The 57,671-nt window shown below is 46.0% G+C and carries 53 protein-coding genes and 2 tRNA genes (1 of these 55 running past the window's edge); 29 read left to right on the top strand and 26 right to left on the bottom strand.

Translation table 11 applies throughout. The features are described 5' to 3' along the window. The 3 genes from S1OALGB6SA_RS10075 to S1OALGB6SA_RS10560 all read left to right on the top strand — a co-directional run. Positions 1-218 (top strand): hypothetical protein (locus S1OALGB6SA_RS10075; protein WP_230204382.1); only part of this gene is annotated, 218 nt, incomplete at its 5' end. Continuing rightward, complete coding sequence (locus tag S1OALGB6SA_RS02845) at positions 211-3,414, top strand: type I restriction endonuclease subunit R (RefSeq protein WP_124032499.1); 3,204 nt, start codon at positions 211-213, stop codon at positions 3,412-3,414. The genes S1OALGB6SA_RS10075 and S1OALGB6SA_RS02845, both read left to right, overlap by 8 nt. Positions 3,415-3,536: 122 nt before the next feature. Beyond that, positions 3,537-3,926: a type I restriction enzyme endonuclease domain-containing protein gene (locus S1OALGB6SA_RS10560; protein WP_306766978.1), complete on the top strand. Its 390-nt coding sequence runs from the start codon at positions 3,537-3,539 to the stop codon at positions 3,924-3,926. 291 nt (positions 3,927-4,217) lie between these two features. Here S1OALGB6SA_RS10560 and S1OALGB6SA_RS02860 read toward each other — a convergent pair. The 3 genes from S1OALGB6SA_RS02860 to S1OALGB6SA_RS02870 all read right to left on the bottom strand — a co-directional run bounded on the left by S1OALGB6SA_RS02860 (position 4,218) and on the right by S1OALGB6SA_RS02870 (position 6,740). Continuing rightward, positions 4,218-4,308: transfer RNA gene (locus tag S1OALGB6SA_RS02860), tRNA-Ser, on the bottom strand. A 292-nt stretch (positions 4,309-4,600) separates the two neighbouring features. Further along, a complete protein-coding gene (locus tag S1OALGB6SA_RS10565) occupies positions 4,601-4,888 on the bottom strand; it encodes a hypothetical protein (RefSeq protein ID WP_124032500.1) in 288 nt (95 codons plus the stop codon). Between the two features lie 184 nt (positions 4,889-5,072). After that, positions 5,073-6,740 (bottom strand): DEAD/DEAH box helicase, encoded by a 1,668-nt coding sequence (locus tag S1OALGB6SA_RS02870; protein WP_124032501.1) that lies wholly within the window; start codon positions 6,738-6,740, stop codon positions 5,073-5,075. A 23-nt stretch (positions 6,741-6,763) separates the two neighbouring features. On the opposite strand from S1OALGB6SA_RS02870, the gene S1OALGB6SA_RS02875 reads away from it, so the two are divergent. Both S1OALGB6SA_RS02875 and S1OALGB6SA_RS02880 read left to right on the top strand, forming a co-directional pair. Next, on the top strand, positions 6,764-7,162 hold the full coding sequence (locus S1OALGB6SA_RS02875) for a hypothetical protein (RefSeq protein WP_124032502.1): 399 nt from the start codon (positions 6,764-6,766) through the stop codon (positions 7,160-7,162). Positions 7,163-7,857: 695 nt separating this feature from the next. Next, positions 7,858-8,811 carry a COG2958 family protein gene (locus S1OALGB6SA_RS02880; RefSeq protein ID WP_124032503.1) on the top strand — a complete coding sequence of 318 codons (954 nt, stop codon included), beginning with the start codon at positions 7,858-7,860 and terminating at the stop codon, positions 8,809-8,811. Between the two features lie 402 nt (positions 8,812-9,213). Here the strand turns inward: S1OALGB6SA_RS02880 and S1OALGB6SA_RS02885 are convergent. The 3 genes from S1OALGB6SA_RS02885 to S1OALGB6SA_RS02895 all read right to left on the bottom strand — a co-directional run bounded on the left by S1OALGB6SA_RS02885 (position 9,214) and on the right by S1OALGB6SA_RS02895 (position 11,053). Beyond that, positions 9,214-9,298 (bottom strand) — tRNA-Ser (locus tag S1OALGB6SA_RS02885). 98 nt (positions 9,299-9,396) lie between these two features. After that, on the bottom strand, positions 9,397-10,293 hold the full coding sequence (locus S1OALGB6SA_RS02890; RefSeq protein WP_124032504.1) for a ParB/RepB/Spo0J family partition protein: 897 nt from the start codon (positions 10,291-10,293) through the stop codon (positions 9,397-9,399). Continuing rightward, on the bottom strand, positions 10,286-11,053 hold the full coding sequence (locus tag S1OALGB6SA_RS02895) for a ParA family protein (protein WP_124032505.1): 768 nt from the start codon (positions 11,051-11,053) through the stop codon (positions 10,286-10,288). Before S1OALGB6SA_RS02895 ends, S1OALGB6SA_RS02890 begins: the two co-directional genes overlap by 8 nt. Positions 11,054-11,386: 333 nt before the next feature. Between S1OALGB6SA_RS02895 and add the strand changes: the two genes are divergently transcribed. Next, positions 11,387-12,472 carry an adenosine deaminase gene (add, locus tag S1OALGB6SA_RS02900; protein ID WP_124032506.1) on the top strand — a complete coding sequence of 362 codons (1,086 nt, stop codon included), beginning with the start codon at positions 11,387-11,389 and terminating at the stop codon, positions 12,470-12,472. A 144-nt stretch (positions 12,473-12,616) separates the two neighbouring features. On the opposite strand, the gene gyrA is transcribed toward add, so the two are convergent. Beyond that, on the bottom strand, positions 12,617-15,085 hold the full coding sequence (gene gyrA, locus S1OALGB6SA_RS02905) for a DNA topoisomerase (ATP-hydrolyzing) subunit A (RefSeq protein ID WP_124032507.1): 2,469 nt from the start codon (positions 15,083-15,085) through the stop codon (positions 12,617-12,619). Between the two features lie 37 nt (positions 15,086-15,122). Next, positions 15,123-17,024 (bottom strand): DNA topoisomerase (ATP-hydrolyzing) subunit B, encoded by a 1,902-nt coding sequence (gene gyrB / locus S1OALGB6SA_RS02910; RefSeq protein WP_037563767.1) that lies wholly within the window; start codon positions 17,022-17,024, stop codon positions 15,123-15,125. 200 nt (positions 17,025-17,224) lie between these two features. Here gyrB and dnaA point away from each other — a divergent pair, with 200 nt between their 5' ends. The 9 genes from dnaA to jag all read left to right on the top strand — a co-directional run bounded on the left by dnaA (position 17,225) and on the right by jag (position 24,776). Further along, on the top strand, positions 17,225-18,583 hold the full coding sequence (gene dnaA / locus S1OALGB6SA_RS02915; protein WP_037563768.1) for a chromosomal replication initiator protein DnaA: 1,359 nt from the start codon (positions 17,225-17,227) through the stop codon (positions 18,581-18,583). A gap of 377 nt (positions 18,584-18,960) precedes the next feature. Next, positions 18,961-20,061 carry a DNA polymerase III subunit beta gene (gene dnaN / locus S1OALGB6SA_RS02920; protein WP_124032508.1) on the top strand — a complete coding sequence of 367 codons (1,101 nt, stop codon included), beginning with the start codon at positions 18,961-18,963 and terminating at the stop codon, positions 20,059-20,061. 3 nt (positions 20,062-20,064) lie between these two features. Further along, the gene (gene recF / locus S1OALGB6SA_RS02925; protein WP_037563770.1) at positions 20,065-21,147 is read left to right on the top strand and encodes a DNA replication/repair protein RecF; all 1,083 of its coding nucleotides are present in this window, start codon (positions 20,065-20,067) and stop codon (positions 21,145-21,147) included. Beyond that, positions 21,134-21,454: a DciA family protein gene (locus S1OALGB6SA_RS02930; RefSeq protein WP_052080231.1), complete on the top strand. Its 321-nt coding sequence runs from the start codon at positions 21,134-21,136 to the stop codon at positions 21,452-21,454. Before recF ends, S1OALGB6SA_RS02930 begins: the two co-directional genes overlap by 14 nt. A 51-nt stretch (positions 21,455-21,505) precedes the next feature. Further along, the gene (gene rpmH, locus S1OALGB6SA_RS02935) at positions 21,506-21,661 is read left to right on the top strand and encodes a 50S ribosomal protein L34 (protein ID WP_077067622.1); all 156 of its coding nucleotides are present in this window, start codon (positions 21,506-21,508) and stop codon (positions 21,659-21,661) included. Further along, positions 21,642-21,986, top strand: a complete 345-nt coding sequence (rnpA, locus tag S1OALGB6SA_RS02940; protein WP_052080232.1) for a ribonuclease P protein component — start codon at positions 21,642-21,644, stop codon at positions 21,984-21,986. Before rpmH ends, rnpA begins: the two co-directional genes overlap by 20 nt. Continuing rightward, positions 21,983-22,210, top strand: a complete 228-nt coding sequence (gene yidD, locus S1OALGB6SA_RS02945; protein WP_077067623.1) for a membrane protein insertion efficiency factor YidD — start codon at positions 21,983-21,985, stop codon at positions 22,208-22,210. Before rnpA ends, yidD begins: the two co-directional genes overlap by 4 nt. A 17-nt stretch (positions 22,211-22,227) precedes the next feature. Further along, entirely contained in the window at positions 22,228-24,015 is a 1,788-nt protein-coding gene (yidC, locus tag S1OALGB6SA_RS02950) for a membrane protein insertase YidC (RefSeq protein ID WP_124032509.1), read from the top strand. Further along, complete coding sequence (gene jag, locus S1OALGB6SA_RS02955; protein ID WP_037562457.1) at positions 24,015-24,776, top strand: RNA-binding cell elongation regulator Jag/EloR; 762 nt, start codon at positions 24,015-24,017, stop codon at positions 24,774-24,776. The genes yidC and jag overlap by 1 nt, the downstream gene beginning before the upstream one ends. Positions 24,777-24,794: 18 nt before the next feature. Here jag and thrC read toward each other — a convergent pair whose 3' ends face one another. Next, on the bottom strand, positions 24,795-26,093 hold the full coding sequence (gene thrC / locus S1OALGB6SA_RS02960) for a threonine synthase (RefSeq protein ID WP_124032510.1): 1,299 nt from the start codon (positions 26,091-26,093) through the stop codon (positions 24,795-24,797). After that, positions 26,090-27,532 carry an aspartate kinase gene (locus S1OALGB6SA_RS02965; protein ID WP_230204384.1) on the bottom strand — a complete coding sequence of 481 codons (1,443 nt, stop codon included), beginning with the start codon at positions 27,530-27,532 and terminating at the stop codon, positions 26,090-26,092. The genes thrC and S1OALGB6SA_RS02965 overlap by 4 nt, the downstream gene beginning before the upstream one ends. A 44-nt stretch (positions 27,533-27,576) precedes the next feature. Here S1OALGB6SA_RS02965 and murA point away from each other — a divergent pair, with 44 nt between their 5' ends. Continuing rightward, entirely contained in the window at positions 27,577-28,863 is a 1,287-nt protein-coding gene (murA, locus tag S1OALGB6SA_RS02970) for a UDP-N-acetylglucosamine 1-carboxyvinyltransferase (RefSeq protein ID WP_037562459.1), read from the top strand. Here the strand turns inward: murA and S1OALGB6SA_RS02975 are convergent, their stop codons facing one another. Next, on the bottom strand, positions 28,864-29,418 hold the full coding sequence (locus S1OALGB6SA_RS02975; RefSeq protein WP_037562473.1) for an STAS domain-containing protein: 555 nt from the start codon (positions 29,416-29,418) through the stop codon (positions 28,864-28,866). It lies immediately after the preceding gene. Positions 29,419-29,588: 170 nt separating this feature from the next. Between S1OALGB6SA_RS02975 and S1OALGB6SA_RS02980 the strand changes: the two genes are divergently transcribed. Continuing rightward, positions 29,589-30,026: a hypothetical protein gene (locus S1OALGB6SA_RS02980; RefSeq protein ID WP_037562460.1), complete on the top strand. Its 438-nt coding sequence runs from the start codon at positions 29,589-29,591 to the stop codon at positions 30,024-30,026. Between the two features lie 106 nt (positions 30,027-30,132). Here the strand turns inward: S1OALGB6SA_RS02980 and S1OALGB6SA_RS02985 are convergent, their stop codons facing one another. The 3 genes from S1OALGB6SA_RS02985 to S1OALGB6SA_RS02995 all read right to left on the bottom strand — a co-directional run bounded on the left by S1OALGB6SA_RS02985 (position 30,133) and on the right by S1OALGB6SA_RS02995 (position 32,986). Beyond that, positions 30,133-30,576: an FxsA family protein gene (locus S1OALGB6SA_RS02985; RefSeq protein WP_124032511.1), complete on the bottom strand. Its 444-nt coding sequence runs from the start codon at positions 30,574-30,576 to the stop codon at positions 30,133-30,135. A gap of 31 nt (positions 30,577-30,607) precedes the next feature. Further along, a complete protein-coding gene (locus S1OALGB6SA_RS02990; protein ID WP_230204385.1) occupies positions 30,608-31,354 on the bottom strand; it encodes a WecB/TagA/CpsF family glycosyltransferase in 747 nt (248 codons plus the stop codon). 228 nt (positions 31,355-31,582) lie between these two features. Beyond that, positions 31,583-32,986, bottom strand: a complete 1,404-nt coding sequence (locus tag S1OALGB6SA_RS02995) for a S41 family peptidase (protein ID WP_052080070.1) — start codon at positions 32,984-32,986, stop codon at positions 31,583-31,585. A gap of 242 nt (positions 32,987-33,228) precedes the next feature. On the opposite strand from S1OALGB6SA_RS02995, the gene S1OALGB6SA_RS03000 reads away from it, so the two are divergent. Next, the gene (locus S1OALGB6SA_RS03000) at positions 33,229-33,816 is read left to right on the top strand and encodes a diacylglycerol/polyprenol kinase family protein (RefSeq protein ID WP_052080071.1); all 588 of its coding nucleotides are present in this window, start codon (positions 33,229-33,231) and stop codon (positions 33,814-33,816) included. 52 nt (positions 33,817-33,868) lie between these two features. Here S1OALGB6SA_RS03000 and S1OALGB6SA_RS03005 read toward each other — a convergent pair whose 3' ends face one another. Next, positions 33,869-34,672 (bottom strand): hypothetical protein, encoded by an 804-nt coding sequence (locus S1OALGB6SA_RS03005; RefSeq protein ID WP_124032512.1) that lies wholly within the window; start codon positions 34,670-34,672, stop codon positions 33,869-33,871. Positions 34,673-34,818: 146 nt separating this feature from the next. On the opposite strand from S1OALGB6SA_RS03005, the gene S1OALGB6SA_RS03010 reads away from it, so the two are divergent. Genes S1OALGB6SA_RS03010 through S1OALGB6SA_RS03020 form a run of 3 tightly spaced genes read left to right on the top strand, consistent with a single transcriptional unit; the run spans position 34,819 to position 37,970 of the window. After that, the gene (locus tag S1OALGB6SA_RS03010) at positions 34,819-35,514 is read left to right on the top strand and encodes a DUF2259 domain-containing protein (RefSeq protein WP_037562466.1); all 696 of its coding nucleotides are present in this window, start codon (positions 34,819-34,821) and stop codon (positions 35,512-35,514) included. Between the two features lie 32 nt (positions 35,515-35,546). Further along, positions 35,547-37,277 carry a proline--tRNA ligase gene (locus S1OALGB6SA_RS03015; protein ID WP_037562468.1) on the top strand — a complete coding sequence of 577 codons (1,731 nt, stop codon included), beginning with the start codon at positions 35,547-35,549 and terminating at the stop codon, positions 37,275-37,277. A 39-nt stretch (positions 37,278-37,316) separates the two neighbouring features. Next, the gene (locus tag S1OALGB6SA_RS03020; protein ID WP_124032513.1) at positions 37,317-37,970 is read left to right on the top strand and encodes a hypothetical protein; all 654 of its coding nucleotides are present in this window, start codon (positions 37,317-37,319) and stop codon (positions 37,968-37,970) included. A gap of 62 nt (positions 37,971-38,032) precedes the next feature. On the opposite strand, the gene S1OALGB6SA_RS03025 is transcribed toward S1OALGB6SA_RS03020, so the two are convergent. The 5 genes from S1OALGB6SA_RS03025 to S1OALGB6SA_RS03040 form a co-directional block, all read right to left on the bottom strand. Then, a complete protein-coding gene (locus S1OALGB6SA_RS03025) occupies positions 38,033-39,271 on the bottom strand; it encodes a cation:dicarboxylate symporter family transporter (protein ID WP_037562470.1) in 1,239 nt (412 codons plus the stop codon). Between the two features lie 11 nt (positions 39,272-39,282). Then, a complete protein-coding gene (locus tag S1OALGB6SA_RS03030) occupies positions 39,283-39,945 on the bottom strand; it encodes a Rossmann-fold NAD(P)-binding domain-containing protein (RefSeq protein ID WP_037562471.1) in 663 nt (220 codons plus the stop codon). 152 nt (positions 39,946-40,097) lie between these two features. Next, on the bottom strand, positions 40,098-43,421 hold the full coding sequence (locus S1OALGB6SA_RS03035; protein WP_124032514.1) for an alpha-amylase family protein: 3,324 nt from the start codon (positions 43,419-43,421) through the stop codon (positions 40,098-40,100). Positions 43,422-43,551: 130 nt separating this feature from the next. After that, positions 43,552-43,692 carry a hypothetical protein gene (locus S1OALGB6SA_RS10080; RefSeq protein ID WP_195910264.1) on the bottom strand — a complete coding sequence of 47 codons (141 nt, stop codon included), beginning with the start codon at positions 43,690-43,692 and terminating at the stop codon, positions 43,552-43,554. Positions 43,693-44,087: 395 nt separating this feature from the next. Then, positions 44,088-45,353: a diaminopimelate decarboxylase gene (locus S1OALGB6SA_RS03040; RefSeq protein WP_124032515.1), complete on the bottom strand. Its 1,266-nt coding sequence runs from the start codon at positions 45,351-45,353 to the stop codon at positions 44,088-44,090. Positions 45,354-45,681: 328 nt separating this feature from the next. Between S1OALGB6SA_RS03040 and S1OALGB6SA_RS03045 the strand changes: the two genes are divergently transcribed. Continuing rightward, a complete protein-coding gene (locus S1OALGB6SA_RS03045; protein ID WP_124032516.1) occupies positions 45,682-46,410 on the top strand; it encodes a 1-(5-phosphoribosyl)-5-[(5-phosphoribosylamino)methylideneamino]imidazole-4-carboxamide isomerase in 729 nt (242 codons plus the stop codon). Next, positions 46,407-47,054 (top strand): phosphoribosyl-ATP diphosphatase, encoded by a 648-nt coding sequence (hisE, locus tag S1OALGB6SA_RS03050; protein WP_124032517.1) that lies wholly within the window; start codon positions 46,407-46,409, stop codon positions 47,052-47,054. Before S1OALGB6SA_RS03045 ends, hisE begins: the two co-directional genes overlap by 4 nt. A 6-nt stretch (positions 47,055-47,060) precedes the next feature. On the opposite strand, the gene S1OALGB6SA_RS03055 is transcribed toward hisE, so the two are convergent. Further along, entirely contained in the window at positions 47,061-47,504 is a 444-nt protein-coding gene (locus S1OALGB6SA_RS03055; RefSeq protein ID WP_124032518.1) for a hypothetical protein, read from the bottom strand. Between the two features lie 173 nt (positions 47,505-47,677). On the opposite strand from S1OALGB6SA_RS03055, the gene S1OALGB6SA_RS03060 reads away from it, so the two are divergent. Then, positions 47,678-48,055, top strand: coding sequence for a hypothetical protein (locus tag S1OALGB6SA_RS03060; RefSeq protein ID WP_124032519.1), 378 nt, complete (start codon positions 47,678-47,680; stop codon positions 48,053-48,055). 55 nt (positions 48,056-48,110) lie between these two features. Here the strand turns inward: S1OALGB6SA_RS03060 and S1OALGB6SA_RS03065 are convergent, their stop codons facing one another. Then, on the bottom strand, positions 48,111-49,433 hold the full coding sequence (locus S1OALGB6SA_RS03065) for an aminotransferase class I/II-fold pyridoxal phosphate-dependent enzyme (RefSeq protein WP_124032520.1): 1,323 nt from the start codon (positions 49,431-49,433) through the stop codon (positions 48,111-48,113). 139 nt (positions 49,434-49,572) lie between these two features. On the opposite strand from S1OALGB6SA_RS03065, the gene S1OALGB6SA_RS03070 reads away from it, so the two are divergent. The 4 genes from S1OALGB6SA_RS03070 (at position 49,573) to S1OALGB6SA_RS03085 (ending at position 52,610) form a co-directional block, all read left to right on the top strand. Continuing rightward, positions 49,573-50,799, top strand: coding sequence for a lysophospholipid acyltransferase family protein (locus S1OALGB6SA_RS03070; protein ID WP_124032521.1), 1,227 nt, complete (start codon positions 49,573-49,575; stop codon positions 50,797-50,799). Between the two features lie 215 nt (positions 50,800-51,014). Continuing rightward, positions 51,015-51,398 carry a NusG domain II-containing protein gene (locus S1OALGB6SA_RS03075; RefSeq protein ID WP_124032522.1) on the top strand — a complete coding sequence of 128 codons (384 nt, stop codon included), beginning with the start codon at positions 51,015-51,017 and terminating at the stop codon, positions 51,396-51,398. Positions 51,399-51,411: 13 nt separating this feature from the next. Further along, positions 51,412-51,927 (top strand): Gx transporter family protein, encoded by a 516-nt coding sequence (locus S1OALGB6SA_RS03080; protein ID WP_037564932.1) that lies wholly within the window; start codon positions 51,412-51,414, stop codon positions 51,925-51,927. 35 nt (positions 51,928-51,962) lie between these two features. Continuing rightward, positions 51,963-52,610 (top strand): DUF8519 domain-containing protein, encoded by a 648-nt coding sequence (locus S1OALGB6SA_RS03085; RefSeq protein ID WP_052080347.1) that lies wholly within the window; start codon positions 51,963-51,965, stop codon positions 52,608-52,610. A gap of 29 nt (positions 52,611-52,639) precedes the next feature. Here S1OALGB6SA_RS03085 and S1OALGB6SA_RS03090 read toward each other — a convergent pair whose 3' ends face one another. The 4 genes from S1OALGB6SA_RS03090 to S1OALGB6SA_RS03105 form a co-directional block, all read right to left on the bottom strand. Beyond that, on the bottom strand, positions 52,640-53,233 hold the full coding sequence (locus tag S1OALGB6SA_RS03090) for a hypothetical protein (RefSeq protein ID WP_124032524.1): 594 nt from the start codon (positions 53,231-53,233) through the stop codon (positions 52,640-52,642). 131 nt (positions 53,234-53,364) lie between these two features. Continuing rightward, complete coding sequence (locus S1OALGB6SA_RS03095) at positions 53,365-54,174, bottom strand: alpha/beta hydrolase (protein ID WP_052080346.1); 810 nt, start codon at positions 54,172-54,174, stop codon at positions 53,365-53,367. A gap of 85 nt (positions 54,175-54,259) precedes the next feature. Then, positions 54,260-55,105, bottom strand: coding sequence for a hypothetical protein (locus tag S1OALGB6SA_RS03100; protein ID WP_124032525.1), 846 nt, complete (start codon positions 55,103-55,105; stop codon positions 54,260-54,262). 89 nt (positions 55,106-55,194) lie between these two features. Then, entirely contained in the window at positions 55,195-56,967 is a 1,773-nt protein-coding gene (locus S1OALGB6SA_RS03105; RefSeq protein WP_124032526.1) for an alpha-amylase family protein, read from the bottom strand. A gap of 121 nt (positions 56,968-57,088) precedes the next feature. On the opposite strand from S1OALGB6SA_RS03105, the gene S1OALGB6SA_RS10570 reads away from it, so the two are divergent. Continuing rightward, positions 57,089-57,671 carry the 5' portion of a TM2 domain-containing protein gene (locus S1OALGB6SA_RS10570; protein WP_200881757.1) on the top strand. It continues 428 nt past the right edge of the window, so the window shows 583 of its 1,011 coding nt (coding positions 1-583); the start codon lies at positions 57,089-57,091; the stop codon falls past the right edge of the window.

The following is a 57,671-nucleotide window of genomic DNA, read 5'->3' on the forward strand; positions in this document are numbered from 1 at the left end:
GGAGAAAATACCACCTTAATTCCCCGCTCTGGCCCAAGTTCGCAATCAATGGCGACAATGTGGATGGTTATGAATTGCCGCTAGGGGAAAATCAAACTATGAGTATGTCCGCCAGTAAGATCTTGTTCAGCACTGATGAACAAGCATACAGAGAGGTGTTATTGCAGTACCTGTCCGCGGAAGAAGAAGATCAAGTTGAGGAAAAAATCGATGAATGAAGAAGAACTCGAAAACCGCTGTCTGGACTGGTTCCGCAAAGGCGGCTGGGATGTGCTGTACGGACCTGACATTGCACCGGACCTGCCTGACGGCAAGGCAGGTGGCACAGACCTTCAGCGTGATGATTATGCCCAGGTGATGCTAAAGCACGATCTGGAAGTGGCGTTTACCCGTATCAACCGGCACCTGCCGCATGAGTGCTTCGATCAGGTGGTCTCCAAGCTCTCGCAGACAGAAAGCCTGGATCTGGTTACCAACAACCGGGCCTTTCATCGCCTGCTGCTAGAAGGCGTGCCAGTCGAATACAAGCAGGATGATGAGGTACACAACGACCATGCTTTCCTGGTCGATTTTGATCAGTCAACCAATAACCGCTTTGTCGCCATCAATCAGTTCACCATCAGAGGCACCAAGCAACCGCGCCGCCCTGATGTGATCTGTTTTATCAACGGTTTGCCCTTTGCGGTGCTGGAGCTGAAAAGCCCCAGTGACGAGAACGCCAACATCGAGGATGCCTTCAATCAATTGCAAACCTATAAGGATGAGATCAGCGACCTGTTTATCTTCAATGAGGCGTTGGTGGTCAGTGATGGCTGTACCGCCCGTGTCGGTTCGCTCACCGCCAGCCTGGAGCGCTTCATGCCCTGGCGCACAATCGAGCGTGAGGACGACAAGCCGCTGCTGGAGTGGCAACTGGAAACACTGGTGCGCGGCTTCTTTGACCCGAAACTGTTTCTGGATTACATCCGCTATTTTGTGCTGTTTGAAACCGACCTGTCTGCCGGACAGGCAGGCGGTGGGATTATCAAGAAAATCGCCGGTTATCATCAGTTCCATGCGGTGCGCGAGGCGGTAAAGGCAACTGTGATAGCGGCGCAAGAGATTGAAGGGGTTGCCGAAAAACGGGCGACCTATGGCGATGGGGTGGTGCCCGGCAGTAAAAAGGCCGGTGTGGTGTGGCATACCCAGGGCTCGGGCAAGAGCCTCTCCATGTGCTGCTATGCCGGGAAGCTGTTACAGCAACCGACGATGAACAACCCAACCTTGATCGTGGTGACGGATCGCAATGATCTGGACGGACAGTTGTTTGCCACCTTCAGCAATGCCGTGGAGTTATTGAAACAGACGCCGGTACAGGCCAACGACCGGGACGAGCTGCGAGAACTACTGGCTGAGCGTGAATCGGGCGGCATCATCTTTACAACGGTACAGAAGTTTGCCTTAGTTAAAGATGAAAATGGCGATGAGGAGAGCAGCCACCCGATACTCAATGACCGCCACAATATCGTGGTGATCTCCGATGAGGCTCACCGCAGCCAGTATGGCCTGAAGGCGGTGCTGACTGCTGAAGGCCAATATAAGTTTGGCTATGCCAAGCACATGCGCGATGCGCTGCCGTTTGCCTCTTTTATCGGTTTCACCGGCACCCCCATATCGCAGGAGGATAAAGATACCCGGGCGGTCTTCGGCGATTATGTCTCCATCTACGACATTCAGGATGCCGTGGACGATGGTGCGACCGTACCCATTTACTATGAGTCCCGCCTGGCCAAGCTGGAGCTGAACAACAAGGAGATCGAGGCGCTCTCCGATCAAGTCGATGAGGTGGTCGAGGATGAAGAAGACGTTGGGCAGCGAGAAAAAACCAAGGGTGAATGGAGCCGACTGGAAAAGCTTGTGGGTGCGACACCCCGTTTGCAGCAGGTGGCTGCCGATCTAATCGACCATTTTGAAGCACGTACCGCCACCATGGATGGCAAGGCGATGATAGTCGGTATGAGCCGGGACATCTGCGCCCAGCTCTACAATGAGATTGTCGCCTTGCGCCCCGACTGGCACGACCCCGACCCGGAAAAAGGTGCGATCAAAATCGTGATGACCGGGTCCGCTTCCGATAAGCCATTGCTGCAACCCCACATCTACAACAAAAAAACCAAGAAGCGACTGGAGAAGCGTTTTAAGGATAAAAACGACCCGCTAAAGCTGGTGATCGTACGTGATATGTGGCTGACCGGTTTTGATGCCCCCTGTTGCCATACCATGTATGTCGATAAGCCGATGAAGGGACACAACCTGATGCAGGCCATTGCCCGGGTGAATCGGGTATTCAAGGACAAGCAAGGCGGGTTGGTGGTTGACTACATCGGCATCGCCAATGAGCTGAAACAGGCGCTCAAGACCTACACCGACTCCAAGGGCAAAGGTGAACCGACCCTTCGTGCCGAAAAGGCGCTGGCGATTCTTTTGGAAAAGCTGGATGCCATTCGGGGGATGTTTGCCAAGACACCGCAATCGGATGGTCTGGATATTTCCGGATTCGAGACCGACGCACACAAGCTGCTGGTGCCTGCCGCCAACTATGTGCTGGGACTGGAAGATGGCAAGAAGCGTTTTCTCGATCTGGTACTGGCCACCAGCAAGGCCTATTCACTATGCAGCACGCTGGACGAGGCCAAAGGCCTGCGCAAGGAGATCGCCTTTTACTCTGCGGTGAAGGCGGCTATCAGCAAGTTCACCTCGGTTGATAAGAAGCGCACACAGGAAGAGAAGAATTCCGTGCTCAAGCAGATATTGGATAACGCCGTCATCGCCGAAGGCGTGGCGGATGTGTTCAGCCTGTGCGGTTTGGATAAACCCGATATCGGCCTGCTCTCCGATGAGTTTCTGAAAGATGTCCGGCAGATGCCGCACCAGAACCTGGCCGTTGAGCTGCTGGAAAAACTGCTCAAGGACGACATCAAGGCCAAGACCCGCAACAACGTGGTTCAGGAGAAGAAGTACGCTGAGCGGCTGCAGGAGACCCTGCGCAAGTATAACAACCGAGCCATTGAGACGGCACAGGTTATCGAGGAGCTTATCCAGATGGCCAAGGAGTTTCAGGCGGAGATGGCGCGTAAGGCCGAGTTGGGACTCAACCCCGATGAGATTGCCTTTTATGATGCCCTGGCCAATAATGAAAGCGCGGTTCGTGAGCTTGGCGATGAGACCCTGAAGAAAATCGCTACTGAGATTACCTGCAAGCTACGCAAATCAACCACTGTCGACTGGCAAGTACGCGATAGCGTTCGGGCCAAGCTGAAGATTCTGGTGCGGGGTACATTGTGGCGTTACGAATACCCGCCCGACAAAACGACAGAAGCCGTTGAGCTTGTGCTCAAGCAGGCTGAGACACTCTCGAATTCCTGGAGTAAATAACCTTATTGATTAACTGAATCAACCGTGATGGTTGTCGTATAAAAAAGCGGACAATTACGATTAATGAATCAAAACAGAGCAGCCTGGAACAGTTCCTGATAGATCAGGCCGCGGAAAAGAATATTGCTCTCGATAGCGATAAGACGAAGATTGTTGATTCTGAAATCAATCAGGTAGTTAACAAGTCAAAAAAGTTTACCGACTGGCATAAAAAGAGCAGTACACAGGCTGAATTGAAAGTCCGACTCCGCCCTGTGCTTGCAAAGCATGGTCTCCCGGTTCTTGATTCAGTGTTTGATGAAATCTCAAGGCGTGCTGGCAGTTCATCCACACCGAAGTCTTACTGGTTTGTTGGCGCATCCTACGGCAAAGGTAGCGAGGATCAGACCGAGCGTTTCATAACCGAAGGCGTCTGGCAAAACGGCTACCAGGACAAATACCTTGATGTCGTTCGCTCCATGCAGCCTGGCGACAAGATTGCCATCAAATCGTCCTATACCCTAAAAGCGTAACCTGCCTTTCGACAGCAAGGGTCAGACCGTCTCCATGATGGATATCAAAGCGATTGGCGTGGTGACGAAAAACCATGGTGATGGCCGGTTTGTCGACGTGGATTGGGAGCCGCGTTTAGATCCAGTGAAAGAATGGTATTTCTACACGAACCGAAGCACGGTATGGCGTGTGCTGCCCGGGGAATGGATGACTGATGCCCTTATCGACTTTACCTTCAGCGCTGGAAAGCCCCGGCTACAAGGGGCCAGATACGAAAAAGCCGGTTTCAGAGAACCGGTTTTTTTGTTTAATGGCGGAGAGGGAGGGATTCGAACCCTCGGTGCAGTCAACCCACACAACTCCTTAGCAGGGAGCCCGATTCAACCACTCTCGCACCTCTCCAAAGCATCGAAACGACCGACTAATCATAATTTCGCTAGATTGTCCTTTACATCGCTTCGCGTTGCAACACCTCACATAGAGAAAATACAAGCCTCGGCAGCACCTGTTGCCCACCTCCCTTTAACGCAGAGTCGATATATCCCTATCACACCATGGCCCGAGGGGCGAGCACATCCCAGGCAGGCCAGCTTTGATACTCGCGTACAGCCGTATATCCCTGCTGCTTTACTTGTGATTCCAAAATGATACCATGAATGAGCACGAAGAAGCTGCGGTGATTGACGTACGGGGTTTAATCACTTGAAAAGCGGTTGTTGATTTTTAAAGCAAAATTCGAAAGAAATTTACTGCTCGCGGGATTGCCGCCTGGATATTCGAAACCTACCCTGATGAGTGACGGCAAAACAAAAGTAAATCCGCTTGTTACTGATGCCGGCACTGCCCTAGCGGATTGCTGCTGAGATAGGTGCCGGGCGCCCCGGCTGCAAAAAAAGTTCCGAAAATCAAACCGATCGAAGCCCGAGCTTGCAGAGAGCAGCGCGACGACATCCGCAATTGTTCCGAATGCTGCAATCATCAATCATAAAAGAGCACTATCTTTACTCATATCCTGGTCCTTGAGTTTTTGTGGTTTGAACCGCAATCTATGAGGATTGACGAGAAACGATCTTTCCGTAAGTGCGGCATCAGTGCCAGTCCCGGCGACATATTCCCCAGGCGGACGCAATGTCCTTGCCAAGCAGTCCCGTTCGCAACAGGCGGGATCAGTCATGCAGCGCCCTCCAGTTCTCGATAACCCGACGAATATCAGTTCTGTTAAATTCCATAGTCATCAGCGCCGATGCCTTGTATCGGGTCAGGCTGTTATCATATTTCGGTGGAAGCCAGCGCAGTTGCTTCTCGGTGGCCGGTTGATACAGCCAGTCCCTTTGTTTGTGGGCAGTGCTTTCTGTCTCAAACCGGTTGATCCAGTCATCTGCAGCGGCAAAACACACATTGCGTTCTCCAGCAGTCAAAAGTTTAACCAGATGCGAGGGTTTTTTGCGCCCGCCAACCGCATACCATTCACCGTCGAGATAAAAGACACCGCCCCACGCCTCGAAGCCGGTTGCAATGAAGTAACGGTCATTGTCGTACAGATCGCACCAGGAAAAATTGGAGCGCTTGAGAATATCGATTTCCGTCATGCGAAAATCAGCTGTCTGAGTGGCAGCAGCCTCGGGCTGTCCTTCCCAGACATAGCCACATAGCGGACATTCCTTGCTGGCAAGCGGGACATCAGCACCGCATTCAGGGCAATCTTTGTAAGGCGCATCACCCTCTACAAACCGGTCGTCCAGCTGAACTTCCTGCTCAAGAAAACCATGCATCAATATCGAAGTGCCAAAATCCAGAACAATGCAGTTTTTCTTGATGACGCCGGAAAACTCAGCCGGATCAACAGTCCGCAAACCCCTGCCAATCATCTGAATCATGGTTGATTTGTAAGAGCTGGGGCGCAACAGTACGATGCAGGAAGTTGGCGGGTGGTCCCAGCCTTCCGTCAGTACCGCGACATTGACAACAACCTGCAGATTGTTTTTGCCGTAAGCCTTCAAAGTGTCGGAGCGCTCTGTTTCGCTCATATCGCCCCAAATCATGCCTGTGGTAATCCCGGCGCTTTGATAGCTCGTCATCACATCGCGGGCATGATTAACCGTGGAACAGAACACAACGGTTTGGCGATCTCCGGCTTTTTCCTTCCAGTGCTGAACAACGGCATCATTGATGGGGCGTGTGTTCATGATGTTAGCGACCGCACCCATATCATAATCAAGGGCAGTCTTGCGGACTCTCCTCAGCTCTTCCTGAACGCCCACATCCATCACAAAAGTGCGCGGTGGAACAAGATGGCCCGAGGCAATCAGTTCCTTAACCATGATTTGGTCTGAAACATTGGAAAAGATGTTGCGAAGACCCTTCTTGTCACCGCGATGGGGCGTGGCCGTCATGCCCAGAAGCTTCATGTCCGGATTGATGCGCCGGGCGTGTTCAATCACCCGCATATAGCTGTCAGCCCGGGCGTGATGAGCTTCATCGATAACCAGTGCATCCAAAGGGGGCAACGAGATTAAGTTGTTTTCGCGGGAGAGAGTTTGCACCATCGCAAACGCCACCTGGCCATCCCAATTTTTCTCATTGGCGTTAAAAATGCTGGTAGATAGCGAGGGGCTTACGAGCTTGAATTTACCTTCGTTTTGAAAGGTTAGTTCATCGCGGTGAGCAAGAACGCAGGCCCGTTCAATATCGCGCTTGAACATCCGATCCAGCACAGCCGAGAGCATGATCGTTTTGCCCGCACCGGCCGGAGCGACAGCAAGCGTATTGCCGTGAGTGTAGAGCGCATCAACAGTTTTGGAGACGAGCTCCTTTTGTCTTGGTCTGAGTAACATGCCGCCTCCTTATAATTGCGCCCATGACGGCAGGTTGCTGGCAGAACTCGCAGGCGCACTTTGGTTGCCACCCCTCTTTAGAGGGGCTGCGAGCAGACGTCGATACTGCACCCATTAATGAGGCATATCTTATCCGGTGTGATAACCAGTTTGATGCTTTTCTTATCGTCACCGCTTTGGTTTTTATCGACATCGATACGGGAGGCAAACTCAAATACCATCCAGATCGCCAGGGCCATACATGCGGCGGGTATTCTGGGCAGCGGAGAGAGTTGTTCCTGTTGGATACGCCACGTGCAAAGTTCAAAATTCCCTTGATTGAAGCGCCACCACTGTTCTTCCGGACTCAAAATAGCCCAATCAAACTCCAGCTCTTGCGCGCAGGCATATTTTCCTTACCAAACAACAAATTCGCAGTTTGAATAGACCGATCCCGTGGCGTTGTTCCGTGCAGTCCAGCCTTGAGAGGCATCGTCATGCGGTCATACGAATCCTGATTGCCATTCCTTTCGGGGTAGCGTCAAAAACGCTTTCAATCATCTGCACTTGAGAGATTCGAACCCTCGGTGTGCAGTCAACCCACAGAACGCCTTGGCAGGGAGCCCGATTCAACCACTCTCGCACCTTTTCCAAATTATCGAAACGGGCGACTAATCAACATCGTTGTGTAATCCTCCCTAGATTGTCCTTTACATCGCTTCGCGTTGCAACACCCCGCATAGAAGATGCAAACCTCGGCGTCACCTGTTGCACCTCACCTCATCTTGAAGCCAAAAAAGCCCGCCTTTAACTCGAAGTCGATACATCCCTATCACAAGCCATGCCCCGAGGAGCGAACACCTCCCAGGCAGGCCGGCTTTGATACTCGCGTATAGCCGCATATGAATCTGTAAAAATATCATGGTAAACACCATTTCGGCGGCATCCAGCCAACTGCTTATGTACCTTATTCTTGATTCAGCAGTCGGCAGGTGATTCAAGATTCACAGCCTCAAATTTATGACTGACCTCCGGACAACTGCCGAGGAAAGAAGGTGTCTCCCTGCTGCTTTACTTGTAATTCCAAATCGAAATTGATACCGTGTAAGGAGTACGAAAAAGCTGAGGTGATTGACGCATGGGATTTAGTCTGTTGGGGGTGACTGTTGGTTTTTTAAAGCAAAATCCGGAACAAAAATTTACTGCTCGTGAGATTGCAGCCTGGATATTCGAAACCTACCCTGATGAGTGCCGACAAAAACAAAATCGTTCCAAAGCAAAAGTAACTCCGCTTGATACTGACGCGGCCCTGCTTCAGCAGATTGCTGCTGAAATAGGTTCACGGCGCCCCCGGTTGCAAGCAATGAATCCGAAAATCAAAACTACCGAAGCCCGGCCTCGGAAGTTCTACTATACCGATTCAAGTGACAGCGACGAAATTGAGCGTACAGAGAGCAGCGCGACGGCATCCGCGGCTGATCCGAATGCCGCAATCATAAAAGAACACGATCTTTACTCCATCCTGAGCGAGTTTTTGTGGTCTGAACTTGCAATCTATAGCAGGAGGATTGACGAGAAACGCTCCCGTAAGTCTCGCAGTGCCGGCGGTAATAAGTGGCTCTATCCAGATTTGGTTGGTATGGAGGATTTAAGCCAGGATTGGCACCGTGAAATCAAGGATTGTGTGCAGCAGTATGCAGATAAGAAAAACAAACTATGGTCCTTTGAAGTCAAAATCCTGATTAATAGCTCCAACGTAAGAGAAGCCTTTTTCCAGACAGTCAGTAATTCATCATGGGCCAATTTTGGATATCTGGTGGCCAATGAAATCGAAGGCGCTGACACGTCAAAAGAACTTCGCATGCTGGCCGGTTTACACGGTATTGGTTTTATCAAGCTCGATTCTGAGAATTCCTCAGAGAGCCAAATTATGATTCCTGCGAAAGAAAGAACTGAAATTGACTGGAATGCCGCCAATCGCCTGGCCGAAGAGAATAAGGATTTCCTGGATTATATAAAAACAGTCCGCCAGTTTTATCAGACTGGCGAAGTGCATGAAACAGATTGGGATGCCAAGGCTCAAGAAGATTAATCCTGCCTTTTTAGTTTTTCCGGCCGTATTCAAAGCAGCCCTATCCGCGAACTTTGTGGCATCCCATGGCAAAATCGTTTGTTGGTTCCCTCTAACGCTTTGAATCAAGCCGGGAGATATCTTTTCTCGTTTTCCGACTTAACATCGATATAAAAATTGAAGAAGCTGTGAATGGTTTGCTCCAGTCGGAGCAGGCATCACTAGCTTTTTTCTGGTTTTATGGTGTTTACCCGTTCCCCCTTGCCAGTAAGAACCCGTTGTGAATCCGATTCTCAATCTGCCTGGCGTACAGTTTCAACATCCTTTGCGGATGTTCGATCTATACCTTAATGATGAGATGCCCGCAACATCAATAAGGCAGGTGGCCTTGCGGAATTGTTCCACCCACAGCAATTACTGAAGCGGAGGGAGTGGGATTCGAACCCACGGCAGGTTGCCCTGCACTGGTTTTCAAGACCAGCCCCATAAACCACTCGGTCATCCCTCCAATAGAAGCATATCCTATCCAGAATCTGAACCAAGTCAATTGCACATCTAATCCCGCTGGAATCGCACGATATGAAAAGATTGTGCACTTAGGCAAGGTTAGTCCCGCCTTTTAACAATCAATGCATAGATTCTTTCCAAATCTTCACGATCAAACCAAGAAATTTCAACCTTCCCCCGGTATAGAGACCCTTTTAGAAGAACTTTTGTTCCAAGTGCTTCCACAAACTTCTGTTCAATGTCTCTAAGTTCCGGATTGTTTCCCTCATTCTTCAGGGGCTCTTTGGCTTTAGCCTTCTTAGTTCCCCTATACCCGCGATTCATATCATCCGCCATCGCTTCGGCGTTTCTTACCGACAACGATTTTTCAATTATCCTGTTAAACAGAAGCTCTTGATCTGCTGGATTCATCACTGTCAACAAGGCCCTGGCATGCCCTGCACTGATATCTCTCACATCGATGGCTTCTTTCATCTTATCCGGCAGCTTCAATAAACGAAGGCTGTTGGCTACCGTGGATCTTTTTTTCCCCACCCTGTCCGCCATATCCTGCTGAGACAAACCAAGAACATCTATGAGTTGACGATATGCCCTTGCCTCTTCCAAAGGAGTGAGATTGTCCCGCTGTATATTTTCCACCAGGGTGATTTCCAATTTTTGCTCAGATGCAAATTCCCTGATAATGGCGGGGATTTTCTCCAGGCGGGCAAGCTTACTGGCCTTCAAGCGTCTCTCGCCAGCAATCAGCGTGTAAGTTCCATCCTCTCTCTCTTCCGCAAGTATCGGCTGGAGGACACCCTGCTGTCGAATTGACTCGGCTAGTTCCGCAAGAGTTTCTTCATCAAAGTACTCACGAGGCTGTTCGGGATTTGGTTTAATCTTATCGATATGGACAAGTCTAACCTGTCCATCATTTTTTTCGCCGGATATTGTTAAATCCAGTCCTTCCCCCAGTAGCGCATCGAGTCCGGAGCCCAGGGCTTTTTTCTTAAACACGCCTCAACACCTCTTCGGTAAGAGCAGCATAACTGCGGGCGCCAATGCAAAGCGGGTCGTAGATATTGATAGGAATTCCATGGCTGGGAGCTTCCGCAAGACGTATATTCCTCGGAATAACCGTTTTAAACAAAAGCGTTGGATTCTTTTTAAAGGCCTCTTTCATCTGTTGAATGACTTCCTGGGCAATTCGCGTACGAGAATCGTACATAGTAAAAATAATTCCCCCCACCAATAATCTGGTATTCAGACTAACCTGCACCCTCTTGATTGTCTGGGAAAGCATACTCATGAACCCTTCAAGCGCAAAAAACTCACACTGCAATGGAACTATAACCACCTGGGCGGCCACAAACCCGTTAAGGGTGAGTATCCCCAGGGAAGGTGGGCAATCAATCAGGATATAGTCAAAAGCGGATATCTGCGAATTAATTGCTCTTTTAAGGAAACAGTTTCGATCTTCCACATTCGCTAATTCCACCATCGCACCAGTTAAACTGAGGTCTGATGGCAGTATGTACATATTCTCCTGAGGTGTTTTCACGATCGCTTCGGCCGCCGGAACCTTGCCAATCAGTACATCATAGATACCCGAAGTCTTCTCATAGACGCCAAGACCGCTACTTAAATTCCCCTGCGGATCAAGATCTACAAGTAATACACGCTTACCCTTCGCGGCCATGTAGGCCCCAATATTGATTGTCGAGGTTGTTTTACCTACCCCTCCTTTTTGGTTCGCAAAAACCACAGTACGACCCATTAGGCAATCATAGCACCAGAGGCTTGCTTAACCAACCCTGGATACTGATCTGCCAACAGACAGGAATTCCTGTTTGAAAACTCTATCCCGGCGAAGCGCGGTAAAGCTGATTGCCATCAGGGAAAATGCTTACCCATTCCCCAGGTGACTATTCTCACAATACTTGTATGCTATAGAAGACCCTGACCTCCTCTCATTGGGTAACGGTTTTCCGAAGATCATCCGATAATGGTAAAGATCGTCGATATCCGATGCCAATTCGTGTTTGGTATCCTTAGATTATAATTCTGATAGCGAGGATTCCTTTCGTCCCCGCGGGTGCAGGTATTTTACATGAAGCGCGCAGAGTATGCTGAAGCTGGCGGGAAACAACCCGACAGAAGTATTCTTACAAAATTGCCCAAAATAGAGGTTCACCGCCATCTTGAGGGAACCTACCCGATAGATTCTCTCTTCAGGCTGGCCTTGAAAAATGAACTTGACGTCCCCAAAAATATTGAGGATTTCAAGAAAGCCTTCCAATTCCCGAAAGATCATGCACCTGATTTCCTTCTATTCCTTAGCAAGTTCAAGAAATTCTGGTATAAGACATTGGGCGATATCGAGAGTATAACTTACGATTCTGTCAAATCATTTGCTAAAGAAAAATTGCACTATATGGAGTTGCGTTTCAATCCACTGCACTTCACTGAGCAAACTAAACTCGATTACAAGGCAGTCACCAAAACCATCATTTCCGCCGCCGATGCCGCGGCAGCAGAAATCAACCTGAAGATTAGATATCTTCTTACCTTCAACCGTGGGATGCAAACTGCGGAAGAAATGCTGGAAATCTACAGGAAATTTCATGAAATCGATCTTTCCGGAGTAGTGGGAATTGATTTGGCCGGTGATGAATTGACTTATCCACCCGAACAGTTCTCCTCTTTTTTCGATGTGGTAAAAAAAGAAGGCAGATACGGCATAGATATACATGCGGGGGAAGTTTCCGATTCTCAAAACATGTGGATATCGATTGAAAAATTACATGCCGATCGTATTGGTCATGGGGTCGCCGCACACAAAGACATCGAAATTCAGAAAGTTTTAAGAGATAGAAACATCTTCCTTGCTCAATGCATTACCAGCAATCGGCAAACTGGTGCGTGGCAAGATGAAGCTACTCATCCAATGAAATCACTCACCGAAGCCGGTGTCCCTGTAACAATTGCATCCGACGATCCCACAATACAGGATTCCGATTTAGTGGACGACTATGAAAAAACCGCAATCAATTTCGGCTGGACAGTCGACTATCTTATCGAATTAAATCTCAAATCTGTCCAGGCCTGCTTTCTTTCAAAACAAGAGAAACTCGAGTTAACTGAAAAATATAAGCAGGCTGTCAAAGCTTTTCGCCAGAGAATCGATCCATTGTGAAGCATTCACACATTGTTATCTAATGTCTGTTGGTACTGTAACGAAAGAATTCTGGCATCAACGCCCCTCAATGTTTCACGTGAAACGTGACTTCAGTCTCATTTTAGACGTTTCTCTATATCAACTATTTATCCCCATCAGGATTCATTCTTTTTCCTCTGTCAGATATCCGCTGACATCCCTGTTTTCGCTATCTCCGTTTGGCTGACGTACTATCCCTATAACCGAATCATCATCAGACATGTCGAGAATTCTGACTCCAAAAGCCGTCCTGCCCATTATCGATACCTTCCCTGCCGCAAATCGAAGCGCCTTGCCTAGTGCGCTGATACCTATGCAGCTATCATCCTCATGAATTGACAGTGCGGAGACAAGTAATCCTGTTTTCGCATTCGTTGCATAAGCTCTCTGCCCCCCGGTGCCACGACTATGTGGAGAAAAGTCGTCATATCGGGTTCGTTTGCCATATCCCTTTTCGGAAACCAGTAACATTGTCTCATCCAATTTGACAGGACATACCGCCATCAACTCATCTCCAATCGCCATTCGAATTCCACGCGGACCTCTGGAGTTCCTGCCCATCATCCTGACAGCGGTTCCGGACAAACGAAGTCCTTTCCCGTAACGAGTTGCAATGAAAACATCTTCCCCGGCATTAACCAAAGTTGCCGCAACCAAACTATCACCTTCATCTAGATGGATCGCAACAATCCCCCGCGTTTTCGCATTCCTGAAATCGTAGGTAGCAATCCTCTTAACAAAACCCAGCTTCGTGGCCATGAAGATAGAACTCTCACTGTTAAAATCCTCCAGCGGGACCATCGCTGTAATATCTTCGTTCTTCTCGAACTCAAGTATTGTCTGCAAATGCCTTCCTCTGCTGGTTCGTGAACCCTCCGGTATCTCGAAAACCTTAATCCAATACGCCTTCCCGGCACTGGTAACAAAAAGGATATGGGTATGCGTCGAAGCTAAAAAAGCATGTTTGATAAAATCATTTTCTTTCAAATCACTAGTTTTCGCACCCTTCCCGCCTCGCCCCTGCTCCCTATAAAGGCTTGCCGATATCCTTTTGATAAAACCCCGATGGGATATCACAACAACCACATCTTCTTCATCTATCATATCCTCAATATTTACTTGAATAACTTCTTCCGGACTTATCCTTGTTACTCTATTGCTGCCATGCTTGCTCGAAAGCTCCGTCGTCTCTTCCTTTATCATTGTGAGAATTTTTTCTTCGTGGCTTAATAAATCATCCAAAAAAGCTATTTTTTTTCGTATCTCACCCAATTCATCAAGAATCTTCTGCACTTCCAAACTGGTTAATCTCTGAAGCTTCATGTCCAATATTGCCTGGGATTGCATTGTGGATATTTCAAATCTATCCATCAGCTTTGTCTGCGCGATGGCAACAGTTTTCGATTCCTTGATTATCTCAACTACTTCATCAATATTTGCAAGAGCTAGTTTTAGGCCTACTAATACGCTCTCTCGTTCTTTTGCTTTCTTTAATTCAAATTCACAGCTTCTGCGCACAACCAGCTGCCGGTGTTTAATGAATTCAGCAATCATACCTTTCAGATTCAGCAATTTCGGTTTGCCGTCTACAAGCGCAAGATTGTTGATATTGAAATTGACCTGCAAGGAGGTATGCGTGAAGAGAGAGTTCAGTACAACCTGAGGATTAGTACCTTTTTTAAGTTCAATGACAATTCGCATTCCTCCCCTATCTGATTCATCACGGAGATCGGCAATGCCGTCAATTTTTTTATTTCTAACCAAATCAGCAATTCTAACAATCAAATTTGCCTTATTAACCTGGTACGGAATTTCAGTGACAATTAAAGTCTGCTTATCACTCCCTTCCACATGATGACGTGCCCGGAGTACCACCTTGCCTCTTCCTGTATGAGCAGCAAGTCGATATCCCTTTGTACCATGGATTACGCCGGCGGTTGGAAAATCCGGGCCCAGGATGTATTCTAAAAGCTCATCGGCGGTGATTTCCGGATTATCGATTTGTGCGCATATCGCTGCGGAAACTTCTCTAAAATTATGCGGGGGCATATTTGTGGCCATCCCCACCGCTATTCCGCTTGATCCGTTCAGAAGGAGATTTGGTATGGCTGCCGGTAATACCGTGGGCTCTTTTATGGAATCGTCGTAATTGGGTTCAAAGTCTACTGTTTCCTTCTTTATGTCCTTGAGCATCGCGTCGGCGGTATTCGCCAAACGAGCTTCGGTATATCTCATAGCCGCCGGTGGATCGCCGTCAATCGAACCGAAGTTTCCCTGCCCCTGAACCAGGGGAAAACGAAGAGAAAAATTTTGCGCTAATCTAACTAGTGCATCGTATATGGATTGATCGCCATGAGGATGAAATTTTCCTAAAACATCCCCGACAATACGGCCACACTTCTTATATGGTTTGTCATGGCGAAGGCCAATCTCGCTCATGGAATAGAGAATTCGTCGATGTACCGGCTTCAATCCGTCCCTCACATCCGGTAAGGCACGGCTCACTATTACCGACATCGCATAATTTAGATAGGATTCCCTTACTTCCTCCTCAATTGCAATTGGTATAGTCTTGCCAAGACGTTCGTTCATCGATAGATCCTTCAGATTAGATGCACGCGTAGTTCAATCAGATGTCCAATTTAGCGACAGAAAGCGCGTTATCTTCAATAAATTTTTTTCGTGGTGGTACTTCTTCACCCATCAAAGTGGTAAACATCTCATCCGCGACAACGAAATCTTCCAACTTAACTTGCTTTATTTTTCTGGTATCAGGATCCATGGTGGTTTCCCATAACTGTTCCGGGTTCATTTCTCCTAATCCTTTGTATCGCTGAATGTTAATCTGTTTGCTTTTATCCCATTTCAAAATTATTGCATCTCTTTCAACCTCGTTGTAGGCATACGTTGTTTTTTTCCCTGACGAAAGTTTGAAAAGTGGCGGCATAGCGAGATAAATATGACCATTATCAAGAATTGGCTGCATACATCGAAAAAAGAAAGTCAGCAACAGCGTGCGAATATGAGATCCATCGACATCCGCATCGGCCATAATTATTATTTTATTATATCGAAGCTTCGAAACATCAAAATCGTTTCCAACAGAGGCGCCCAGTGCCTGGATGATCGGCTGCATTTTCTCATTTGCCAAAACCTTTTCCAGACGAGTCTTTTCCACGTTGACCATTTTCCCCAATATCGGGAGTATGGCCTGAAATTTTCTATCTCTTCCCATTTTGGCACTGCCACCGGCTGATTCGCCTTCGACAATGTAAATCTCACAATTAGAAGGATTCCTATCGGAGCAGTCCGCAAGTTTTCCCGGAAGTCCGCCACCCTCCAGGAACCCTTTTCGTCGAGTCAAATCCCTAGCTCGTCGCGCCGCTGCTCTCGCTCGTGCCGCTGTTACCGCTTTTTCCAGGATGCTGTCTATTATCTTGGGATGTTCCTCGAACCAGGAGAAGAGATTTTCGCTAACCACCTTATCAACCAATCCTCGAACTTCTGAATTTCCAAGTTTGCTTTTTGTTTGTCCTTCAAACTGGGGTTCAGGCACCTTGACAGATATAACGCAAGTAAGTCCTTCACGTACATCATCTCCCGAAAGCGCCTCATCCATTTTTTTACCCTGCTTGGAATCCTTTAGAAGTTCGTTAACTGTTCGCGTAAGCGCGGATCGAAAACCGGTTAGATGGGTGCCCCCTTCTCGAGTGTTTATATTATTCACAAAACTAAACAAAGTTTCATTATAACTCTCATTATACTGCATTCCCACTTCAACCGTAACGCCTTCCCGAACAGCTTCAAACCAAATGGGTTCTTCATGAAGAGGTGTTTTGCTCTTATTCAAATGGCGAACAAAGGATTTTATCCCACCTTCAAATTTGAACGTGCGATTTTGATTTCGTCCTATCCTTTTGTCAATGAGAGATATTTCTATCCCCTTGTTAAGAAATGCCAATTCCCTAAGTCTTTTGGAAAGAAGGTCGTAACTAAAATCTACTTCTTCGAATATTTCCTTATCCGGAAGAAATCGAGAATGTGTTCCAGTGATATCTGTCTCCCCAATTATTTCCACCGAGCCTGTGGGTATTCCCCTATCATAACGATGGAAATGAATCTTACCGTCGCGATGCACAATCACCTCACACCACTCGGAGAGTGCGTTTACGACAGCAGCTCCAACTCCATGTAAACCTCCAGAGACTTTGTAAGTCCCCTTATCAAACTTTCCGCCAGCATGCAAGCGCGTCATAGCCACTTCCAAAGCGCTAACTTTTTCAACAGGATGTTCCGACACAGGTATTCCCCGGCCATTGTCCACCACTCGGATCGACCCTTCCTCCTCGATGTGCACTTCAATCTTGCTGCAATATCCTGCCAGCGCTTCATCTATAGAATTATCCACAATCTCATAAACCAGGTGATGCAATCCCTCGCTGCTGGTGGTTCCTATGTACATTCCCGGCCGTTTTCGCACCGGGTCAAGGCCTTCCAACACTTGTATATGCTGAGCATCGTAACTGTTCATTATGATTCCTTACTGAAAGAAGCAGCCAACACAATGTATCATTTTTTTGGCTGGCGGTCTAGTTAATATCTAATCTTATTCCTTTTTACTCTTGTTGCTTTCGCAACAAGAGTACTATCATCAAATTTTGTTGTTTTTTGAATATTGCCGCGGAGCCTGCGTATGTTTTCTTATTTGCACATTTAGCTTTGAAAAATTGTATGAACGGAAACGAGTATAGTATTTTCTGGACTGAAACCATCCGTCAGCTAAGGGAAGATGGAAACATTTCGGAACAGGAACATGATATGTGGTTTAAAAAAATGTACTTCATCAAGGGAGAAAGCAATACTCTAACTCTAAGTGTCCCCTCCAACTTCTTTCGCGATCAAATCAAACAAAGGTATCTACTCTTATTGCAATCCCGTGTAAGCAACATAACAGGATCTCACATAATCATTAATTTCGAAGTTCGGAAAAACACAAAAACCTCTGATAATCCAGAAAAAATCACAACTGAAAACCTCAATCAATCACATGAAAGAAAGCCCCATCATCAACTTCGACAAGATTACGATTTCAACAACTTCGTAATAGGAGGCAATAATTTTTTCGCAGCCAGCGCAGCACAGGCAATTGGGCTCAATCCAGGCGGGGCATACAATCCCTTTTTGATATACGGTGGCGTTGGTTTAGGCAAAACTCATCTAATGCAGTCTATCGGCAACTCCATTCACTATTCGCTAAAAGATAAAAAAGTCGAATACATCACTGCTGAAACCTTCATTAACGAATTTATTCATTCGATAAAAAGCGAAACACAAAGCAAGTTCAAAAACAGATATCGAAAAGTGGACGTTTTACTCATAGACGATATTCACGATCTCCAAAACAAGAAGGAAACTCAAGAAGAACTGTTTCACACATTCAATGCCTTATACGATGCAAAAAAACAACTAGTATTTACCTGCGATAGACCCCCCTCCGAACTACGCAATTTTGCAGACAGATTGAAGAGCCGTTTTGAACGCGGCCTCAACGTAGACATTCAACCCCCCAATTTTGAGACTCGCCACGCCATTCTAAGAAAAAAACTTGAAACATTTTCCACAAATATTCCAGATGAAATTCTGGAACTCATCGCAAAAAATGTTACAACTAACATAAGAGATTTAGAGGCATCACTTACGAAGATGATTGCATATGCGGAACTTGTTGGAAAAAAAATTACGACAGAAATCGCTCAGCAACAACTGAAAGGTACCTTCACAAGCGCTATACCCTCGAATATAACTATTGATAGAGTACAACGAACAATCTCTGAATATTTCAATATCACCTTCGCAGATCTTAAGGGGAAAAAACGCACCAAGAGAGTAACTTTCCCCCGACAAATTGCCATGTACATAATTAGAGAAATTACAGACTATTCAACCACCGAAATAGGCCTCGAATTTGGTGGACGAGACCACACAACAGTTATGCATGCCTGCCAAAGGATAGAAGATCTGATGAAGGGAAACCCCACCCTGGAACCAATTGTTAATGAAATAAAAAGAACAATAAAAGAAGATAGCTAAATCTCGCCGATAAGCTTCAAACTCCTGGTCGCCAACGGAGAAAGGCAAATCTTGAGTAAAAAAGGTAAGCAAAAAAACGATGGGGAACTGTGGATAAATGGCCTTTGCCTGTGGAATGAATGTTTATTAAACCCTCCGATTATAAGAATGTTGATAAAAAGCCCAATATCAATTTATTTACCAACAATAAAACCACAAAACAAAATGTTGTTTTGAAAAGAGAAATTCAGTTTATCCACTTTTCCACAAGCCCTACTACTACTGCTACTATATAGAATTTAATAAATAGGATTTATAGACATTGTGAATAAACAGTAAGGAAGCCCACTTGAATCCGATATTTGTTACCCTTATTATCAAGTGTTTGGAGGATGATAATGATATTCACTTGCGATAAGAATGCTGTTTTGAAAGAAATCGTAGTAGCAAACGAAATAATTTCCTCACACAATGTCCTTTCTATTCTTTCCAGTGTTTTGCTAGATGCCCATGATGACACTCTAACAATTAAAGCAACTGACCTTAGAGTGAGTTTTGAAACACAGATACCAATTTCTTTGGAATCTCCAGGAAAAGCTACTCTCTTCTGTGGGAAATTCCTTGCAATACTAAGAAACTTCCCAGATGGGGATGTTTTTTTCATAGAGGAGGAAGGCAAAATAACAATAGAGAATAGAGGGAATATCAAATTCCAAATGCATAGTATATCTGCGGATAATTTTCCGGAGATACCCAATTCGGAAGAAGCTCAGTTTTTCTCTTTGTCTCAAAAAAAATTCGTTTACATGATACGACAGACTATCTTCGCTATAAGCGGAGATGAAACCCGTTATTTTATGAACGGAGTTTATATGGAGTTGAAAGGGGACAGGATTGTAATGGTTGCAACGGATGGTAGACGCTTGAGTCACGTTTATGCTGTCCAGGAGGGAGAAACACCTGATTTTCCGGGGATAATCATACCACCAAAAGTTTTAAATTTATTTGTTAAGCTGGCCTCCGGAGAAGGTGATATCAATTTGGCTGTGGCAGATAAAATACTTTTCGCCCATTTTGATAAACAGAAGCTTACAAGCGCCCTGGTAGATGGGCAGTTTCCAAATTATTCCCGTGTAATACCTGAAGATCAGAATTCCAGATTCACAATCAATAGAATGGAATTAAGTGACGCTCTTCGTCGTGTATCATTGCTCTCGGATCAGAAAACTAAGAGAATTCTACTATCGCTTTCGCGAGGTGGCATTGTATTGAAATCTGATGAAAGCGGAATTGGTGAGGCCGAGGAGAAAATAGACTGCCACTATGACGGGCCTAGAATAGAGTTCGCTCTGAATCATTCATATCTTTCCGATCCGCTCAAAGTTATTGAGCAGGAAAGCATCCTCGTAAAATTCACCGATTCGCACAAAGCCATTACAATTGTTTCCCTTGAGGAATCAACATTTTTTCACATAGTTATGCCGATGCAAATGGAATGATTTTTGGGGTTTCGATCGGTTCATTTCAGTGGTTTCAGAAATCTTGCTGATGGGGAGATTAATCTCAATGCCCCCCAAATACACCTTATTGGGAAAAACGGGCAGGGAAAAACCAACTTTCTGGAAGCGCTCTATCTCCTAAGCTATGGATCTTCGTTTCGAACTCGACACCTTAGCGAACTAGTAAGATGGGATTCGAAAACTATGAAAGTATATGGGCAGATACAAACACCGAGTGAGCCCTGTGGAACCCTATCTGTTACATGGAACGATGGGAAGAAAACTATCCAGCTGCATGGAAAAAATGTTAATGATAGAAAAGAACTGTTGGATAGGATACCGACCATTGTTTTTATTCATGATGATTTTCTTTTTGTGAGTGGCTCCCCGGAACGTCGGAGATGGTTTGTCGACCAAACTTTGAGTATGCAGGATTCCTTGTATATTGATCAATTAAGGAGGTTTAAGAAAGCTCTTAAGGAGAGGAATTATTTGATAAGAAACAGGGAAAAGAATTTGGTTGAGTATTTTAGCGAACAGCTGGCTCATGCAGGCTTGGCTGTCTCAAAGAGGAGAGGTGATTTAATACGAGAGTTTGGGAATTTTTTTGATTCATTATATAGGGAGATTTCCGGAGTGGAGGAAACTGTCAGATTGGAATATTTTCCCTCTTGGAGAAATGCGAAGAAGATTGATGAGGTGATGATAATTCTTAGTGAAAACTTGGAAAAAGACATGGAAGCAGGTATAACCGGGAGTGGTCCTCACCGAGATCAGTACAAATTTATGACTACTGGCCGTGATTTTGCGAAGAGCGCCTCTACTGGTCAGCGAAGACTCCTCTCTCTGGTGCTCAGAATTACGCAAGCCCGTCTATACTCTGAGCTTACAGGGCGGAAACCTTTGTTACTGCTTGATGATGTTCTTCTTGAACTGGATACAGAGAAACGCAGAAAGTTTCTCGATCGACTACCGGAGGCGGAACAAATCTTTTATACCTTTCTCCCAGGCGAGGCAACAAGCAGGAGAAAGTGGGGCTCCATAATCTATGAAATGAAAGAAGGAGTTTTTAATGATAGAAAATGAGAATTTCATTCATGCCGGAGAACTGATAAGAAGATTGATTGAAGAGCTTGTCTCCAATGAGAAGCGTGAATACTCCAGAATGTCTGTTGGGTGGGATGAAATAGCTGGCACAGAGGTTGCTATGCATGTTTTCCCTCGGGATATTGAGAACAATGTTCTGCTTCTAGAAACAGATCACCCGGGATGGTCCCAGAGGATATTGATGATGCAGGGGAGTCTGCTCAAAAAAATTAAAAACAAGTATCCGCAATTGAAAATAAAGAAAATAAAGGTTTTTATTGGGGATGGGCGGAGAAGCAGCACTTGACTGGATTCAAGCGCAACCGTATAGTAACCAAAATTTTATCAGAGCATCAAAATGAAAAGAACTTATCAACCGAGTAAAACCAAGAGAAATCGAAAATTTGGATTTCGAGCACGTATGAAAAGTGCAAGTGGACGAGCCGTACTTTCACGTCGCCGCTTAAAGGGTAGGAAGAAACTTTCGGTAGCCGATGAGAAAAAGCCTTACTAGGGAAGAAAGGTTAAGAGGTGGGTCGGATATATATCATGTTTTAAAAAATCCAGAGAGAATGTTTCGTTGCAGGGAAGCCAGACTCCTTGCATGCCATAACAACTTGGAAATAAACAGGTTTGCCGCAATCCCAATCAAAAAGATGGGTTCGGCAGTTAAACGTAATTATACAAAGAGAATACTGAAGGAAATATATAGGGAATTGAAGTGTGAAATGAATGTTGGATACGACATCATCGTTATATCATACAGCGGGGGATATAACTACACTGAGCGAAAAAAACATTTTATAGAGTTAATCCGCAAAGCGGATATCGCTAAATGAGAAAACCCGGGTTGCTTAGCTTGCCGCTTATTTGGATTGTCAAGCTTTATCAAATTGCCGTATCACCGCTACTGTTATCAAATTGTCGATACTACCCGACATGTTCTAGCTATCTAATCGAGGCACTGAAAAAACATGGCCTGTTTAGAGGGCTTCTGCTGGCGTTTCGCCGGATTATCCGATGCCATCCGGGTATGCCTGGAGGATTTGATCCAGTACCTTAAGGATTTTTTCGGAGGAAATGATGGAAAGAAATACAATTTTGGCCATTGTCCTATCGTCCATTCTTATTATAGGAGGACTATCATATATGAACAGGGACAAGTCCGAAAAAACAGTTGAACCAACCTCAGGTTCGGAAGTCATCGAAACAGAGACTCTTATCCAGGAAGAGCAGCTGGACGAAGAATCTCTCGAGGCATCCAATTCAGAAGTGTCGGTTATCGAGCAAGAATATTCCATTGAAACAATCGTCGAAGAAACTGATTTATTCAGAATTGTTTTTTCCACGGCAGGTGGCGTTGCGCTTGATATTGAACTCATAAAGGAAAGAGATAAGGGACAACCCGTTTCGATGGTTCTGGATGGGGACAGTGAAGTTGGAACTTTCAATGTTTCATTTGGAAACCATGACTCAAAATTCATTGACAGCCCCTTTCTCCACAAACGCATACAGAAGGGGAAAGAAATAAACCACCAGTTTACTCAAGACTTTGTCAAAAATGAGCAGCAATTTAAATTGACGAAAACCTATCGTTTAATTCCAGGGGAGTACATTATTGAACTCATAATTGCACTGGAAACCTTGGATGGGAAAGCGGTACCACTGTTAGATGGAGATAGAAGTGCGTATACACTCACTTATGGTCCTCAAATAGGACCCACCTTCGAGAGAATTGACGGGAACTATGAAATTCGGAATAACGTTGCATGGGGGCCGGACCCCAAAAGCGGTAAGTTTAAAAGGAGAATCTACAGGGATGGTAATAAACTGTTTGGCAATAAGGATAAGAGCAGGCTGATTCAGATTAGTGATACCGTTAAATGGGTGGGAGTTGTAGGAAAATATTTTGCGGTGATTGTTGATCCCGGATCTGGAACTTCCACCATTACTTGGAATAATAACCCGGTGGAAGGGCAACCCGAGGCGTCACTCCTTCAAATTTCCAAGCCCGCGAGAAGACAAAGTGTCATCGAAGACACGTACCGGTTTTACATAGGGCCCCTGGATAAGAAAAATTTGAATCGCTATAACTCAGCGGAGGACAATGCATTCAAAATTTCCGGAATGGCATTGCAGAATGCGCCTAAAAATAGAGTGCTTCTGTCTTGGCTGGAAACAATACTCAAATGGATGCTGGAATTGTTTCATGCTATCATACCCAATTACGGCGTAGCGATTATACTCTTAACGATACTGATTAAGATGTTACTTCTCCCCTTAACCCATAAAAGCTATAAGTCCACTAGTAAACTACAAGCTCTCCAACCCAAATTGGCCATATTAAAAGAAAAGTATAAAGATAATCCTCAGAAACTGAATGCTAAAACTGCCGAAATGTATAAGCAAGAGGGGGTAAACCCCATGGGTGGGTGTTTGCCAATGGTATTACAAATCCCGATTTTCATAGCCCTTTATGGATTACTGAATAATTATTTTCCACTAAGGGGAGCCAGTTTTATTCCAGGATGGATTGATGATCTTTCGGCTCCCGAAGCCATTGTCCAATTTCAGAAGGGTGTTACATTTTTCAGAGCGTACTATGATGCAATCAGACTTCTGCCCATTCTTTATCTGGTTGGACAGTTGTTGACTACCAAGGTTACTCAAGGAGGCTCTATTGGCGGGCAATCGGGCTCTCAGCAGAAAGTATTAACCATCGGCATGCCGATTTTCCTTTTTTTTGTACTGTACAACATGCCGTCGGGGTTGCTGCTTTATTGGACAATGATGAATTTTATAACAATGGGGCAACAGCTGATTACAAATTATGTTAAAAAAAGGAAAACAGCGGGGGACAAAATATAATGGCGATGGAATTCGAAGGTCGCACGGAACAAGAAGCTGTTGCAAAGGCAGCCGCTGAGCTTGGGAGCGAAAGCTTTGACGTGGAAGTTTTGGAAAAGGCAGGTGGATTTTTTGGGAAAGGGAAAGTTCGGATAAGTGTGCGAAAACTCTCAACGATTCCGGATCCAATGGGATATGGGAATAGTTCCTCCAGGTTCGGCAAAGACAAGGCAGGGGCAGCTTATGAAAACAAAAAACCAGGGCAGGGTGAGAAGGCCGGTAAGAACAAGGTTTTACCGACGGAAAAACAACTTGAGGACATTGCCGATTTTGTTGAAGGTATAATAAAGCACATGGGATATGCTGGGAAAATGAAATTGGGACAACAGGATGCCGGGAAATTGGTTTTTGAAATCAACTCGCCGCAGTCGGGTATCCTAATCGGCAAAAGAGGTAAGAATCTCGATTCTCTCCAGTTGCTTGCGAATGCTTATTTAGGAAAAATTGTTGGAGAAGATAATCCATGGCGTATCATTCTGGATGTTGAAGGGTATAGGGAGCGCAGGGAAAAATCATTAATTCGCATGGCTCATCGTGTTGCAGATGAGACCGCAAAAAATGGAACAAGTAAGTTGCTTGAACCTCTAAATCCCTTTGAAAGGAGGCTTATCCATACAGCGATTAACAATAGAGAGGATGTAATTACTCGGAGTGAGGGAACCGGACTCTATAAGAGAGTTCGTATAGTAGCTAAAAATGCCAAGCGCAAGTCACCCTCTTAAAGAGGAAATGTTATGAAGTTAGTTGAAATTTTGTATAAGCCATTCTGCTAAATCCTCGTCACAAGCATTAATACAGTGAGCAATTTTTTTTCTCTGCATTATATCAGCGGATGATTTCGGGAGATTCGGAACAATCCCAGTAGCCCTTTTGACGGTGTCAAGAAATTTTGCGGGATGAGCAGTTGACAATACTAAAACCTGTGAGTTTGGGTATTGTTCTTTGAATAACTCGGCGGCCTTCCATCCGACAGCGGTATGTGGGCAGCAAAGATATCCGTGATTTTGATATACTTTGGATATTGTTTTCAGTACCGTCTCGTCATCGATAGACCAGGCTTTGATATGTTGTCGAAAAATGTCGATATTTCCGGAAAAGAGTTTTTCCAAACGTTCATAATTACTTGGTGAACCCACATCCATAGCGTTTGAATAGGTGGGTACTGATGGTTTTGGTCGATATTTTCCGGTTAGCAGGAATTCCGGGACAACGTCGTTGGCATTCGTGGCAGCGACGAACCCCCCAGTTGGCAAGCCCCAGGCCTCCGCATATAAACCCGCAGTCAAATTGCCGAAATTGCCGCTTGGTACCACAAAAGTTGGATCACCCTTGTCCCTCATTTGAATCCATGCCCAAATATAATAAAAGGATTGTGGGAATAAACGTCCAATATTGATGGAATTAGCCGAAGTGAGAGGAAGCTTTTTAAGCTTGGGGTTGTTAAAAGCCGCCTTAGCCAATCTTTGACAATCGTCGAACTCACCGCGTACTTCGAGAGCAAATACATTTCCGCCAGTTGTTGTAAGTTGCTTCTCCTGGAAAGGGCTTATTCGTCCTGATGGATAGAGAATAACAACATCAATGTTGGCCTTTTTATGAAAGGCATGAGCAACCGCACCACCGGTATCCCCGCTCGTTGCCGTTAGGATGATAGCGCGACGCTCCTGTTTCCCAAGTAGAAGGTTCATTGCGGAAGCCAAAAAGGAAGCACCGAAATCTTTGAATGCCAAGCTCGGGCCATGAAAAAGCTCTAATATGGAAATATCATCACTAAGTTTTTTGAGTACGGGACGGAAGTTAAAAGCGTCTTGGACAATTTTCCCTGCGATTACAGGATCGATTTCGGGACTAAGCAGAGCCGATGTGAAATTCGATGCTAGTTCGTTAAATGGAATTTCACCCGGCAAATTCCAGAAGAAATCGCTCAGATTCGGCATATATTCCGGGTAATAGAGCGCTCCGTCTGGTGCTAGACCCGTAAGTATTGCCTCAGTGAAACTGACAGGTTTTTCGGGCGAAAGTGTGCTTACAAATCTCATTCCAGAAAAGCCTTGTGAATGGCGAGTATTGCGTCGATTTCATCTTTGTTAGAGATAACAATGGAAATGTTTAGCTCCGTTGATCCCTGGGCAATAGCCAGTATATTGACATCTGCCTTGCCAAGCGAGTTGAAAAGCTTGCCGCAAATACCAATTTGCCCGCGCATATTGTCACCAATAATGGCTATTATTTCCAGTGCATCGGTTATTTTTACACTGCGGATAATACGAGAGGAGATAGCATCACTCAAATCTTTTTTCAAATTTTTTAGAGCTTTGTGAGCATCCTCATATCGGAGTATCAGGCATACACTGTGCTCTGACGAAGCTTGAGAAATCATAATAATATTTGCACCTGAGTTGGATATTGAAGAAAAAATTTGATTAATGATGCCGGGCATACCTATCATATCGCCACCTTCAATGGTAATCATGGAAACATTGTCGATTGAGGCTATTCCCGTAATCGGTTGATTTTTGCGGGAGACATTTTTTGCTATTCGCGTGCCGGGAGCGGATGGGTTGAGAGTGTTTTTTATGTAAACTGGTATTTTCTTTTCAATTACCGGTAACAAAGTATATGGATGAATTACTTCAGCCCCAAAGAAGGACATCTCCATGGCCTCCTGGAAACTGATTTCTTCTATTACCCAGGCCGTTGAGACAATTCGTGGATCGGCGGTGAAAACACCGTCTACATCAGTCCATATTTCCACAGAAGAGGCATTTAATGCAGCTCCAAGCAGACTTGCGGTATAATCGCTGCCGTTTCTTCCAAGAGTGGTAGCAATTCCATTAGCCGTGGAAGATATAAACCCGGTAACAACACGTATTATATTGTTTTTCTTCAATCGCTTGCGTACAAGCTGGGCCGTAGTTTCAAAATCCACGGTAGCCCGCCCATATCTATTGTCGGTTCTGATAATGGTTCGTGCATCCACCATCTCAGCTCTGGCATGATCAGATGAAATATAAGCGGCGATAATCAGACAACTCAACCGCTCACCAAAGCCCGAAATCAGATCGTTGGTGCGAGGTGAGCATTCTTTAATCAAAAAAACACCTCGAAGCACATCTTCGAGTTCTTTAAATAGCGGATTCAACGAGCCACATATTTCAGAATGAATCGTTTTTTGGGAGAACAGAGTATCGGCGGCTTCATAGTGTATTCTCATCATATCCTTAAGAATACTCTTGTACGATGAATCCCCTTTTCCTGCAGTGCTTGCAGCACGTATGAGCGCATCCGTAACACCTTTCATAGCCGATACGACTACAACTGGCTTATCCTCTTCCAGTTTGGATTTTGATATAACAATATTAGCAACATTTCTAATTCTATCAGCGTTGGCGACAGAACTCCCACCGAACTTCATTATTTGCATGGGAAGTATAATAACGAAATAATCGAGATATTTGCTATATGCTATATTTCCCATTTTGCTATTGACCGGAAAACTTTCTCGAATATAGCCTACAAGCCATGCCTCAATATGTAATTAAGGGTGGTTTTCCCGTATACGGTCGCCTTAGAGCAAGCGGCAACAAAAATGCTGCTTTGCCTTGTCTCGCCGCAACGTTACTGACAGATGGAATTGTTACATTAACCAATATACCGGACATTGAGGATGTTCAAGTGATGTTGGAAATTCTTAGATTGCTCGGTGCCAAAGTTGAGAAGAAAGATAAGAATGCATGGGAAGTATGCTGTGCGGAGGTAAAAAACAGAAAAATACCGAAAAAGGTAGCGATAAAAGTGCGGGCCGCAATACTATTTGCGGGGCCTATGTTAAGTCGCCTGGGAAAAGTGACTATGCCACCGCCCGGGGGAGATGTTATCGGGCGACGCAGATTAGATACACACTTTCTTGCATTGAAAGATCTTGGAGCTTCTGTAGAGATAAATAGTGAATATGTGATTAGCGCAAACAAACTGGTAGGCTGCAATTTGTTTCTTGATGAGGCCTCGGTTACGGCCACCGAAAACGTTCTTATGGCCGCGGTAAAAGCCCGCGGGGAGACAATTATAAGGAATGCGGCAAGTGAACCTCATGTTCAAGATTTATGTCACCTCTTGAATGGTATGGGGGGAAAAATAGAAGGTATTGGATCGAATGTTCTGCGCATACAGGGTGTATCTTCTCTTGGCGGATGTGAATTTCGAATTGGCGCTGACTTCATGGAGGTTGGTTCTTTCATCGGCCTGGCAGCCGCAACGGGGGGGAGTCTGATCATTGACGATGCCGACCCGGAACACATGAAGATGTGCAGGATTGCCTTTGGAAAGCTGGGGATTAACTGGGATGTTGTTGGTAATAGTATTCATATTCCTGCCGAACAGGATATGAAAGTTGTTCGGGATATGGGAGGAATGATTCCCCAGATTGATGATGCGCCCTGGCCAGGATTTCCACCAGATCTTTCGAGTATAGTGACTGTGGTTGCCACCCAGGTTGATGGAACGGTTTTGATACACGAGAAAATGTTCGAGTCGCGAATGTTTTTTGTGGATAAACTAATTGCCATGGGGGCTGGAATTATCCTATGCGATCCGCACAGGGCCGTTGTTACGGGACCCAGTCAACTTCGGGCTGCTGAACTTACGTCGCCAGATGTCCGAGCGGGAATGGCTATGCTTATCGCTGCGCTGGCTGCAGATGGGACAAGCATCATCAGGAATGTATACCAAATAGAAAGAGGATACGAAAATCTCTGCGAACGTCTAAGTGCAATAGGAGCGCACATAACCCGCGTGAACGATGGTGAATAGTTATCCCAAAAAGACTTGAGCTGAGTTATCGATTGCCAGGACTGTCTTACACTCGCTGCAACGGAAGCGACCGGCCCTGACGGCTTTCAATTTTTTTGAGCAAATGGGACAGCGAAATATCTTCGGAAATACGTTGCCCACTTCCAAGACGCTCTTAGAGCCAAAAAATGAGACAGCATCATCCAGATTATCCTTGATGTTGAAAAACTGACTGAAACCCAGAAGCTGAAAAACTTCGTAGACTTTCGGTTGAATCTCCAGAAGCACCAATTCTCCATCTCGTGGTTTCACAGTCTTCAGGAAGTGAGTGAAGGATCCTATCCCTGTACTTGATACATATGTGAGGTTGCCACAATGGAAAATAAGCTTCTTATAACCCGAATCAATGGCCTTCATTACACGTTTCTGAAATAGATTTGAATTGTAAGTATCAATGTATCCAGCCATATAGAGGACAAGACAACCCTTGACAGAATCTATTCTTTGCAAGCGAATCTTCAAGCTATCGTCAGTTTCTATATCAAACCCGCTTACTATTTCATCATTATTAGGCATATGCATCCCGCATCTCACGGAGTTTTCCATGTATTGTATGAGATATCAGTTTTTTTGTCAAACTCAGTTTTCCCACGCGTGTTTTCTCACAGCAAAAAACTAACCTGACTATCTTTTCTGCGAGTTGAGTTCGAAAAGATAAAGGTGTATTATTGTATCGGGGATTTCCTATGAAAACGTTAATAATAAACATTCTCGCAATAGTTCCAGTGCTGGGCTGGGGGCAGACTTTCGAAAAAACTGTTGATTTCAATATCGATTTATCTTCCCTTTCCAGTGCCGAAGTTGTTCGCGAAGTTGTAAACGATGGCCGTGTGATAATAATTGAGGGTCTGTTGCGTGATATAACAGTAGAAGAAACTAATGAGGAAACCATTTTATGGATAACACTAATCGGAGGAGAGTGGATTGGGACTTCCGAAGTTCGTGCATATACCTGTCGCGTTCAAGTTAGAGGGGATCAGGAGGCTTTTACAGGAATTGCACAGGAAAGCCCCGGACACATTGTGCCTGGTAACCGAATGCTAGTTGCTGCAAGGGTGATGGGAATAAATACCGAAGATCAGGTTGCAGAATTGGAAATGGTGGACTACAGAGTTTTTGAATAAAGTAATATGGCGTCCAGGTATCGCACTTATCGGGGAGGTAGTTTGATAGTTGGTTTTTTAGCAGGGCTGGAAGTAGCGCAAAAAAAAGCAAGTCCGATATGTGAAGTTAGTTCAAGCGTAGGTATTCATATGCGGCTTGCCAGCTTATTCCCATGAAACGAGCAAGTTTTGCGCCCATTTTGATGCTTGAAAAGCGCATAATCAAAGTGATTCCAAGCAGAGTGTTGATGATGCCCGGCACAATGAAGAATACTGAAGCGATAAGAGCACAGAAATAACGCGAAAACGCTTCTTCATCGAATAGACCTTGAGCCGCCGAATTCATTACTGCTTCAATCCGTGATTGCACCAAAGCATAAGACAAAAGGACACCTGCGCCGGTAATCAACGATAAAACAGCCATGGTAGTCCATAAGCCCAGAAGTAAGGAGAGCATCAGGATGCATAGGATATCAATAAGAAAAACAAAGCCAAGAATTGAGCATATTGCAAGTATTTGCCCTGTAAAACGTGAGTTTGCTGAAGCAAAAAACAAATGAAAATTGAACACTAAGCCAGCCCACTGGTGCAATAACAAATCATTATTTCTTGACAAACTTATTGATTAGCACCAATAAAAAAAACAGCATACACAGAAGAAATCTCAATATGATGCGCCATGGTTGAACCAGAGTTCCGAAAAATGACTTCACAAAACGTGCCCCAAGGCTATAATTGGGCTTGGAGTGTCTACCCGAAAAAACACCAAAGCAAGAACTCTCCCAAATACTCAAGCCCGGTGAAAAATAACCTCTCCGTCGTGCCAGCCACAGGTGCTTCCCCTTGAGATTGCTCCCAGCCAGCAGCAATGTGGGTGAGGATTTCTTTATCGCCTCAAGAATGTCATTTTCAATGCTCGAGGGGAAACGGGCAGCATGTCGCCCGACAATTCTAAGCCCCGGGAACGTCGTCTTCAGGGCAAACTCTGCCTTCAGGACACCTTCCATGGTGGAACCCAGCAGATACACCGATTTATTCTTTTTTTCAAGTATCCAAAGGAGCTTGATAATAAAAGGATATGGACGACGAAGAGGAGGACGAGTCAATTTCAGAAAACCGGCTGCCCAGGTTATTAATGATGAAACAGGGATTACGTAAGCGGCCTGTGCAATCGCCTGTCTATGATAACGCATAAACTTTGCCCGCATCAAATCGTAAAAGCTCAGCAAAATAATCTGTCGATGATCTTCTAGCGCATACAGACTCTCGATAGCATCAGACAATGATGCTTCGTCGATTACATCTACCGGAATACCCAGGATTCGAATCCTAATCACACCGGCTGCCATTTGCTTTCTCCCCATTGTCAACCTCGACTTGTTTCCACGCGTAATATGATAATTGGCAAACACCATAATTTCCCGGCACGTCCAGAGTTTGAAAGATTGCCTCAAGACTAACCATTATAGTCAGTTTTCCTTCCAGGATGGCAAATCTTCTTGCTCGTTTGTTCCGAATCTCTGTTCATGGAGAAGATGGCTGCGCCATGCTTATGAAAAATCACGCAAGCCTGCAGTCTATTGATTGTTGTTCAGGGAATCTATCGCTCGAATTAGAACTGAATCAAACTCCAAATCAACCACCGGTGGGACATTCAACCGTCTCTCGCCTTCTCTTTTAATCATTAGCCTCAAAATTCTTTCACCAGGATCCAGGCCTTCAGAACGCATATCGCTGATAAAGGTATTAATCTGCCTCACACTTGGAGATGGATGTTCATCGATAAATGAAGCAATTCGATTCTCCTGCAATATTTTGGCGTAAGCCTCGAGTTGTGTCTCACTAAGTTCTGGTTCAGTAACGACAATATCTGGGATTATACCCATTTTATCGATGTTGATACCGTTGGGTGTATAATACCTGCCAGTGGTGAATTTAATCGCAAAGTCGTCTAAAGGGACGATTTGCTGAATAGATCCCTTACCAAAAGACTTCTCACCGATAATGATGGCTCGGTCCCTATCTTTCAGTGCACCCGTCAGAATTTCCGAGGCCGATGCCGATCCTCTATCTATCAAAACCACCATCTCAGTGTTTGATGGAACAACCTTGTCCTCGTTAGCTCTGTGGGTTTTATTCAAATGGGTCTGCCGGTATCTTGTACTCACAATTACACCACCTGAGAAGAACAAATCGGCAACGTCCACTACAGAAGCAAGCAATCCGCCGGGATTGCTTCGCACATCGATGATAAGCTTATCAACACCCTCCGAAGTGAATTCAGTAAGTTTTTCCTTAACTCGAGATTCTGTAAAAGGTGTGAATTCGATAATTCTCAAATAACCGATATTCTCATCGATTAAGGTAGTCTTCACGGTAGGTATTTCTATTTCGGCTCTTGTCAAGGTGACATCGAAGGTAAAACTGTCATCTCGAAACAATGTTACAACCACTTTGCTGCCCGGTTCACCACGGAGGCGTTTGGAAACATCTTGAGTTGTAAAACCCTCGGCTGATTCTCCTTCGATAGCAAAAATATAGTCACCGGCATTTATTCCAGCCCTCCATCCAGGAGTATCTTCGATGGGGGCCACCACCTTCACATAAGGACGACGCCCGTTTGGGTTTTCTTCATCGAAGCGATCTTTACTTATATAGAGGCCAACACCACCATATTTCCCCTTAGTTGTATCATCAATCTGTACCAAAGTCTCTGCGTCAAGATACAGAGAATAAGGATCGTTGAGTTCGGAAAGCATTCCCTGCATAGCCCCGTTGAACAGAATGTCGGGATCCACTTCATCAACATAGTTGTTTTGGATTATATGAAGGGCTGCTTCCAGGTTTCTGATGTAGTCTTTATCTCTTCGGCGCCCATCTGTTTGCGCGGATGCCACTGGAGATAGCAGCAAGGCTGCTGTAATCAATAGAGAAACTGTGATAACTGATATCCACAAAGTGCGCTCTAGTTTTCTTTTCATGGTATTTCCTTCCCATAGTTGTCAAATTTTCAGCCGCCTCCAGCACATGCCGGAACAGGAGAAAACTCAACATCATAACAATCATACTATAGCAAGGGCCTTTGAAAAAACAGCTTTATGATCGAAAACCGTTGCACGGTAAGAGAAAATCCCTGTTATTGGGAAGCGACAAGAGCAACCTTTTCGTTTTTTATGAAAAATTTGATACCATTTGGGCTTGCTTGGATCTAAAATGAACCAGGATGAATTTGAAAAGGCATGTAATCCCACAACAAGCCTTTGCGAAAGAGCTTATAAGAAAGGGCATTCATTTAACGATTGTGATTGTACCCACTCTGGCTAAATGGAATTTTCATTTAACCGTTGCAATAGTTTCATTGGGGATAATTATTTACACTGTAAATGAGAGCGCCCGAATTCGTGGTGTAAGCGATGGGATTATTTCGTTGGTGACTGAGATAGCATCCAGACCAACAGAATGCGGGTTTGTCTGGGGACCCGTAACACTGGGTATGGGAACTCTAGCTGCACTTCTCTACTATCCGGAGCCTGCCGCGACTATTGGGATATATGCTCTGGCCTTTGGCGATGGGATTGCCAGCTTTGCAATGCCTTTCAAAAAGCATATCAATACTGGGCAAAAGATATTATTGGAGTCTTTTTTTTGCTTCATGGGCGTTTTTGTGAGCACGTATATCGTGTTGGAAAATCTGCGTCTTGCACTTATCTCGGCTACCGTGGCGACTGGTTTGGAAATAATACCGGTGCAAGATGTGGACAATCTCATCATACCGCTTGGTACAGGCCTAGCGCTCATCCTGGTGATGTAGAAAATTCTGAGCTAGCTGTACGCAACGGTTATGCCGGGATTAGCGATGGGAACTATAGCCATTGGTAAATTTTTTGCACCGTCCAGGCGGAGAAGAACACACCTGCGACTAAGAGAACAGCACCCGGAATCAGTAGAGGTTTTGAAAGGAAGAAAGTCAAATCCATACCAGCTACAACAAGTAAAAGGGCCCCCGAAAGCAAATAGTAATAAGGATTACCTTGCATTATTGCCGTTCCAAGTAGTCCCAGGACTATCAGAAGTTCCATTGAAACTATGACTAGAGCGAGAGCAGTTTCTATTCCCGAACGAATTAGGAGATTGCCTAGGGGTTGGGTAATGTCAAATGGCATTGTTGCGGCGATGAAGATTGCGATTAGGAATTCCATACCCAAAACCAGCCCAGAATGTCGCAGAGATATGTCCCCAAAGAAAACACTTATGTTGAGGAGTGATAAAATGCCGAAAAAACGGGCAAACCATGCGAGTCTTGTTGCAGTTAAACTCCATGAAAGCTCCAGGGAACCAACTGATACCAGCGATAGAAGTATGCGTGGGGCTTGAAAAGGCAAGGTTAGTATGAAGAAGCGCATAAAAAACATTTCCGGAGAAGGGCTGTGTCCGAAGCGACGACGCAGCACTAATTCGCAAAATAGGGAAAAAATGGATAAAAACGCGATGCCATGTAAAGCCCAGGGAAGACTTGATGGCGTCGCGACTCGCCATATCGACCACCATAGAGCCGTTAGCTTGGGAATTTCATAGTCCCAGAATAACTGGCTTCTATACCAGGCTATAAGTGCTAAGCCGGCGGCTAAGGTTACAATGAGTGAAGGAATAAGAAGTATATTAAACAAATTTCGCCGCAAGTTCAGTGTCATCGGAAGTTAAGATGACATAAACAGCAACGCTTAAGCTATGGGATTGTGAGGCAAAAAGTACTGAAGGCAAAAAAATTTATAACGACGCTGAATTGTGACGATTAAAAAGGCGAGGTTCCATAATGAAAGCAGTGTTTGCAATTCTGCTGTTCACATTGAGTATTCCGTTTGTTATGGCTGGCGAACTGGCGATCTTGGAGAATTTGGGCTTCAGCGAGGATGCGAGGTACTTCATGTTCGGGCAGCACATGTTGCAAAATGACACAGGTCAGGCCTACGCCGAAATAGGTGTTGTTGAAGTCCCGAAGAACGAATTCGTGCCGGAGGGATGGAAGAAAGGCAGCTGGAAAGTAAACCCGAATCAGAATTCCAGGGGTGCTCTTTATGAGCTGCTCGGTGCTTCGCGTGGTTTGAAAGAACGCTATGGAGTATACCATCTAAGACAGGGGCGGCTGCTATATACGAGAAATAATGACGATGAAACTTTGAGAGGGGAAAAGGACGAGATGGCCGGAACGCCTGCTCTTCGTTTCAGAGATTTTGAACGAGGTCTTGAATTTGTTGTAACACTGCATATGGGAAATGGAGAGACCTCCCGGGGGGCATCGTTTTATATCGAATTGACAACCACTGATTCGAATGGAGCGATTGCAGAATACAGGGTGGGTCAGAAGGGTTATATGCGTCCCGGTGTAGTTTCATATCGAATAGATAGAATTTGGTGTTCCTCCGATGGGCGTTCGCTGGTTCTAGCCGTAGCAAAGGAGGATGAAGATTCTTCGATTAGCTACATGGTGGAAACGCTCCTGCTCAGATAGGCACATTTTTGGCAACTTCTCGGAGAGAATCAATGCGATTAGCTAGGGTGTTTTCCCGTACTTCCAAGGAAATTCCTAAGGATGCTCAGATTTCCAGCCACAGACTCATGTTTCGCGCTGGGATGATTCAGCAGCTTTCCAGTGGGATTTATAGTTATCTTCCCTTGGCATTGCGCAGTATCAGGAAGATTGAGAAAATTATCAGGGAAGAACTCGATGCCCGTGGGTATGAAGAAATTCTGATGCCGGCAGTTATCCCCGCAAATCTTTGGCAAGAAACTGATCGCTGGAACCTATATGGCGATCTTTTACTTCGTTTCAAGGACAGGAAGGGTAATGATTACTGTATGGGACCAACCCACGAGGAGGTGATTACTGATGTAGTAAGGCGCAATTTGCGTTCGTGGAAGCAACTGCCCATATGTCTATATCAGATACAGGGGAAATTTCGAGACGAATTTCGCCCCCGCTTTGGTTTGATGCGTGGCCGGGAATTTATAATGAAAGACGCTTATAGCTTCGATGCTGATGAGAAAAGCGCGAAGGTGTCGTATCAACGCATGTATGAGGCTTATACCGCAATTTTTTCCCGATGCGGGGTTAGAATCCGAGTGGTGGATGCGAACACAGGAGAGATCGGTGGTGATTTGAGCCATGAATTTCAGGTTTTGGCGAGCTCGGGAGAAGATATCCTCCTAATCTGTGATTATTGTGAATATGCCGCAAATATCGAGAAGGCGGAGACACACAAACCATCTGTGGTTGTGGAGGATTTCAAGCCCCTGGAAGCAGTTGCGACACCGGGGCAGAAATCTATTGAAGAAGTCTCTTCCTTTCTTGGAGTTCCCCCGAAGTGTTTTTTGAAGTGCCTGATTTATGAAACTGATAATAGACTGATTGCGGTGCTTATTCCCGGGGATCGCAAAGTAAACGAAATCAAATTGCGAACTGCTGTAGAAGCAAGGGAATTGCGATTAGCCTCTAATTCGATAGTGGAGGAAAGTGTGGGCACTCAGCCTGGGTATGTTGGGCCGTTGGGGCTTCCCGATGGAATTCAGCTCTTGGCGGATTATTCGGTTCAGGCGGGGAGCAACTGGGTTTGTGGAGCAAATAGTGATGACAAGCATAATTTGAATGTCAACTTTGGACGCGATTTTGAGGTGGATAACTTAGCCGATGTAACCTTTGCCGTCGCGGGTGATTTGTGCCCCAAATGCCGCAAGGGTAAATTGGAGGAAGCCCGTGGAGTTGAGGTTGGCCAAGTTTTTTACTTAGGGGATAAGTATTCGAAACTCATGAAATGTACATTTCTTGATAAGAATGGCGATTTACAGCCTGCTCTAATGGGCTGCTATGGCATTGGAGTTGGCAGAACTTTAGCTGCCACTGTCGAACAGAGTCATGATGAATTCGGAATAATCTGGCCGGTTTCGCTAGCTCCATGGGAGGTAGTGATTCTTCCCTTGCAACTAAGCAATAGCTTCTTGCTGGAAACAGCCGAAAGTATGTACAAGGAGCTTGGAGAGGCGGGTATCGAGGTTGTACTCGATGATCGCAATGAACGAGCGGGATTCAAGTTTAAGGATGCGGATTTAATAGGCTACCCAATTCAGGTGATTCTTGGACCGCATTCAGTATCTGCGGGCATGGCTGAAATAAAATTTCGAGCTAGCGGGGAAAGGGTGGAAATGGTTTTTAATGAGGTGGTGGATAGTGTCAGCGCGTGGATACTGGATAGACGTCATGGTGATTTTGTGCGGTGACGTTTTGATGGAAACCAGGATAGCAGCTATATTGTCACAATGAACAAAAAACTATCGATAGTTTTGATTATAATGCTGCTTGCAAGCGCGGCGCATGGATTTGAAGTGAAGTCCATTGATGCCGGTATGGCTTTTGCCTGGCGGTTTAACGCAAAGCTTGATTCCTCACCCGGAGGGAAACAGCCCTCTATTGTGCTGCTCAGCCCAGGCGTAGCTGTGAACATCGATTTTGATGAAGCACCTGACGGTGTATATTTTCGCCCCGGCGCATGGTTAACCTGGGTTCCGGAAGAAATTCACAAGGGTGTTGCCCGTTCGAGCAGCCAGGAACGAGCGGGACATATGAAGATATTTGGCTTCATTAGTGAATTACATTTTGGTTATGTTTTTAAGATTAAGAAATTTGATATCGGCTTTCAGGGAGGGCCCTCTGTTCACATAAGAATCCCAGCAGGGAGAGCGAAGAATAGCACTGCCAAATCAAGTGAATTCTGGAGAGCCTACTATGGAAAAGCTCAGTTCATCCACCTGGGAATCAATTCCTGGATGGCGGTTCCCTTAGAGGATATGGACTTTGTCTTTGGCATCAATTGTATGCTTCCCATTTCCAATCTGTGGTCTGGGGCACAGCTTGCTCATGGGATGCAAATCGCACTTACTGGCGCACTTAGATTTCAGCTGAAAGGAATTTAGTTGAGGTTCGGAATTGATTTAGAGCCTTAGCTTATCTTGAGGAGAGTTCGACCCCTACCCGACTAGAAATTTACTCCAATTATGGAATTGGGGTTCAGCATGTCTTTTTCGCAGCGACGGTTAATCAGAACAAGCATAATGGCTCCAATGGCCGAATCCAGAACAGAGCCCAACATGGCTAGCAAGGGGAAAATTGGGGCCAGTATCAGCCAGCCTTCGTCAAGTCCTCGACCGTAGAGCGAGCAGAGCAGGGTGAGTGCCGCCACAATTCCCCAATTGGGATTTGCCGGGAGCGCGAACGAAATTAGAAAAGAAAACAGGGCAACCCATGCGACTTGGAAGTGTGTGATTCCCAAGCTTGAGTAAGATCGAATCACTGTCAACATACATATTGCGGAAAGCATCGCGGTGCCGGCGCGGGCGAACATCAGATACAGAGGCGCGATGAACGCGGCGTTGTGTCGAGGGATATGGAGATTATTCTTGAGGTGCAATGTGAGATTGCCGTAGTTGAACATCGGAGAACCTGAAACAAAACAGCTAAGCAAGGCCCCTGCCAAACCCGCCATCACCTTCCATGAGTAGCCTCGTCCCAGTATCGCTCGCATGACAAGGGGGCATATTACGCCGACTAAGAGAATACAAATTGCGAAAATAGTGGCAAGTAGCGGCAGAAAACTTGTGAAATCCATGATTTGTTTGGATTTTATAAGCGTGGCAGCCACGAAAAGAGCCAGCATTACCGGCATCAGTATCATCAGATGCCTATTGATTTTATAGAGCAAACGGGCGATCGAGTCAAAAAGATTGAATGTGGGCTCCGCGATCATCCTGTCGTAGTACATGTACCAACCCAGAATGAATGCTGGAACAACCAGGGGTAGAAGAGACGAGGGATTGCCGACAAATATCCGAAAACTGTTCTGGTTAAATATCTCGTGCAAAATTTCCTTCAGATTATAGGTGATGATATCTGGAGCTGTGCCCTGGATAATCGATAGTCGGCCGAAATCGAACACCCACGCAATAAACGTCCCCAAAAGGGTTAGCAAGAGCGATGTGATAATTGCGTAGTAAATCGAATAACGGAAAACTTGACCAAACTTCCTTATGCGTCTGAGTTTTGTTACAGCAACTGGAAGTGAGAAAAAGATGAGCGGGAACACAATGTAGCGGCCGATGTGCAGGCACATATCCACAATGGATTGCAAAGCATCCACTAATGAATCACTTGGTTTTAAAAGGAGACCGGCACCGATACCGAATGAGATTCCCAAAAGGTATTGATAAGGAGTTTTCATGCTTTATTCCTTCAATCAGGAGTATCTAGTATGGACGAACCGCCGAAGAATCGGCGGTTATCGGCATATTTGTACCAGCGTCCTTTCAGTTTCATTGGCTTGCTGCTTCCGAGTTCAATGATTTTAGTGGCGAAATCGTCAGCGTTTGTGGATTTGCTTATGAAGGCACAGGCCCATAAATCGAGTTTGACTTCTCGTATCAACGAGGTGGAAAAACCTGTAAATGCGCCGTGAGCCAGCGAATCGAGCGGGCCCGGCAATGTGCCACTTTGATGAGGAAGAACCATCCCAAGGAATCCGCCGGAACCTTCCAATAGCGGCAAAAGTTCCCGCACCAAGGCAATGCTTCCCTTTATGGATTGCTCTAATACTGTCTCGATATCATTGCTTCCAACTTCAGAGAAATTCCGAAAAAGAGGAGGGGCCTGGTGCAGAATCCAGCCGGAATCGATTCGTCCGTATCGACGCAGAGCCTCTCGAACAACTGCCTTGGTGGAGAACCAAGATGAACGATTCCAGGTTAACACGCACAGATTATCTCTACTGGTTTCGTTTGCCTTCGTTGCTGTTCCCGCAACTGGCGCGATGACTTGCGAGCCTCTTGCAAGCAATTTTTCTATTAATTTTCGACCGGTTAGTGTTTCGCTGCCGGAGACTAGCGCCACTTCGTTCATGAGCGTAGTCTACTTTCCGCTAGACGAACGGTCAATCTCAGAGAGGCGGAACGGAATCTGCGTGCGGGATTTCTCCTCAATTAACAGCGGAAACCGAAATGGAATCTGTTGATTTGTAGCGTTACTATAGTGAGATTGGGGGAACTTTCGTTTTAGCGGCAAGCGTCAAGAAGGGAGGCCACTCGATAACCGGCGCGTCTGTGGGCCTTGCGCCATTTGCGGAGTATTCGGCGTAGCGGACGCGAACCTATGCTGGAATCAACCCTCGCACTTAGAAGTATTGATCGGACGGAAAGCTCCCATCCTTCCTTGTTATACCAAAGCGTGTTGTTCCAGAAATTTATCCCGCAGCTTTCACGAACGATTGGATTAGAGATAAGTTCCGATAGGGCCTCAAGAGGGTGAGTGTTTTTGAAACTACCGAAAGCGAGGGCCGTTCTTAGGGCTTGAATAAGGGAGGAGTTATCCTGGGCAAATGGTAACTGGCTAAGAAAATTTTCCAACCCCCATTCGCACCAGATTCCCTGCTCCGATTCAGAGAAGGAGTTCAAAAGATATTGCAGAGAGACAAGCAGGCTCCAAAGGCCAAGATAGGTAGCCTCATCGTAGGAAACGGAGGTGAAACGGCGAAGTCTGCGCGACGGGGCGTTAAAGAAGCGTAGCGACTTGGCAGAACGTTTAAGGCGGTTATTCGCGAGCTGGACACAATTACTAATCTCGCGTCTCCTTGAATTGGTGTTTTGTCGGTATATTTTGGCGAGATTTGCTAGCAATGCTTCCGTGTCGTCGTCCAGAGATGGAGTCCTTGTTTTGCGTAAGGCACTGGCGAGGGCGGTGATTCTATCCTGAGATAGTAATTCCCGGAGTATGGTGTGAATAGGTTGAAGGCGAATTTCTTCCAAAGCTGCATCTGGATTTATGATGCCGCCACTTCCCAGTTTGGCTGCCAGGTTATTCCAAAGATTGCCATGCCTTTCCTGCTCCACTCGGAAATCCATGAAAACTTGCCGACCGAAGCCGTCCAGCATTATATGTAATCCCTCAGCCTTTATATCCTTCACCGATCGTAGATACCAGAGATTCGAAAAATGCTCATGCATCAATAACCAGAAGTCGTCCGAAAGTTCGCTCACGCCCAGGCTATTTGCGAGTTGAAAGCTCTGCAGTTTGTCTTCAAGGTTTATCTGAACCGAATAATTGATTTGTCCGCTAGCCCTTGAATAGGAATTATTAACTAAAACCAGAACACGCTGCTGTCCATTGGAATTGGTGAAGGCAAATAGATTTTCATTGTTTTCACTGTCATTGTGCAAGTTGTATAGGCGAAAGGAAGAAGCACCGGAGAATAGCGACCTTCTTGCCAGCAAGGGGAAAATTTCCCGTTCATGTCGGGATATTAAATGGACATTGGGTGCTTCTTCGTTGTAAGCGCGTACATATTCCATTCCATACTTTTCCGTGAAACCTTCAATTTGACCGTGTCCGAACATGGGGAGCCCGGGCAGGGTGGCAAGGAGAGTGCACACGGCAAAATATCTGTCATCGTCGCCGAATTGCCCGATGGCAGTCTCCTCATCGGGGTTGTTCATGAAATTCACGAAACGCTGGAGAATTCGAGGGTCGAACATGAGAGTTTCTTTTATTATGTCCCGGTATTCTTTATTTTTTTGGTCGCGCAGCATGTTCATGAACGCGGAATTATATACGCGGTGCATTCCAAGTGTGCGCACGAAGTAACCTTCCATCATCCAAAAGGCTTCAGCGAGAAGCAGAGTGCCTGGCGCTTCAATGGCGACTCTATCAACCACTTCTCTCCAGAATTCACAGGGCATTGCGGCCATGAATTCGTTATCGGAGAGAGCATGCTCTGAGCGGGACGGGATGGCCCCGCCCGAACCGGGAGCCGGATACCAGAGGCGACGAATATGCTTCCGAGCTAAAACCATGGCCGCATCGAATCGAATTATCGGGAAATTTCGAGCGACATGCAGTATGTCTTGAATAACCGCTTCACGCGCTTCGGGATTCAGGAAATCGATTTGAGCGGTATCGTTCCATGGCATTGTTGTGCCGTCGTTGCCATGATAAATATAGCAAACTTGGCCATTGTTATTATCTGTTCTTTTAAATACCACTGCGGCATCGCGTTTATCCCAGTAATGATCTTCCAGGCGTATGTCCATCGCGGGGTTGTCAGACAGGTTGTCGGAATTGAAACTGTAATCGGGGTAAGGACACTCGTTTACACTTATTAATCGGTTTGGAAAATTTTTCACCCAGTCTGAGTTTATCCCGACATGGTTGGGAACCATATCGCTTGATAGTCGAATACCGCGCATTTCCACTCTATTCTTGAGATTTTCCAGAGCGGGCCAGCCGCCCAGCTCTTCGGCGATATTGTATCCATTTAGGGAATAAGCTGAAGCCGCGGCCTCGGGGTTGCCCATTCTCTTCTTGATTTCTTGGCTTGCGCTGCTACGCTGCCACAGTCCGATAAGCCATAGTGCGTTGAAATTCCTTGAGGCAAGGATATCCAGTTCTTCGTCGGGAATCTCGTTTAGGGTTTGCATTGGGCGCTCATACTTTTTTGACAGTTGGTTGAGCCAAACAAGGATATTCTTAGCGAGGAGAACTACGTGTGGCATCCAATCGTCGTCGTTGCTGAATCGTGCCACCCCGTTTAATTCGGTATATACCGGGCGCTCGTTAGAGTCTGGGCCTCCGAAGCGAAGGCGTTTTTCTTCTTCCATCATGTCGAGTGTGCCGATTAGAGCGGGCATCCACCCGGGGGAAAGAGTTTCGAGCAGCGTTCCCCAGTGCGTCAAGATATAATTTATCTGGTCTTTTACCGAATATGGCGCGCACTTTACCGGTTTTTTCAAGGTGGCCAGGGGAGGTAGAAATTCTGGTTTCTGCGGTAGGGCGTCTGAGTCGACCTCTTCCAGGATATTCCATAAGGCCGTGAGTGTTTCATCCCCGGTCGACTCAGGCGCGATGAAGAGTTTTCCAAATGGAATGAAGGCCGGGTTGTTTGCCGACATCGAGATTAGCGTCCAACATCGCAGGAGTCTTTCGTTTAGAACATCGAGAGCGAGCTTGTCTGACGAAGGAGCAATGTCGATTTGCGTATTCAAGAAGCTCCGCTCAATTTTCCTAATCGCCTTGTCCCATACCGCGGGCGCAGTTTTTACCGCTACTGCGGCCAGGGTTGTTTTTTCATAGGGCATAGGCCCCTTGGCGTAATACTCCAGGAGGAGGCGCCAGGCGCTCAGTATATAAGCTGCCCCGAAAAAATCGGAAGCTGCAGGCATCAAGCTGTCATCAATGTTCGCATAGAGAGTTGCCAGCTCACGCGCTTGCCTTCGCGATTCAATTTGAAGATACCCAAGGGAATCATAACGGGTAATCGGTAAACCCAACCTTTCCTTTGCGTGACGACTAATTGGCATTGAAGGGATCATTGGTTTTTTGTTCATCTTGAATCCTCAGTTTCGTATAGTCAGCTCTTTCGCGAGTATAGAGTATTTTGACGGTTTTCGATATTGGAAATATACGATGGGGGACCCCATGAGTTTTTTTCAAACAATGGTTTCACATGAATATCACTCATTTCTCGATATTTTTTCCCATTTGTTTATTTCGAGCTCCAATTTCCGCGGCTTGTTCGCGGTTTTCAGTCTCTATCCTAAGCTCAATTCCAGGTTCTGCGAAGCAAAGAACAATTGCGATTCCACCACGCTTACTCACGAATGGAGCCAGTATTCGAAATCACATCATCCAATTTCAATGACCGTGCGGGGGCCAGTGTCAAGACAACAGGAGCATACAGAGTAATCCGCTTGCCAGTGATCGATGAAATCCCTTCCCATAAGTTAGTGCGATGTATTCAATCGATTGGGATGGTAGCGATATGAACCGGCAAAGTGCGATGGTTGAATACGGAAAGTCTCATGAAAACACTCCCCTTTCCAGAAGAGGCAAGTAAGAATTGAGATTCAAGGGTTCGATAAGAACACATCGTGCAGATAAAGGCGGGCAAATCAGCGTCGCCATTTCGTTCTTTGTCCACCCAATAGTTTAGATTTCCGCTTTGGTGAGCATAGCAATTAACGCATGCTCCTGAGGTTTTCGGTTGGAAGGTCTCACAACCCCGGGAAGGTCAGGGTAGCAAAATAGTCTTTCAGATTCTCTTTTCGCCGAATTTCTCTTACTTTGCCGTCCTGGCCGAGCAGCAGCTCAGCCGGGCGGAGCTTGCCATTATAGTTAAAACCCATCGCTCTTCCATGGGCTCCGGCATCATGAATCACCAAAATATCTCCCCTTTCAATTTTCGGAAGGGATCTGTCAATCGCGAATTTATCATTGTTCTCACAAAGGCTTCCAACCACATCATAGTTTTTATGTACTTCCGTTTTACCCAATACTGTGATGTGATGATAAGCTCCGTACATGCCTGGACGCATCAAGTCTGCCATGCAGGCATCAATCCCGATATACTCCTTGTAAATATGTTTTTCATGAATTGCGCGAGTTACTAGACATCCATAGGGGCCGGTTACAACGCGACCGCATTCAAATAGGATAATTGGTGGTTTAAGCACGCTATTTACAATATACTCGGTGTAAAGCTTCTTAATGCCGTTCGAAATTGCTTCTAGATTAACCGTCTTGTCGCCGGGTCGATAAGGAATTCCAATTCCACCGCCAAAATTGATGAAGTCGATAGCAACTCCAGATTTCTCTGAGACTTCATAGAGCAGATTGAACAGCATATCCGCTGTTTCCAAGAAATAATCCACATCGAGTTCGTTGGAGGCCACCATTGTATGAATCCCGAAGCGCTTCACACCCCATTCAAGCGCCATACGATAGGCCTCAATCATTTGTTCCCTTGTAAGCCCGTATTTTGCCTCTTCGGGCTTTCCTATAAAAGCGTTTCCTTTCTTCGCCGGCCCCGGGTTGTACCGAAAAGAAAGTGTATCCGGCATCCCAATTCTCTTCAAATCTCGCAGATGCGTAATATCATCCAGATTAATCACACCGCCCAACTCTATCGCCTTCTCAAATTCTGCAATAGGTGTGTTGTTCGATGAGAAAAACAGTCTATCACCTACAATTCCCACTGCTTCCGAAAGTACCAACTCGGCCATAGACGAACAGTCGGCCCCCATTCCCTCCGCTCCCAGAATCTCCAAGATATAAGGATTGGGGCATGCCTTCACCGCAAAGTGATTTCTAAAACCGCGAGGAGCCCAGTCAAAAGCCTTTGCAAAGCGCCTGGCCATCGTTCGAATTGCCTTTTCATCGTAAATATAAAAAGGTGTGGGAATTTCCAGAGTCACATCTCTTAAGAGTTTTTCATCGAATGGAAGCACTTTCTCACCAGTCTTCTCGAGGTTCAAAGACATAGCGACGAATTCCCTGCAGTCCGGTATCCAGTCATATTCCCAATAATAAGCTGTTATACAAGCAAAAGGCTAGTTGGATGAAAACAAAATGGCCATGTCGCCCCCTTTGTGAGATACGGAAGCTGATCGACCGTGTTATCCAATCCGGATTTCGAATTTTCACTTCATCTCCGCCCCTTAAGCTTCGTTGCGGCTTATACTGCTGTCTTAGAATCGACTAACTAAATGAGGAAATCAGGGATGTTATTACCTCAACAAACAAAGGGCACTCGTTTTTCATCCCTGGCAAAACTTCCGTCTATCATAACTACACACTATAATACATACCATGTTAGCCATTCCGGCAATCGACCTGTTAGGTGGTCGATGCGTGCGTCTCAAACAAGGTAGATACGACAGCGTGAAAGTTTATAGAGAGAAGCCCGATGAAATAGCCGCGCAATACGCGGCGGCCGGCGCCAGGCGTTTACACATAGTCGATTTAGATGCAGCCCGAGGCAGTGGCGACAATCAAACAGCGATAAGGAAGATTAGAAAAGCCTTTCCAGGAATCATCAATCTTGGTGGCGGAATCCGCAGTCTTGAAATCGCTCGGCGGGTATTGAAAATAGGAATAGACCTGCTCGTCGTCGGCACTGCTTTGGTAAAAACCCCGAAGCTGGTCTCGAAATGGGCAGATATTCTGGGTTCTGTACTCATTGCTGGACTTGATGCCGAAAGAGGCATTATAAAGATTTCCGGTTGGCGGGAAGACTCTGCCATTCGCGCTGCCAAGCTGGCCGCTCGTATCAAAGGCCTCGGGCTAATGGAAATAATCTACACCGACATATCCAGAGATGGCATGCTAGGAGGGCCGAACATTCAAGAAAGCATCACGATTGCCGAAAACTCCGGCCTGCCTCTGATTATATCTGGCGGGATAGGTGATTTGACTCATCTACAAGCCATAGTCGACACGGCCCCCGCCGGTATTTCCGGAGTAATACTGGGTAAGGCCCTTTTCGAAGGCAGATTCCTCCTCGAAGACGCAATCAAGCTTATGGGGAACCAAGAATGAACATACTTGAACAAGATCCCGCCTGGCCACTGCTAGTCCGCATCGAAGGACAGAAGCAGGCAGCGGCGCTCATGAACAGTAAGGCTTATCAGAAAAGCATTGAAACCAACTATCCCTGGATACTCCATCCCGAAACAAAAAGAATACTCCCCTGGCCCGGAGAGCCAGGAATAATCACACTGCGCCGCTCCTGCGGATTTTATGAACTCAGCCTGCCGGAAGATGCAGATATCCGGCCATATGGCAACAGCAAACCTCAAGACATCAGTTTCAACGGAGTGGAGTCCGGCAATCCAGTTTCCCTTGCCTCCGATATAAAAAAAACACCGAACCCAGAACGGAAGGGTTCCCTGATTACCCGCGGAGTCAGGCAAAGCAATTCCCTAAGCTGGCTTACCGAACTCATCGCTGAACGTCGTAGAAACATGCCAGAAGGATCTTACACCACGCATCTTTTTTCCAAGGGTCCAGAGAAAATCCGCAAAAAAATCGGCGAGGAAGTCGTCGAAGTACTGCTTGCCCGTGATTCTGCACAAATGGTGAGCGAGATTTCCGATTTGGTATATCATCTATGCGTTTTACTTGAAGCTTCCGGCCTTAGCTGGCATCAGGTAGAGAAAGAACTCGAAAGGAGGCATAAATAGGAAAAACTATCTAGGCAAGCTTCCAACAAAAGCCTCCGCATCTCCATTCGTCTCGAAATTCATCCATTCCAGCTCCCCCGACTCATCCCGCCATGCAAGCTCAACAAACGGCGGCTTCTGAAAAAATTTCAGCAGACCACCTTTTTTCGACCGCATCCGGAAAATCTCAATTCTCTCGATTGGAATCTCGATAATCTCATCCCTGGTTCGGCTCTTTCCTCGTTGCCCTGTCGAAAAAAGCTTCATCAGCCAGTTATCCGATTTAAAGGTTTGAAAATATAGAGCCTTTGAAGTCGTGTAGAAAAGCCCCCACAGAGGAAAAGAATTGCTTTTCCTAATCACCTGCCCCAGCGTCTTCCCAAGTATTGGCAGTCCCAATTCCTCTTCCCGCGTCTTCCAGAATTCATCCGCTCCAACATTGTCATTTTTATTGAAAAACATACCGGCCAAGCAGAACTCCTATATGATGAGGACAGTATATTGCCTCTGGAGTCCCAACTGCAATGCAATTCCCGTCAGTGTGCGCCCCCTGAGTCTCAATTAATTTCTCGAAGGAGAAGGCAAGCTGGGCAGGGTTTTCTGCTATTTACTCCAACATCCATACCTGAGTAGAATAGTTTTGTATGAACACAGTTTCTTTGTGGGTAGCTGAACTCGGTATCTGGCCCCTGATTGTTGTATTGGTTCCCAACTTGATGTTTCGCCGTTTTGGCCAGTCTACGGCTGAAAAACGCAAGGCATCGTTGTACCAGGCAATAGCGGTTTTCCTAATTACAACACTGGCGGCATCTGTAGTAAAGAGCGAACTCACAGACATTTATTTCTACGTGGGCCTTGTTGTCATCCTGCTTGTGCTAATAATACTTCGTGGAAAAATTTTCCCCTACCGTCTGAACTGTGTTAGCTGTGAGGGAAGTCTGGATATTAAAACCATCTATTTCATGGATAACAATCTATGTGTCGACTGCCGCGCTAAAAAGGATAGTGACGCAGGAGAATGAGAAGATTTAGTTGTAACGATGAAATTCCCTTGGGCTCGGCACCTTCGCCAGGAATCTAAGGGTTATGGGGGTGGCTACTTCGAGCCACTTCCTTGCAAGCTAGGAATAGATTTTCGAAAAGTTTTGGTATTTGAGCCTCGGGAAGGGAAGAGTAGGCTATTCTCACCAGATGGCCGAGAGCTATGACGCCAGTGTCGTAATTAGCTAGCAATTTCTGGCGAACGGCCTCCGCATCTCCACATGAGAGTTCCACACACATGAAATAGCCGGAGTTGAACGGAAGAGGACTGAACTGTTCTTGATATTCGGGATGCTTGGCGAGTTCTGTAACAACGGCGGTGTAACGACTTTTTAAAATATTGTATATTCGAGCCTTCTCAACCTTATATGATGGTTGATTGTAAGCAGTGAGCAATAGACTCTGGGATAAGTGAGAGTCATTTGATATGCTTCCGCGCACCCTGCCAGCCGCCTTGTCTTCCAATACTGCCAGTGCCTTTGAGTTCAAGCCCTTTCCTGCGAAAGTGATGAAACCGACTCGAAATCCCCATACGTAGTCTTCCTTGGTGGCTCCATCAACCTTGCACGCCACAACGTTTTCATGAATGGATGCGAGTCGGGCAAATAAGGATTCGCCATCTATGCCGGATTGGTAGACAAGGCCAAAATATGCGTCATCGGCTATTATTAGAATATTTTTTCCTGCTTTCGCGGCGCTTCTCACTATATCGACAATCGCATCACTCTCTTCGAAAGCTGGGGTGTAGCCAGTGGGATTGTTCGGGAAATTCAGGAGGAGAATTTTTTTTTCACCCTCCAGCATCATAGCATCTTGAAGGCCAGACAGATTGAATCTGGCGCCTGGCCCCTTACCCTCGAAGGTTTCAAAGGTTTTGAGTTTGGCTCCGTAGGCTTCTGAGAATATCAAGCGATAATTCCCCCAATAATGATGGGGGAGCAGTATTTCGTCACCCTCATTTACGAAAAGATAGCCTGCTACTGAAAGGCCGTGGGTAATGGCATTGGTTACCACAGGGTGTGAGATAGATGTGTTGCCGAGGCTGGGATTCTTCTTCCGGAGAGACTTCGCCCAATGGTCGCGCAGGGCTGTTTTGCCAAAGCTCGACGCATAGCTAAATGCTTCGGCCGGATGGATTTTTAGCAAATCGCTTATTGAGGACAGACACAGAGGATCGCCGTTATCGTCTTTTCCCTCACCGATTGAGGCGTTAATGGCTTTGTTTTTTGCATCTAAACCCTGCCCGACAATGCCCTGGTGTGGGAAAAATATGTTTCGGCCTTTCTCAGAGAGAAGCTTTAGAGCGATTGGGCCCTCAACTTCAAGTTGGGCATTTAAACCGACAGCTTGCGGATTCATGATATCTACCTCAAAGTAAGTATACAGAAAGGTTGAGGTTTTGGGGAGATGAGGTGTGTTTTGTTTGACGAAATCTCAGGGTTTGGGGGAGAGTTTTCTCGACAGCATACTATGAGGTGAATTAAAATAGCTGGCAGCTATGAGAACTATAAAAGCATATATTCAGGTAATCGTGATTTTCCTGACAAACTATTGTGTCAGGCTCCCTGTGATTATTCTGATGTTTTCCAGGATGAAAGTACGCTACAGGAATTCCAGGATAGTTCATTCCACACGGGGGCCGTTTTTGTTTCTGCCGAATCATACGAATCAATGGGACCCTTTTCTTGTAAGCATTGTGCCGTGGAAACCAGTACGCTGGGTGGCTTCCGATGGGCTTTTCCGGGACACCTCGAAGCTGCTGCTCTTTGCTATCGGAGTGATTCCAAAGATAAAGGGACAGTCGGATATGACTACGATTGAGGAACTTCGAAGAGCAATTGCCCTGGGATTTCCGGTGGGGATTTTTCCGGAGGGTGAGCAAAATTGGGATGGGACAACGTCGGAATTGATTCCGGCGACAGCCAAATTAGTGCGCTTACTGAAAATTCCGGTGATTGTGCCAATTTGCAAAGGCGCGTATTTTTCCAAGCCGCGATGGGCCTGGAAAATGAGGCGAACACGAGTAGAGATTCATTATAAACGAGTTATCGATGCCGACGAAATTGGAGGAATGAAGTTGGTTGAGATTGAACGGCGCATAAAAGAGATATTCAGGCATGATGAATACGAGTGGCAAAAAAGTACAATGACTCCTATTCTAAGCGAATTGCGGGCTGAACACCTGGAACTTGTGCATTTTCTTTGTCCTAGTTGCGAAAGAATTGGATACTTACACTCCAGGGGAAATATTCTGAGCTGCGCCTGCGGTTATCATGTGTCAGTGGATAAATTCGGCTTCTTCTCCTACCCCGAGGATGGGCCAAGTTTTGAAACACCGCGTGAGTGGGTGATTTGGCAAAACCGGGTTCTGTTTGAAAGGATTAAAGATGCCCTGGACGGAAATGAGTCAGACCCGGTTTTGCTTAGCGATGCTGGATTTGACCTGATGAAATCCGAACGAGCGAAGTCCATGGTGTATGTATTATCAGGGGAGGCAAGATTATTCAGTAATCGTATTGAAGTTGGCGATCCGGGAGGAGAGCTTGTCAGTTTTCCGCTGCGGGAGATTTCGGCTGTGAACACGTTCAAGCAGCAGAAGTTTGAGTTCCGTTACAACAAGGCGCAGTATCGTTTGCAGCCACCGAACCGCAGTGTATCAGGGTATAAGTGGGAGAAGGCCTGTAAGGGGCTTCGGGAACTCCTGGTTGAGCGTGGTGAGTGGTAACTCGATTCGAAGAGACTCGGATCTGTTCCAGCTTTGAACCATAGCGGCTTCCTTGCAGCCAGCACCTTCCTTAACCATCTGAGATTGCCCCAAGCGGCATATTCTTAAACAAGCAAAAAACGCTGAAATCTTTTTAGTCAAGCATTTATCATTTTTCGCATATTTTGTGCGAAAAACAATACTTTGATTGGATGCATATCATAGAATAACAACTTGTGATCAGATTGAAAAAACTTGATTGGCTCGTCTTCCTGATTTCAATTATGGTTTTCACTGGATCGGTTTTTTGGTCTGCGGTGAGTGGGGAGGGAGAATTGAGGGTTGAAATTGAAGCCCTTGATGAGCATTTCGTTTTACCTCTTGCGGAGGATGGCGGCCTTACTCTGGATGGACCGGTAGGCAAAACCCGCGTTGAGGTGAAAAGTGGGGCTGTCTTTATCAGTGATTCGGATTGTCGAGACAAATTATGTATTGCAATGGGAGAGATTTCCAGCACCTCTGCCTGGGTGGCCTGCTTGCCAAACAGAGTTTTTGTTCGGCTTGTTGCTGTGACTTCCGAAGATGCTCAGTCGCCGGGGGTGGATTCTGTCGCGTTCTAGCAAAGATGAACGAATGGAGATTTGCGCTTTTTTCGGTGCACTTTGTTTGTTTTTGTCGGCAGTGGAGTATTTAATTCCCAAGCCATTGCCCTTTTTTCGACTTGGTTTGGCAAATCTCCCAATCATCTTGGCTTTGCGTTTTCTCAAACCCGTGGATTTGATTCTGGTAATCCTTTTGAAAATTCTCGGACAGGCATTGCTGAACGGCACGTTGGCTTCCTATGTGTTTCTGTTTTCCGCTGCAGGCACGTTGATTTCGGCTGCAACTATGTTCGGCGTTTATCGCCTTGGCGGTCGTCATGTGAGCCTGATCGGTGTGTCGCTTGTGGGTGCGTTAGCCAGCTCATCCATCCAGGTGGTATTGGCTATCGCTTTCATTTTCGGTGAGAAGGCACGGATTATCGCCCCGCTTTCAATCGGATCGGGTGTTGCGGCGGGCCTGTTTATTGGCATATTTGCCGAACGTTTTGTCCTGAAGTCCACTTGGTTGCGCCAAATCGAATGCCGTTATACCGCGAAATTGGATTAGGATATCTAGGTGAAAACAAGGAGGCGGAATTGACTATGCCGGAGCCAACTCACACAGGGCCACCAAATCGGCGAAAGTCGGTCGATAAGATAGGAAAATATGTGGGCCCTGTCGCTAGATTCGCAGCCGGTATGGCGATGCTGCCGCCTTTTCTGTTGATTAAGCAGGTTTTGTTAAAAGCTATCCTTACAATCTCATTCGCGATTTTAGCACTGCTTTCGGGGAAAAGACTTCGTTGGGGATACTTCCTGATTTTGCTTGTTTCGGTTTGTTGTTTCCAACTGTTTTTCCCCTGGGGGAAGGTGATTTTTGAATTAGGACCAATTGTTGTTACAATCGGCGCTCTTGAGAGTGGGTTGATTAGGGGATTGACACTTGCGGGGATGGTTTTTCTGTCTGTGGCTGCGGTGCGGCCGGAATTGAAATTGCCGGGGGCCCTGGGTGGACTTCTGGGTCGCACATTTTATTACTTCGATTCGCTTTTTGAGGGACGGAGACGTTTGACGAGGAAAAATTTCTTTGCGAGTCTTGATAAGCTGCTTAAGGAACGATTCGATCTAGACAAGAAACATGCAATAATAGCAAAACGAGAAGGGGACAGGATGAGGGGGTGGTTTATGGCTCTGCCGGCAGCCTTGATTTCCTGGGCCTTTTTTATCTGGGCACAGGTGCTAGACGGCTAGGCTCCAAGTGAATGACAAGCTCAAAAACACTAGTCTAAGTATTTTTCCTCGTCTACATATCGCTTGGCGATTGCGAGATCCTCAGAATCAATTCTATGGGCATATCTATCGAGAAAATCTTTGTCGAATTTGGCGCCGCACCATAGCAAAGTCCAGGCAGAGCCATCTTTGTGAGAGCCGAGTGCTTTGAACCTGTCGTAGACCTTGATGTAGGCGTCCATAATCAGAGCACGCTCCGTTTGAGTGTAGGTGTTTCCTGTGCCGAGTCGATTGTATATGTCTACAATTTCGTCGGGAAAGATGAGATCGGGGTCTTCGGAACGCAAGTCGTTATGTACATAAAGATCTGGCCATAGAAAATAACTGTCCCAATAGATGCTGGTTATCATGGAAAATGATTGACCCATTAGAACGACATGCTTATCGATTACATATCTACGATTTTGAGATTCCTGGCTGGGTGATGAAGATTCGGAAGCTACAGGGATGGTGAAGTTTGTGTAGACAAGAGTCGAGGATTGTTCCTGCGAAAAAGAAACCAGCAAAAATAGGATTGCAAGCAAAAGCATCAGCGTACCCAGTGTGATTGCTAGATTGCGGAAAATGATTTGTGAGGAGTTCACGGTTTCATTATCGGCTTGGTAATCACGAAGATGAAGTGACTAAAAATGGTGCTGTTACCAAAGATTGTCGGAATTGCTTTGAGGACGAGGGATAATAGGCAATTTTGCGTGAGTTGCTTGAATTCTATCGATTATTCATCCGGAAGCGAAGCTGATTTGAGCCAATTCAGTACGGCATCAGCGATTAGGCTTTTATCGGCACCCTGGGGGAGATCGTGCCCGCAGTTGCTTACTGTCAGCGAGCTATCAAGGCCGGCTGGAAGTTTCTTTTTGAGAAGTTTCAACACAGTGATAGGGACTGACTTATCACCTTCGGAGACCACAGCCATTACAGGCGTCTGAATCTTTTTGAGATTGCGTCGAATTTCGCTCCGAAGTTTATACAACTGAGCCCCGCTGCGGAAGTCTCGACGAACCCAGTAGCGACGACCCAGTTCCAGAACTTGTGGGCTGAGTTCGGGATTGGGTTCCCATCCGGTTCTTATCTCGGGAAGGATGGAGGAGAATAGGGAGAGTATGGACATCAATCCCCAGGTTTTTTGCTTGATTTTGAGTGCTGGCGCAAGCAACACCAATTTTTCCGGTGTCACGTGCATAGCCAATTTCAAGGCTAAGAGGCCGCCCATTGAATATCCAAGTATGGAAACCCGTTCGTAACGGGAACGCAAGTCCAACCAAGCGTCGTAACTCCGTCTCATCCAATCGTGACGAGAAGTGGTAGATAGGTCGCTCAAATCTGTCCCTGCTCCAGGGAGTCTGGGAACCGCTACGGCGAAACCGGCGACGCCCAGATGCTCCGCTATAAATCTGAGTTCTCCGGGAGCCCCAGTATAGCCATGCAGAGCCAATACAGCCTTCGAACTTCTGTGTGAGGGGTGAATTTCATAGGGCAGCCCTATGGGTATAGTGGCGATTGAGTTTGATTTTTTAGTGAATTTCATATCTCACATGCTCCATAGATGCGATATCGGCAGATACTTCAACCAGGCAAGTAAGCGAGGTTGACTTACTTGGTTGCATAAGTCTCTACCTATGTCTCACCAATGTAAGATACCACTCATCAACGACTCCTGCATCCTTTATCTCCTGCAGGAAGCGTTTGGCATCGAGTGGATATCCAGCACAGGGTCGAATTCCGGGGAGTCTTTTCCTCCACCACGCATTAAACAATAGCATTGCCACTTCCCTGATATACTTGGATATCATCGAGGCAAGAGCGGTTTCCAGTTTAGTTGAATCTGCTCGAACTAAAAATTCAATCGATGCGTTTCCAATCCGGTAGCGGGAACACTTTGATTCTTCCAGGATAGTTTCGATTTTTCTATTTGGAAAAATATTTCTCAACCAGGTTCCATAATAGCGCCTACCCCCTTGCCTGTCGACTGATACGCGAGTATCTGCTTTGTTATCCTCCAGGATGCTTATAAGCAGAGGGGCGATTATGCTTTGTATGGCAGGGCTCTTGCCTTCATGGCGCTCCAGCTCGCGATTAAATTCCCTGGCGCTTATAAAGCGAAGTTTCGGACACTTCATTGTAATTGAGCAATTTTTCATTGCCACGCTGATTGCAGGGACAAATTCATGGTAGGTAGATTGACTTATTGGGATTGATAAATCAGAAGAACCAGCAAACCAGGGTGTTTCGGTGAGTGCTCGGAGATCGGAATTTGGGCAAAGAAATTGAAGAAGGTGGAAAAAGGAAAGAGGGGGAGAAATACCAGCTACGCCAAGAAGAGCTAAAACTCCTGTTTCAAGATTTTTGATTCCGCCTGACTGAAAAAAGACAGTTTTGCTATCAGCTATTTGCAGGCGGCCGGAACCGTCCTTTGTTTTGCAAATAACCTCGGTAAGTATTTCATAGAGTTCTGTCATTCGAGGGCCGGAATATTCAAAATGAGTTAGGCAGCTGCAGAAAGGACCAAGCTTGGCACCAAGGGCAGCTTCATCCAAACCCGCGTAAATCATCCTCGAAATAACCGATGGCCTCTTGGCGGAAGGGAAACATAAATCTCTGGTGAATTGAAAACCACGCAGTTTCCCGCCGATAGCGGAGCGGACACTCCGAGTTGAGATCGAAGACGATTGAGATCCAAGTGAATTTGAGCTTCTCTGTCTGAGAAATTGAACAGAGATATCCAGCCTTGATTGTTCCGGACAACCAGCAAATCGTCGATATCGCCGTCAGTCTTCGGCATCAAACTGATCCGTCCTTTCCGGCATTCGGCAAACAGGGATAAAAATTTCTTAATGGAGTTTTCTGTTTCCGTATCTATTTCCCTGGGATCTCCCGAAAAGCACACAAGTCCGCAGGAAAGAGTTATGGCATTAATCAATGTACTTGACGCCGCATCATGCTGCGCATTGAATAGCCCGACAGGAAGTAATCCCGCTGTATTTATCCAGGAAGATTCATTCCAGGCTGAGCGATGAAGCAGCGCCGACGCAATAGTCATTTTTGCATGCTGATTTTTTATGAACATCTGTCTATGGTTTCCTTCAATCGAACGCATCATCACCTGTGCATCCCAAACTCCATAGGTGGTGAGCAATGGAAGATCGGCGGCAGCTAAAAGCCCTCGATTTCCTACGGCTTTGCGTATTGCAATGGCGGCGCCATTAAGGAGTTCCCCGGCACTATAGTTTTTCTTGTGCCGAATTCCAGGTGCAAGACCGTCGCCAAGTCGCTCGAGATAAAAAGCGCGAAATCCCCAGTGTTCCCGCATTAACGAAAACATCTTTCTGATATGGTTGAGCACTTGAGGATTGCTGAGATCCAGGACGTAGCAATTATCACGGGCAGATTCATATCTCTTCACGGTGATTGGCATCCCCTTATCGTCGCGAACGAACCAAGCTCGCTTTTCTGCGGCAAGCGAAGATTTCTTTGATGCAAGGAACGGAGCAAGGCGCAAACCCGGAGCAATACTCTGTTCCATAATTTTGCGAACATACATATTCATATGACCCAAGTTTTTTGGAGTGAGCCAATCGCCTATTTGCGATGCGTATTGTGGCCCGAGAGCGAACCAGTTAACCCCAATCTTTTTTTTGCGGATAGCGTTTAGCATTCCCAATAAATCTTTTTGTGTTTTCAGTTCCCCTGATTCGCACCAGCCAATTCTCTCGCTTTGAGGAAAGACTCTTGTTGTTGGCGCCTTCCATTCATGCCTCCATGTTGAAACCAATCTTTCCAACGATCCGCGGCTGATTACCACGAAGGGGAGATGCAGCATTTCTCGTATTCCCAAGTGGTGGTTAATCTCCCAGGAAATTGTCAGAGTGTGATTTAGAGGTCTGCATTCGAATACAATTGGGTAATTTGCCGGATAAAGTTGTTTGAGGAGCAACCCATCGACGCCTGTGGTCTCGGATATCCAGATGGCCCAGGCACCTTTGCGACGAATGCTTCCCGATAGTGTTCCAGGTATCGATTTAGACTTACGGGGATTAAACTCGCCTGAATAAGATTCAGCCCAAACCACCAAATCTCTAACAAGACGCGGAGATTTGAAACGAAATATCAAGCTTACATTGCGTATGAACAATTCTGATTTTGCTTCAAGAATCGCCTCAATGTGTGTATTTGTCCGGAAACTTCTTAGGAAAACAGATTTGAAATCAAATGAATACTCTCTGGGGCCTCTCCCGAGTCGCCCCTTGGCTTTCGCGTTCCGAACAGGTTTTATTCCGTAACTGAGTATCGCCGAAGTACCAGATGGTAGGATTTTGATCATCGCGTCTCCTGGAGTTGAATACGAGCATACCCTGATGCTCAAATCGTCACTAGTGAAAATACAAGCCAAGAATTAATTGCTGATTAATGCATTCTGTTACCGATAAGCTAGATACAATGTAATGAATATATACGTTAATCGTCTTGTGTGCCTTGCGATGGTGTTCGTTGCGTTTGCCGCCACGGGGCAGGAGTGGGAAGAGGATGCCAATCGTGCGAGCAGCTATGCAGAAGCAGGCGATTACAACGCTGCATGGGTGTTTTACAAACGAGCGCTGGCTAAGAATTGCGATGATGGTTTAATCATATACAGGGCGGCCGAGGCCCTTAGCCGTCAAACATTGGGTGAGGATGTTGACTATGCAAAGGCTCTATATGCAGTGGCAAGCTACTATCTTGTCAAGGAAGATCCTGAGAGTCCGATTTTAGCCATCGCTAATTCGAACGTTGACGAAGACATCAAGCGGCGAAAAATAGCGCGAATTTACGCAAGATTAGGGGCCAGGTTGCCAAAAACCTATGGGTTGACTAGCACGAAATTCGACGTGGTGCAAATTTTTGTTGTTTCCAGTTTCGAGGAAGCAATACAGTTCTATATCACCTTAGTATCTAAAGGACTGAGAGCAACCTTGGCTTGGGCGCGATCCAGAATGCCTGAGTTGTTACTCTCTATTTTTGTTGCGAGCTTGCTTACGGGGGTTATAC

The sequence above is a fragment of the Olavius algarvensis spirochete endosymbiont genome, assembly GCA_900608495.1.
Lineage (GTDB): Bacteria > Spirochaetota > Spirochaetia > DSM-2461 > DSM-2461 > UBA2779.

What these genes read in the sequence shown, in the direction of transcription:
- S1OALGB6SA_RS02845 (WP_124032499.1), top strand. Translation starts at nt 211, where the DNA reads ATGAATGAAGAAGAACTCGAAAACCGCTGTCTGGACTGGTTCCGCAAA.
- S1OALGB6SA_RS02870 (WP_124032501.1), bottom strand. Translation starts at nt 6,740, where the DNA reads ATGTTACTCAGACCAAGACAAAAGGAGCTCGTCTCCAAAACTGTTGAT.
- S1OALGB6SA_RS02875 (WP_124032502.1), top strand. Translation starts at nt 6,764, where the DNA reads ATGACGGCAGGTTGCTGGCAGAACTCGCAGGCGCACTTTGGTTGCCAC.
- S1OALGB6SA_RS02880 (WP_124032503.1), top strand. Translation starts at nt 7,858, where the DNA reads ATGGGATTTAGTCTGTTGGGGGTGACTGTTGGTTTTTTAAAGCAAAAT.
- S1OALGB6SA_RS02895 (WP_124032505.1), bottom strand. Translation starts at nt 11,053, where the DNA reads ATGGGTCGTACTGTGGTTTTTGCGAACCAAAAAGGAGGGGTAGGTAAA.
- add (WP_124032506.1), top strand. Translation starts at nt 11,387, where the DNA reads ATGAAGCGCGCAGAGTATGCTGAAGCTGGCGGGAAACAACCCGACAGA.
- gyrA (WP_124032507.1), bottom strand. Translation starts at nt 15,085, where the DNA reads ATGAACGAACGTCTTGGCAAGACTATACCAATTGCAATTGAGGAGGAA.
- gyrB (WP_037563767.1), bottom strand. Translation starts at nt 17,024, where the DNA reads ATGAACAGTTACGATGCTCAGCATATACAAGTGTTGGAAGGCCTTGAC.
- dnaA (WP_037563768.1), top strand. Translation starts at nt 17,225, where the DNA reads ATGAACGGAAACGAGTATAGTATTTTCTGGACTGAAACCATCCGTCAG.
- dnaN (WP_124032508.1), top strand. Translation starts at nt 18,961, where the DNA reads ATGATATTCACTTGCGATAAGAATGCTGTTTTGAAAGAAATCGTAGTA.
- S1OALGB6SA_RS02930 (WP_052080231.1), top strand. Translation starts at nt 21,134, where the DNA reads ATGATAGAAAATGAGAATTTCATTCATGCCGGAGAACTGATAAGAAGA.
- rpmH (WP_077067622.1), top strand. Translation starts at nt 21,506, where the DNA reads ATGAAAAGAACTTATCAACCGAGTAAAACCAAGAGAAATCGAAAATTT.
- rnpA (WP_052080232.1), top strand. Translation starts at nt 21,642, where the DNA reads ATGAGAAAAAGCCTTACTAGGGAAGAAAGGTTAAGAGGTGGGTCGGAT.
- yidD (WP_077067623.1), top strand. Translation starts at nt 21,983, where the DNA reads ATGAGAAAACCCGGGTTGCTTAGCTTGCCGCTTATTTGGATTGTCAAG.
- yidC (WP_124032509.1), top strand. Translation starts at nt 22,228, where the DNA reads ATGATGGAAAGAAATACAATTTTGGCCATTGTCCTATCGTCCATTCTT.
- jag (WP_037562457.1), top strand. Translation starts at nt 24,015, where the DNA reads ATGGCGATGGAATTCGAAGGTCGCACGGAACAAGAAGCTGTTGCAAAG.
- thrC (WP_124032510.1), bottom strand. Translation starts at nt 26,093, where the DNA reads ATGAGATTTGTAAGCACACTTTCGCCCGAAAAACCTGTCAGTTTCACT.
- S1OALGB6SA_RS02965 (WP_230204384.1), bottom strand. Translation starts at nt 27,532, where the DNA reads ATGGGAAATATAGCATATAGCAAATATCTCGATTATTTCGTTATTATA.
- murA (WP_037562459.1), top strand. Translation starts at nt 27,577, where the DNA reads ATGCCTCAATATGTAATTAAGGGTGGTTTTCCCGTATACGGTCGCCTT.
- S1OALGB6SA_RS02975 (WP_037562473.1), bottom strand. Translation starts at nt 29,418, where the DNA reads ATGCCTAATAATGATGAAATAGTAAGCGGGTTTGATATAGAAACTGAC.
- S1OALGB6SA_RS02980 (WP_037562460.1), top strand. Translation starts at nt 29,589, where the DNA reads ATGAAAACGTTAATAATAAACATTCTCGCAATAGTTCCAGTGCTGGGC.
- S1OALGB6SA_RS02990 (WP_230204385.1), bottom strand. Translation starts at nt 31,354, where the DNA reads ATGGCAGCCGGTGTGATTAGGATTCGAATCCTGGGTATTCCGGTAGAT.
- S1OALGB6SA_RS02995 (WP_052080070.1), bottom strand. Translation starts at nt 32,986, where the DNA reads ATGAAAAGAAAACTAGAGCGCACTTTGTGGATATCAGTTATCACAGTT.
- S1OALGB6SA_RS03000 (WP_052080071.1), top strand. Translation starts at nt 33,229, where the DNA reads ATGAATTTGAAAAGGCATGTAATCCCACAACAAGCCTTTGCGAAAGAG.
- S1OALGB6SA_RS03010 (WP_037562466.1), top strand. Translation starts at nt 34,819, where the DNA reads ATGAAAGCAGTGTTTGCAATTCTGCTGTTCACATTGAGTATTCCGTTT.
- S1OALGB6SA_RS03015 (WP_037562468.1), top strand. Translation starts at nt 35,547, where the DNA reads ATGCGATTAGCTAGGGTGTTTTCCCGTACTTCCAAGGAAATTCCTAAG.
- S1OALGB6SA_RS03020 (WP_124032513.1), top strand. Translation starts at nt 37,317, where the DNA reads ATGAACAAAAAACTATCGATAGTTTTGATTATAATGCTGCTTGCAAGC.
- S1OALGB6SA_RS03025 (WP_037562470.1), bottom strand. Translation starts at nt 39,271, where the DNA reads ATGAAAACTCCTTATCAATACCTTTTGGGAATCTCATTCGGTATCGGT.
- S1OALGB6SA_RS03030 (WP_037562471.1), bottom strand. Translation starts at nt 39,945, where the DNA reads ATGAACGAAGTGGCGCTAGTCTCCGGCAGCGAAACACTAACCGGTCGA.
- S1OALGB6SA_RS03035 (WP_124032514.1), bottom strand. Translation starts at nt 43,421, where the DNA reads ATGAACAAAAAACCAATGATCCCTTCAATGCCAATTAGTCGTCACGCA.
- S1OALGB6SA_RS03040 (WP_124032515.1), bottom strand. Translation starts at nt 45,353, where the DNA reads ATGTCTTTGAACCTCGAGAAGACTGGTGAGAAAGTGCTTCCATTCGAT.
- S1OALGB6SA_RS03045 (WP_124032516.1), top strand. Translation starts at nt 45,682, where the DNA reads ATGTTAGCCATTCCGGCAATCGACCTGTTAGGTGGTCGATGCGTGCGT.
- hisE (WP_124032517.1), top strand. Translation starts at nt 46,407, where the DNA reads ATGAACATACTTGAACAAGATCCCGCCTGGCCACTGCTAGTCCGCATC.
- S1OALGB6SA_RS03060 (WP_124032519.1), top strand. Translation starts at nt 47,678, where the DNA reads ATGAACACAGTTTCTTTGTGGGTAGCTGAACTCGGTATCTGGCCCCTG.
- S1OALGB6SA_RS03065 (WP_124032520.1), bottom strand. Translation starts at nt 49,433, where the DNA reads ATGAATCCGCAAGCTGTCGGTTTAAATGCCCAACTTGAAGTTGAGGGC.
- S1OALGB6SA_RS03070 (WP_124032521.1), top strand. Translation starts at nt 49,573, where the DNA reads ATGAGAACTATAAAAGCATATATTCAGGTAATCGTGATTTTCCTGACA.
- S1OALGB6SA_RS03080 (WP_037564932.1), top strand. Translation starts at nt 51,412, where the DNA reads ATGGAGATTTGCGCTTTTTTCGGTGCACTTTGTTTGTTTTTGTCGGCA.
- S1OALGB6SA_RS03085 (WP_052080347.1), top strand. Translation starts at nt 51,963, where the DNA reads ATGCCGGAGCCAACTCACACAGGGCCACCAAATCGGCGAAAGTCGGTC.
- S1OALGB6SA_RS03095 (WP_052080346.1), bottom strand. Translation starts at nt 54,174, where the DNA reads ATGAAATTCACTAAAAAATCAAACTCAATCGCCACTATACCCATAGGG.
- S1OALGB6SA_RS03100 (WP_124032525.1), bottom strand. Translation starts at nt 55,105, where the DNA reads ATGACAGAACTCTATGAAATACTTACCGAGGTTATTTGCAAAACAAAG.
- S1OALGB6SA_RS03105 (WP_124032526.1), bottom strand. Translation starts at nt 56,967, where the DNA reads ATGATCAAAATCCTACCATCTGGTACTTCGGCGATACTCAGTTACGGA.